55 protein-coding genes and 3 pseudogenes (2 of these 58 cut by a window edge) are annotated in these 55,169 nt (G+C 60.6%); 28 read left to right on the top strand and 30 right to left on the bottom strand.

Annotated elements, in window-relative coordinates; translation table 11 throughout:
- The 3 genes from MJP36_RS03205 to MJP36_RS03195 form a co-directional block, all read left to right on the top strand.
- Positions 1-265: the 3' portion of a hypothetical protein gene (locus tag MJP36_RS03205; protein ID WP_060753611.1), read on the top strand. It extends 20 nt beyond the left edge of the window; 265 of the gene's 285 nt are visible here — the last part of the coding sequence; the start codon falls outside the window, past its left edge; the stop codon is at positions 263-265.
- 152 nt (positions 266-417) lie between these two features.
- Complete coding sequence (locus MJP36_RS03200; protein ID WP_161548616.1) at positions 418-669, top strand: TIGR02647 family protein; 252 nt, start codon at positions 418-420, stop codon at positions 667-669.
- 170 nt (positions 670-839) lie between these two features.
- A complete protein-coding gene (locus tag MJP36_RS03195; RefSeq protein ID WP_161548615.1) occupies positions 840-3,680 on the top strand; it encodes a class I adenylate cyclase in 2,841 nt (946 codons plus the stop codon).
- On the opposite strand, the gene rnk is transcribed toward MJP36_RS03195, so the two are convergent.
- The 3 genes from rnk to cyaY all read right to left on the bottom strand — a co-directional run bounded on the left by rnk (position 3,677) and on the right by cyaY (position 4,775).
- Positions 3,677-4,090 carry a nucleoside diphosphate kinase regulator gene (rnk, locus tag MJP36_RS03190; protein WP_060753614.1) on the bottom strand — a complete coding sequence of 138 codons (414 nt, stop codon included), beginning with the start codon at positions 4,088-4,090 and terminating at the stop codon, positions 3,677-3,679. The two genes, MJP36_RS03195 and rnk, sit on opposite strands and share 4 nt — an antisense overlap.
- 131 nt (positions 4,091-4,221) lie before the next feature.
- Positions 4,222-4,440, bottom strand: a complete 219-nt coding sequence (locus tag MJP36_RS03185) for a DUF1289 domain-containing protein (protein WP_081086974.1) — start codon at positions 4,438-4,440, stop codon at positions 4,222-4,224.
- 2 nt (positions 4,441-4,442) lie between these two features.
- Positions 4,443-4,775, bottom strand: coding sequence for an iron donor protein CyaY (cyaY, locus tag MJP36_RS03180; RefSeq protein WP_060753615.1), 333 nt, complete (start codon positions 4,773-4,775; stop codon positions 4,443-4,445).
- Between the two features lie 238 nt (positions 4,776-5,013).
- Between cyaY and lptM the strand changes: the two genes are divergently transcribed.
- Genes lptM through MJP36_RS03150 form a run of 6 tightly spaced genes read left to right on the top strand, consistent with a single transcriptional unit; the run spans position 5,014 to position 9,599 of the window.
- The gene (lptM, locus tag MJP36_RS03175) at positions 5,014-5,184 is read left to right on the top strand and encodes an LPS translocon maturation chaperone LptM (protein ID WP_078739734.1); all 171 of its coding nucleotides are present in this window, start codon (positions 5,014-5,016) and stop codon (positions 5,182-5,184) included.
- Between the two features lie 9 nt (positions 5,185-5,193).
- Positions 5,194-6,441, top strand: a complete 1,248-nt coding sequence (gene lysA, locus MJP36_RS03170; RefSeq protein WP_104995005.1) for a diaminopimelate decarboxylase — start codon at positions 5,194-5,196, stop codon at positions 6,439-6,441.
- A 3-nt stretch (positions 6,442-6,444) separates the two neighbouring features.
- Entirely contained in the window at positions 6,445-7,275 is an 831-nt protein-coding gene (gene dapF, locus MJP36_RS03165; RefSeq protein WP_090368005.1) for a diaminopimelate epimerase, read from the top strand.
- Between the two features lie 13 nt (positions 7,276-7,288).
- Positions 7,289-8,005 (top strand): DUF484 family protein, encoded by a 717-nt coding sequence (locus tag MJP36_RS03160; protein ID WP_060753618.1) that lies wholly within the window; start codon positions 7,289-7,291, stop codon positions 8,003-8,005.
- A gap of 2 nt (positions 8,006-8,007) precedes the next feature.
- Positions 8,008-8,907: a tyrosine recombinase XerC gene (xerC, locus tag MJP36_RS03155; RefSeq protein WP_060753619.1), complete on the top strand. Its 900-nt coding sequence runs from the start codon at positions 8,008-8,010 to the stop codon at positions 8,905-8,907.
- On the top strand, positions 8,904-9,599 hold the full coding sequence (locus tag MJP36_RS03150) for an HAD family hydrolase (RefSeq protein WP_060753620.1): 696 nt from the start codon (positions 8,904-8,906) through the stop codon (positions 9,597-9,599). The genes xerC and MJP36_RS03150 overlap by 4 nt, the downstream gene beginning before the upstream one ends.
- Positions 9,600-9,797: 198 nt before the next feature.
- Here MJP36_RS03150 and sutA read toward each other — a convergent pair whose 3' ends face one another.
- The 4 genes from sutA to glnK form a co-directional block, all read right to left on the bottom strand.
- Positions 9,798-10,124 carry a transcriptional regulator SutA gene (sutA, locus tag MJP36_RS03145; RefSeq protein WP_060753621.1) on the bottom strand — a complete coding sequence of 109 codons (327 nt, stop codon included), beginning with the start codon at positions 10,122-10,124 and terminating at the stop codon, positions 9,798-9,800.
- A gap of 103 nt (positions 10,125-10,227) precedes the next feature.
- Positions 10,228-10,653 carry a secondary thiamine-phosphate synthase enzyme YjbQ gene (locus MJP36_RS03140; protein ID WP_060753622.1) on the bottom strand — a complete coding sequence of 142 codons (426 nt, stop codon included), beginning with the start codon at positions 10,651-10,653 and terminating at the stop codon, positions 10,228-10,230.
- A gap of 211 nt (positions 10,654-10,864) precedes the next feature.
- On the bottom strand, positions 10,865-12,205 hold the full coding sequence (locus tag MJP36_RS03135; protein ID WP_104995009.1) for an ammonium transporter: 1,341 nt from the start codon (positions 12,203-12,205) through the stop codon (positions 10,865-10,867).
- A gap of 36 nt (positions 12,206-12,241) precedes the next feature.
- Positions 12,242-12,580, bottom strand: a complete 339-nt coding sequence (gene glnK / locus MJP36_RS03130; RefSeq protein WP_002555808.1) for a P-II family nitrogen regulator — start codon at positions 12,578-12,580, stop codon at positions 12,242-12,244.
- Between the two features lie 422 nt (positions 12,581-13,002).
- Between glnK and MJP36_RS03125 the strand changes: the two genes are divergently transcribed.
- A complete protein-coding gene (locus tag MJP36_RS03125; RefSeq protein WP_060753624.1) occupies positions 13,003-13,263 on the top strand; it encodes an accessory factor UbiK family protein in 261 nt (86 codons plus the stop codon).
- 164 nt (positions 13,264-13,427) lie between these two features.
- Complete coding sequence (locus MJP36_RS03120) at positions 13,428-14,924, top strand: YifB family Mg chelatase-like AAA ATPase (protein WP_244384872.1); 1,497 nt, start codon at positions 13,428-13,430, stop codon at positions 14,922-14,924.
- Here the strand turns inward: MJP36_RS03120 and MJP36_RS03115 are convergent.
- Positions 14,921-15,505: a TetR/AcrR family transcriptional regulator gene (locus MJP36_RS03115; RefSeq protein WP_244384871.1), complete on the bottom strand. Its 585-nt coding sequence runs from the start codon at positions 15,503-15,505 to the stop codon at positions 14,921-14,923. The two genes, MJP36_RS03120 and MJP36_RS03115, sit on opposite strands and share 4 nt — an antisense overlap.
- A 113-nt stretch (positions 15,506-15,618) precedes the next feature.
- On the opposite strand from MJP36_RS03115, the gene MJP36_RS03110 reads away from it, so the two are divergent.
- Entirely contained in the window at positions 15,619-16,533 is a 915-nt protein-coding gene (locus MJP36_RS03110; protein WP_244384870.1) for an ABC transporter six-transmembrane domain-containing protein, read from the top strand.
- 23 nt (positions 16,534-16,556) lie between these two features.
- On the opposite strand, the gene MJP36_RS03105 is transcribed toward MJP36_RS03110, so the two are convergent.
- Positions 16,557-17,798, bottom strand: a complete 1,242-nt coding sequence (locus tag MJP36_RS03105; protein WP_244384869.1) for a benzoate/H(+) symporter BenE family transporter — start codon at positions 17,796-17,798, stop codon at positions 16,557-16,559.
- 211 nt (positions 17,799-18,009) lie between these two features.
- Here MJP36_RS03105 and pdxR point away from each other — a divergent pair, with 211 nt between their 5' ends.
- The gene (gene pdxR / locus MJP36_RS03100; RefSeq protein WP_244384868.1) at positions 18,010-19,530 is read left to right on the top strand and encodes a MocR-like pyridoxine biosynthesis transcription factor PdxR; all 1,521 of its coding nucleotides are present in this window, start codon (positions 18,010-18,012) and stop codon (positions 19,528-19,530) included.
- A 15-nt stretch (positions 19,531-19,545) separates the two neighbouring features.
- Here the strand turns inward: pdxR and MJP36_RS03095 are convergent, their stop codons facing one another.
- On the bottom strand, positions 19,546-21,522 hold the full coding sequence (locus tag MJP36_RS03095) for a methyl-accepting chemotaxis protein (RefSeq protein WP_244384867.1): 1,977 nt from the start codon (positions 21,520-21,522) through the stop codon (positions 19,546-19,548).
- 167 nt (positions 21,523-21,689) lie between these two features.
- Complete coding sequence (locus MJP36_RS03090) at positions 21,690-22,610, bottom strand: LysR substrate-binding domain-containing protein (protein WP_060753646.1); 921 nt, start codon at positions 22,608-22,610, stop codon at positions 21,690-21,692.
- 151 nt (positions 22,611-22,761) lie between these two features.
- Between MJP36_RS03090 and MJP36_RS03085 the strand changes: the two genes are divergently transcribed.
- Entirely contained in the window at positions 22,762-24,165 is a 1,404-nt protein-coding gene (locus MJP36_RS03085) for a NorM family multidrug efflux MATE transporter (protein ID WP_090367993.1), read from the top strand.
- Between the two features lie 13 nt (positions 24,166-24,178).
- On the opposite strand, the gene MJP36_RS03080 is transcribed toward MJP36_RS03085, so the two are convergent.
- Complete coding sequence (locus MJP36_RS03080) at positions 24,179-25,843, bottom strand: putative bifunctional diguanylate cyclase/phosphodiesterase (protein ID WP_060753648.1); 1,665 nt, start codon at positions 25,841-25,843, stop codon at positions 24,179-24,181.
- 256 nt (positions 25,844-26,099) lie between these two features.
- On the opposite strand from MJP36_RS03080, the gene rep reads away from it, so the two are divergent.
- Together rep and MJP36_RS03070 are read left to right on the top strand one after the other, a co-directional pair.
- Positions 26,100-28,109, top strand: coding sequence for a DNA helicase Rep (rep, locus tag MJP36_RS03075; RefSeq protein ID WP_060753649.1), 2,010 nt, complete (start codon positions 26,100-26,102; stop codon positions 28,107-28,109).
- 58 nt (positions 28,110-28,167) lie between these two features.
- On the top strand, positions 28,168-28,740 hold the full coding sequence (locus MJP36_RS03070) for a xanthine phosphoribosyltransferase (RefSeq protein ID WP_003195447.1): 573 nt from the start codon (positions 28,168-28,170) through the stop codon (positions 28,738-28,740).
- Between the two features lie 142 nt (positions 28,741-28,882).
- Here the strand turns inward: MJP36_RS03070 and MJP36_RS03065 are convergent, their stop codons facing one another.
- From MJP36_RS03065 to dadA, 7 genes and pseudogenes are all read right to left on the bottom strand, one after another.
- The gene (locus tag MJP36_RS03065; protein ID WP_244384866.1) at positions 28,883-30,805 is read right to left on the bottom strand and encodes an acetyl-CoA hydrolase/transferase C-terminal domain-containing protein; all 1,923 of its coding nucleotides are present in this window, start codon (positions 30,803-30,805) and stop codon (positions 28,883-28,885) included.
- Between the two features lie 136 nt (positions 30,806-30,941).
- Positions 30,942-31,034, bottom strand: a pseudogene (locus MJP36_RS28015) (c-type cytochrome); the annotation flags it as partial.
- Positions 31,023-31,259: pseudogene (locus MJP36_RS28010) on the bottom strand (hypothetical protein); the annotation flags it as partial. The pseudogenes MJP36_RS28010 and MJP36_RS28015, both read right to left, overlap by 12 nt.
- Positions 31,260-31,575: 316 nt before the next feature.
- Positions 31,576-32,124 (bottom strand): cupin domain-containing protein, encoded by a 549-nt coding sequence (locus MJP36_RS03055; protein ID WP_003176893.1) that lies wholly within the window; start codon positions 32,122-32,124, stop codon positions 31,576-31,578.
- Positions 32,125-32,240: 116 nt separating this feature from the next.
- The gene (gene alr, locus MJP36_RS03050; protein WP_060753652.1) at positions 32,241-33,314 is read right to left on the bottom strand and encodes an alanine racemase; all 1,074 of its coding nucleotides are present in this window, start codon (positions 33,312-33,314) and stop codon (positions 32,241-32,243) included.
- A gap of 78 nt (positions 33,315-33,392) precedes the next feature.
- Positions 33,393-33,746 carry a RidA family protein gene (locus MJP36_RS03045; RefSeq protein ID WP_060753653.1) on the bottom strand — a complete coding sequence of 118 codons (354 nt, stop codon included), beginning with the start codon at positions 33,744-33,746 and terminating at the stop codon, positions 33,393-33,395.
- Positions 33,718-35,019 (bottom strand): D-amino acid dehydrogenase, encoded by a 1,302-nt coding sequence (gene dadA, locus MJP36_RS03040; protein ID WP_161548610.1) that lies wholly within the window; start codon positions 35,017-35,019, stop codon positions 33,718-33,720. Before dadA ends, MJP36_RS03045 begins: the two co-directional genes overlap by 29 nt.
- Positions 35,020-35,174: 155 nt before the next feature.
- Here dadA and MJP36_RS03035 point away from each other — a divergent pair, with 155 nt between their 5' ends.
- Positions 35,175-35,663 carry an Lrp/AsnC ligand binding domain-containing protein gene (locus MJP36_RS03035; RefSeq protein ID WP_003176896.1) on the top strand — a complete coding sequence of 163 codons (489 nt, stop codon included), beginning with the start codon at positions 35,175-35,177 and terminating at the stop codon, positions 35,661-35,663.
- Between the two features lie 130 nt (positions 35,664-35,793).
- On the opposite strand, the gene MJP36_RS03030 is transcribed toward MJP36_RS03035, so the two are convergent.
- Entirely contained in the window at positions 35,794-36,147 is a 354-nt protein-coding gene (locus MJP36_RS03030) for a YkgJ family cysteine cluster protein (RefSeq protein ID WP_017135860.1), read from the bottom strand.
- 114 nt (positions 36,148-36,261) lie between these two features.
- Between MJP36_RS03030 and MJP36_RS03025 the strand changes: the two genes are divergently transcribed.
- Positions 36,262-37,554 carry an NAD(P)/FAD-dependent oxidoreductase gene (locus tag MJP36_RS03025; RefSeq protein ID WP_060753655.1) on the top strand — a complete coding sequence of 431 codons (1,293 nt, stop codon included), beginning with the start codon at positions 36,262-36,264 and terminating at the stop codon, positions 37,552-37,554.
- Position 37,555: 1 nt separating this feature from the next.
- Here MJP36_RS03025 and MJP36_RS03020 read toward each other — a convergent pair whose 3' ends face one another.
- Positions 37,556-37,780 carry a DUF1127 domain-containing protein gene (locus tag MJP36_RS03020; protein ID WP_244384865.1) on the bottom strand — a complete coding sequence of 75 codons (225 nt, stop codon included), beginning with the start codon at positions 37,778-37,780 and terminating at the stop codon, positions 37,556-37,558.
- 166 nt (positions 37,781-37,946) lie between these two features.
- Between MJP36_RS03020 and MJP36_RS03015 the strand changes: the two genes are divergently transcribed.
- Together MJP36_RS03015 and MJP36_RS03010 are read left to right on the top strand one after the other, a co-directional pair.
- Positions 37,947-39,371, top strand: a complete 1,425-nt coding sequence (locus tag MJP36_RS03015; RefSeq protein ID WP_244384864.1) for an aminotransferase-like domain-containing protein — start codon at positions 37,947-37,949, stop codon at positions 39,369-39,371.
- 62 nt (positions 39,372-39,433) lie between these two features.
- A complete protein-coding gene (locus MJP36_RS03010) occupies positions 39,434-41,002 on the top strand; it encodes a phospholipase D family protein (RefSeq protein WP_161548609.1) in 1,569 nt (522 codons plus the stop codon).
- A gap of 99 nt (positions 41,003-41,101) precedes the next feature.
- Here MJP36_RS03010 and MJP36_RS03005 read toward each other — a convergent pair whose 3' ends face one another.
- Both MJP36_RS03005 and MJP36_RS03000 read right to left on the bottom strand, forming a co-directional pair.
- Positions 41,102-42,244 (bottom strand): MFS transporter, encoded by a 1,143-nt coding sequence (locus MJP36_RS03005; RefSeq protein WP_244384863.1) that lies wholly within the window; start codon positions 42,242-42,244, stop codon positions 41,102-41,104.
- Between the two features lie 150 nt (positions 42,245-42,394).
- Complete coding sequence (locus tag MJP36_RS03000; RefSeq protein WP_060753659.1) at positions 42,395-43,888, bottom strand: aldehyde dehydrogenase; 1,494 nt, start codon at positions 43,886-43,888, stop codon at positions 42,395-42,397.
- A gap of 230 nt (positions 43,889-44,118) precedes the next feature.
- Between MJP36_RS03000 and MJP36_RS02995 the strand changes: the two genes are divergently transcribed.
- A complete protein-coding gene (locus MJP36_RS02995; protein WP_060753660.1) occupies positions 44,119-44,481 on the top strand; it encodes a cupin domain-containing protein in 363 nt (120 codons plus the stop codon).
- A gap of 71 nt (positions 44,482-44,552) precedes the next feature.
- On the opposite strand, the gene rpmG is transcribed toward MJP36_RS02995, so the two are convergent.
- Both rpmG and rpmB read right to left on the bottom strand, forming a co-directional pair.
- Positions 44,553-44,708 (bottom strand): 50S ribosomal protein L33, encoded by a 156-nt coding sequence (gene rpmG, locus MJP36_RS02990; protein WP_003176906.1) that lies wholly within the window; start codon positions 44,706-44,708, stop codon positions 44,553-44,555.
- Between the two features lie 11 nt (positions 44,709-44,719).
- Positions 44,720-44,953 (bottom strand): 50S ribosomal protein L28, encoded by a 234-nt coding sequence (gene rpmB / locus MJP36_RS02985; RefSeq protein ID WP_010207494.1) that lies wholly within the window; start codon positions 44,951-44,953, stop codon positions 44,720-44,722.
- Positions 44,954-45,412: 459 nt separating this feature from the next.
- Here rpmB and MJP36_RS02980 point away from each other — a divergent pair, with 459 nt between their 5' ends.
- Positions 45,413-47,005 carry an ABC transporter substrate-binding protein gene (locus tag MJP36_RS02980; RefSeq protein ID WP_244384862.1) on the top strand — a complete coding sequence of 531 codons (1,593 nt, stop codon included), beginning with the start codon at positions 45,413-45,415 and terminating at the stop codon, positions 47,003-47,005.
- A 28-nt stretch (positions 47,006-47,033) separates the two neighbouring features.
- On the opposite strand, the gene radC is transcribed toward MJP36_RS02980, so the two are convergent.
- Positions 47,034-47,708, bottom strand: a complete 675-nt coding sequence (gene radC / locus MJP36_RS02975; RefSeq protein ID WP_060753662.1) for a RadC family protein — start codon at positions 47,706-47,708, stop codon at positions 47,034-47,036.
- Between the two features lie 157 nt (positions 47,709-47,865).
- Between radC and coaBC the strand changes: the two genes are divergently transcribed.
- A complete protein-coding gene (coaBC, locus tag MJP36_RS02970; RefSeq protein ID WP_060753663.1) occupies positions 47,866-49,074 on the top strand; it encodes a bifunctional phosphopantothenoylcysteine decarboxylase/phosphopantothenate--cysteine ligase CoaBC in 1,209 nt (402 codons plus the stop codon).
- A 5-nt stretch (positions 49,075-49,079) separates the two neighbouring features.
- Entirely contained in the window at positions 49,080-49,535 is a 456-nt protein-coding gene (gene dut, locus MJP36_RS02965; protein ID WP_016975923.1) for a dUTP diphosphatase, read from the top strand.
- On the opposite strand, the gene MJP36_RS02960 is transcribed toward dut, so the two are convergent.
- Positions 49,536-49,757: a hypothetical protein gene (locus tag MJP36_RS02960; RefSeq protein WP_158510683.1), complete on the bottom strand. Its 222-nt coding sequence runs from the start codon at positions 49,755-49,757 to the stop codon at positions 49,536-49,538.
- A gap of 18 nt (positions 49,758-49,775) precedes the next feature.
- On the opposite strand from MJP36_RS02960, the pseudogene MJP36_RS02955 reads away from it, so the two are divergent.
- Together MJP36_RS02955 and argB are read left to right on the top strand one after the other, a co-directional pair.
- Positions 49,776-51,193: pseudogene (locus tag MJP36_RS02955) on the top strand (phosphomannomutase/phosphoglucomutase); the annotation flags it as partial.
- A 19-nt stretch (positions 51,194-51,212) separates the two neighbouring features.
- Positions 51,213-52,118 (top strand): acetylglutamate kinase, encoded by a 906-nt coding sequence (gene argB / locus MJP36_RS02950; protein ID WP_060753665.1) that lies wholly within the window; start codon positions 51,213-51,215, stop codon positions 52,116-52,118.
- A 60-nt stretch (positions 52,119-52,178) separates the two neighbouring features.
- On the opposite strand, the gene pyrE is transcribed toward argB, so the two are convergent.
- Positions 52,179-52,826: an orotate phosphoribosyltransferase gene (gene pyrE, locus MJP36_RS02945; protein WP_104995021.1), complete on the bottom strand. Its 648-nt coding sequence runs from the start codon at positions 52,824-52,826 to the stop codon at positions 52,179-52,181.
- A gap of 82 nt (positions 52,827-52,908) precedes the next feature.
- On the opposite strand from pyrE, the gene MJP36_RS02940 reads away from it, so the two are divergent.
- Positions 52,909-53,688, top strand: coding sequence for an exodeoxyribonuclease III (locus tag MJP36_RS02940; protein WP_003195493.1), 780 nt, complete (start codon positions 52,909-52,911; stop codon positions 53,686-53,688).
- Between the two features lie 73 nt (positions 53,689-53,761).
- Here MJP36_RS02940 and MJP36_RS02935 read toward each other — a convergent pair whose 3' ends face one another.
- Positions 53,762-54,133 carry a DUF4870 domain-containing protein gene (locus MJP36_RS02935; protein ID WP_060753667.1) on the bottom strand — a complete coding sequence of 124 codons (372 nt, stop codon included), beginning with the start codon at positions 54,131-54,133 and terminating at the stop codon, positions 53,762-53,764.
- Positions 54,134-54,155: 22 nt separating this feature from the next.
- Positions 54,156-54,878 carry a ribonuclease PH gene (gene rph / locus MJP36_RS02930; RefSeq protein ID WP_161548604.1) on the bottom strand — a complete coding sequence of 241 codons (723 nt, stop codon included), beginning with the start codon at positions 54,876-54,878 and terminating at the stop codon, positions 54,156-54,158.
- Between the two features lie 186 nt (positions 54,879-55,064).
- Here rph and MJP36_RS02925 point away from each other — a divergent pair, with 186 nt between their 5' ends.
- Positions 55,065-55,169 carry the 5' portion of a YicC/YloC family endoribonuclease gene (locus MJP36_RS02925; protein ID WP_090367966.1) on the top strand. 759 nt of this gene lie beyond the right edge of the window, so 105 of the gene's 864 nt are visible here — the first part of the coding sequence; its start codon is at positions 55,065-55,067; its stop codon lies beyond the right edge, outside the window.

Genomic DNA, 55,169 nt, shown 5'->3' with positions numbered 1-55,169 from the left:
CGACAACGACGAAGAAGAGTTCACCGAGAGCACGCTGACCCAGGCGATTGAAAACCAGATCGAGAGCGACAACCCGCCTGCCGCCAAGGCCACCTTCAACAAGCTGACGCTGGTGGGTTACGAGCGCGAAGACATTCTGAATCTCATGGCCCATGTATTGGCTGTCGAAATCGACAAGATGCTCGAAGAAGACCGCGCATTCGATACCCAATGGTACGAAACCGCGCTGCGTGCATTGCCCGACCTGCCTCCGGAAAACGCCTGAATCCAGGGATATTGGTGGCAGGGAAGCCCGCTTCCTCGCCACAAACTTGCGCCATATCAAGACCCAGGAGTTTGTGACTGGACAGCCCGGCAAAGTGCGTTCACCTTATGTCCTGCTAGCCTCTAATAAATTCTAGAAAGTCTGGAGTCCTTATGTCGTATACCCCTGAGTTGGTTGCCGAACTGGAAATCCTTGCACTCTTCAGCCTGGACAGCTCCCAGGAAGGTCTTAAAGTCCACCAGACCGCTGCCCCCACTGCCATCGCCGCTGCCAGGCGCCTGTTTGAAAAAGAGCTGATCACCCAACCCGACGGTGGCTACCTGACAAGCCTCGGTCGGGATGCAGCCGAGCACGCCCAAGGCCTGCTGAGGATTCTGAGCACCACGAAAAAAGAAGCCGCCTGAGACCTGATACCGCCCACGGAGTCTGCTGGCTGCGGATTCCGTGGGCATTGCTGTGTAATAGTGAAAAATCTGGCGCCAAAAAGCCTTTTCCCCTCTAAACCTCCTACCCTTCTGACTGTAAACTCCTACACGGCCGCCCATGTCGGGCTCTTCGAGCCAACGCCTGCGAAATGACCCGCACCCACGAAATCCGTCCCGATCTGGATGAAGGCATCGACCGCAAGGTGCTGGCCCAGTTGCGCGCACGCTTCATGACCCTGAACGAGGGCCGCATGGCCCGCGCCGTCGAAGGGCTGACACCACGCCAGCAGAGCGTCTTGGCGATGTTGCCGCTGTTTTTCCACGTCAATCACCCGCTGTTGCCTGGCTACGTGTCCGGCAGCACCCCGGCCGGCCTGTCCAACTTCGAGCCCGACGCCCAAGCCCTCAATGAAGCCCAACGCCTGACTCGCTCGTTCTCCTACAAGCCACGCCCGGTCAATCAGCCCAGGCCGATCCACGGCCTGTTCCTGATGGGCAGCCTCGGCACCCTGGCCCAGGCGGATCAAAGCGATATGGACGTGTGGGTGTGCCACGCCCCGGACCTCAACGACAACGAACTGGCCGAGCTACGTAAAAAGTGCCAGCTACTGGAAGCCTGGGCCCTGACCATGGGCACCGAGGCGCACTTCTTCCTGATCGAACCGACGCGCTTTGTACTGGGTGAGCGTGATACGCAGCTCAGCTCCGACGACTGCGGGACCACCCAGCATTACCTGCTGCTGGATGAGTTCTACCGCACCGCGATCTGGCTGGCCGGGCGCACGCCGATCTGGTGGCTGGTGCCGGTGTATGAAGAAACCCGCTATGCCGAGTTCACCCATGCGCTGATTTCCAAGCGCTTTATCCGCGCCGACGAAACCCTCGATCTGGGCCACCTGGCGTACATTCCTCCAGGCGAGTTCATTGGCGCCGGCCTCTGGCAACTGTTCAAAGGCATCGAGTCGCCCTACAAGTCGGTGCTCAAGTTGCTGCTGACCGAGGTCTACGCCAGCGAACACCCGAACGTGCAGTGCCTGAGCCTGCGCTTCAAACGGGCGGTGTTCGCCAACCAGTTGGACCTGGATGAGTTGGACCCGTACATCGTGGTCTATCGGCGGATCGAGGAGTACCTCAAGGCCCGCAACGAGCCGGAGCGCCTTGAGCTGGTGCGGCGCGCGCTGTATTTGAAGGTCAACCGCAAACTCAGCGCCGGCCAGCGCACCACCAGTTGGCAACGCCTGCTGCTGGAACGGCTGGCCCACGAGTGGGGCTGGGACCCGCGTCAGCTGACCCTGCTGGACAGCCGCAGCCAGTGGAAAGTGCGCCAGGTCGCGCTGGAACGCCGGGCGTTGGTCAATGAGCTCAATTACAGCTACCGCTTCCTGACCCAGTTCGCCCGCACCGAGAAGACCGTCAGCCCGATCAACCGGCGTGACCTCAATGTGCTGGGTCGACGCTTATATGCAGCCTTTGAACGCAAGGCCGGCAAGGTCGAGTTCATCAACCCCGGCATCGCCCCGGACCTGGCCGAAGACACCCTGACCCTGGTGCAATCGCCCAACCGCAAAGAACCCGGCCGGCATTACTGGGGCCTGTATAACGGTAACCTTACGGCCTTGGAATGGGAGCACTTCGCGCCGATCAAGCGCAGCCGCGACCTGCTGGAAATGCTCACCTGGTGCCATCGCAACGGTGTGATCGACAGCAGCACCCGCCTGGCGCTGCACCCGGGCACCAGTGACATGACGGAGTTCGAGCTGTTCAACCTGCTGGGCAGCCTGCAGCAGACCATCGCCCTGCCCTTGGTCAGCGTCGATGAAGAACGCCTGCTGCGTTCGGCGGTTCCGGAAGAAGTGTTGTTGCTTATCAATGTCGGCGTCGACCCGCTCAAACATCACCGCGACCTGAACATCCTGATGACCACCGAGCGCACCGACTCGCTCAGCTATGCCGGTGTACGCGACAACCTCGTGCTGACCCTGGATCAGGTCACGCTCAATAGCTGGAACGAGGTGATGGTCAGCCGTTACGACGGCCCCCACGCGCTGCTCGAATGCTTGCGTGACTACCTCAACCAACTGCCGCCGAATCACTTGCCCAGGTTGCGGGTACGCTGCTTCTGCCACAACCGTGCGCAGTTCATTGCCCAGCGCGTCGAAGAAATCTTCGATACCGCACAAAACCTGCTGATCGGCCAAGGCAATCACCGTTACCTGCTCCAGGTGCAGCAGCATTATCACGTGATGGAACTGGTGCCGGGGCAGGCCAACCATGTGTCGCTGCCAACCCAGGACGCACTGATCGCCTACCTCAGCGAAGAACTCGCCAGCTACAGCCCGCTGCACCTGGACGCCATGGCCCTGGAAGACCACGACTTGGCGTTGCTGCTGCCCATGGGCCTGGCCGATTGCGTGCAGGTGTTCTACCGGGTCAATGAAGGTCATGCCGAGTTGTACGTACTGGATGAGTTCAATGCGCTCTGGCAGCAACGCCTGCCCTTTCATGACGAACAGAGCCTGTTGGCACCGTTGCAACGTTTCCTTCAATCGATCATCTATCGCCGCGAAGCCCTGTCGTCCCTGGACACGCAACAACCGCTGGGCGAAGTGCGAACCCTGTATTACCAGCTATTGCCGTCCGGCAGCACCCGTGCACGCGGCATCGAGCCTCGGCCGGCACCTTCGACCCCGGCCGACAAAGCGTTTTATGAGGTACAGGCGATTATCGGCAAAGCCGCTCACGGCCGAGTGGGCATCACGCTGTACTGCAATCAGCGCGAGTTTTCCGAACTGGAATTTGGCGACCAACTGTTTGCCGTGGTCGCCCAGGAGATCGTCGGGCAACGCCGCGAAGCCGAGCGCTACCGCTGCTACATCACCGACCTGGACCTCTCGGGCCTGCTCGGTGACGTGCAAAGCCCAAGCAACCTGTATCTGCGCTACAAGGCCGAGCTCGAACTCTCGCTCAACAAGGCGCTGAACCAGGTTTAGAGAGGAAAGGCGCCGCCATCCTTGGGCTGGCCTTCAACGCTGAGCAACTCCAGCTTGAGGGTCTTGCCGCCCGGTGCCGGCCAGTCGATGTGCTGGCCTATCTGCAGGCCGAGCAACGCACTGCCCACCGGTGCCAGGATCGAGATTTTGCCTTCATCGGCGTTCGCGTGTTTCGGGTAGACCAGGGTCAGGTGGTAGTCCTTGCCGCTGCCTTGCTCGCGACAATGCACGCTGGAGTTCATGGTCACGACACCCGCAGGCACTTCATCGTGACCAACCACGTCTTCGGCGCGGTCGAGTTCGGCTTGCAACGCTTCGACGCCGGGAGACTCGTCGCCCAAGCGGTCGATCAATTGCTCCAGGCGCTGCACGTCAAGACGGGTGAGGATGATGGAAGGTGCGGTGGTCATGATTCAGGCAGACTCCTTTTTTCTGCACAAAAAAGCAAAACCCCGCCAAAAAAAGGCGGGGTTCTCGCGGACCTCGATGAGTTGAGGTGTATCCGGACACTACCACAGCGTCACAAATAAACAAGACGGCCTCAGACGCGCGCCCTGCGCTGCTCGGCTTCGGCACAAATCACCCGGCGCCGGGAATCGTCGGCAGAGCGCCATTCACGGATGTCTTCCACGTGACGAAAGCAGCCAAGGCAGACTTTCTGCTCATCCAGTCGACACAAACTGATACAAGGTGACGGCACCGCCGGGCTGACATTACTGAACAGTGGCTTTGGCGGGCGTGCAGGTGCGGGCTGGGTCACCGTCAGATCTCGTCGAAGTCCAGCTCGACGCCGGTGTAGTCGTTGACCAGGCGCGTGAGCATCTCGCTCAGCAGCTCTTCACTCTTGTCGCACTGCCATTTGCCGCTTTCTTCGTCGTAGTCGAAGTGAACACCACCAGAACGCGCCGCCAGCCAGAGCTGACGCAGCGGCTCCTGACGACTGAAGATCAGCTGCTGGCCGCTCTCGAACTTGACCGTCAGCACGCCAGCCGAATTTTCCAGATCCACGTCCAGGCCGCTGTCGTCGAAAATATCTTCCAGCGCCTGCTGGGTCGAATCCACCAAGTCGTGAAAACGGGCTTCGGTCAAACTCATTGTGGCAACCTCAAAAGTGTCTGGTTCTGCTCAAGCGCCGCACCATACGGGCGAGCTTCGCCGATTGCAAAGGATACCGATTTCAACACGATTGGCGGCGTGAAATATCCTCAAGCAGCGTAGTACGCTTCCCGGCCGTCTCGGCAAACCCCCGCCGGACGGGTATTTCAGCGCATAGGCAAGCTGGCGGGTGGTCGGTATACTCGGGCGCAATTAATGCATATTCAAGGATTTCGCCATGAAGCGCCTGATCTCTTCCCTTGCTGCGCTCGTCGCGGTCGCTTGCCTCGTTAGTGCCTGTGGTCAAAAAGGCCCGCTGTACCTGCCGGATGACAGCAAAGACCCGAACGACCAGGCACAATCGTCGCAAAAGCCATCCAAAGCGCATAAGCACGACACCTACGAATAAGGGAACTCCATGGACGCTTTTAACTACCGGGACGGCGAGCTGTTCGCGGAAGGCGTGGCGTTGTCCGCGATTGCCGAGCGCTTTGGCACCCCGACCTATGTGTACTCCCGTGCGCATATCGAAGCCCAATACCGCAGCTTTGCCGACGCGCTGGAAGGCACACCAAGCCTGGTGTGCTACGCGGTCAAGGCCAATTCCAACCTGGGTGTACTGAATGTCCTGGCGCGCCTGGGCGCCGGTTTCGACATCGTCTCCCGTGGCGAGCTGGAACGCGTGCTGGCAGCCGGTGGCAAAGCGGACAAGATCGTGTTTTCCGGCGTCGGCAAAACCCGCGAAGACATGCGCCGTGCGCTGGAAGTCGGCGTGCATTGCTTCAACGTCGAATCCACCGACGAGCTTGAGCGCCTGCAAGTGGTCGCCGCCGAGATGGGTGTTCGTGCGCCGATCTCCCTGCGCGTCAACCCGGACGTCGATGCCGGCACCCACCCGTACATTTCCACCGGTCTCAAAGAGAACAAGTTCGGCATCGCCATTGCCGACGCCGAAGACGTGTACATCCGCGCCGCCCAACTGCCCAACCTGGAAGTGCTGGGTGTTGACTGCCACATCGGCTCGCAACTGACCACGCTGCCACCGTTCCTGGACGCCCTCGACCGCCTGCTGGCACTGGTCGACCGTCTCGGCGAATGTGGTATCTACCTGCACCACATCGACCTCGGTGGTGGTGTGGGCGTGCGTTATCGCGACGAAGAGCCGCCGCTGGTGGCCGACTACATCAAGGCAGCACTCCAGCGCATCGAGGGCCGCGGCCTGACGCTGATGTTCGAGCCGGGCCGCTACATCGTTGCCAATGCCGGCGTGCTGCTGACCCAGGTCGAGTACCTCAAGCACACCGAGCACAAGGATTTCGCCATCGTCGACGCGGCGATGAACGACCTGATCCGCCCGGCGCTGTACCAGGCCTGGATGAACGTCACCGCTGTAACACCACGCGAAGGTGTTGCACGCGCCTACGACATCGTCGGCCCGATCTGCGAGACCGGCGATTTCCTGGCCAAGGATCGTCAGTTGGCCCTGGAAGAAGGCGACCTGCTGGCCGTACATTCGGCGGGTGCCTATGGGTTTGTCATGAGTTCCAACTACAACACCCGCGGCCGTACCGCCGAGGTGCTGGTGGACGGTGATCAAGCGTTCGAAGTGCGTCGCCGCGAGACGGTAGCCGAGTTGTATGCTGGCGAAAGCCTGCTGCCGGAGTAAGCCATGCTGCTGCGTTTTACCAAGATGCACGGGCTGGGCAATGACTTCATGGTCCTCGACCTGGTCAGCCAGCACGCGCACATCCAGCCCAAACACGCCAAACAGTGGGGCGACCGTCACACCGGCATTGGCTTCGACCAGCTGCTGATCGTCGAGGCGCCAAGCAACCCGGAGGTGGATTTCCGTTATCGGATCTTCAACTCCGACGGTTCCGAAGTGGAACAGTGCGGCAACGGTGCACGTTGCTTTGCGCGCTTCGTGCTGGACAAGCGCCTGACCGCCAAACGCCAGATTCGCGTCGAGACCAAGGGCGGCGTGATTGAACTGGATGTCCGCAACGACGGCCAGATCAGCGTCAACATGGGCGAGCCCCGCCTGGTGCCGGCAGACATTCCGTTCCAGGCTACCGAGCAGGCCGCAAGCTACGCGCTGGAGGTTGACGGCAAAAACGTCGACATCGCTGCCGTCTCCATGGGCAACCCGCATGCCGTGCTGCGGGTCAATGACATCAACAACGCTCCTGTGCATGAATTGGGGCCGAAAATCGAACATCACCCGCGCTTTCCGGCACGGGTCAATGTGGGCTTCCTGCAGGTGATCGACCGTTCCCGCGCGCAATTGCGTGTATGGGAACGCGGCGCCGGCGAAACCCAGGCTTGCGGTACCGGCGCTTGCGCCGCTGCCGTGGCCGCGATCAGCCAGGGGTGGATGGATTCGCCGTTGCTGATCGACCTGCCCGGCGGACGCTTGTCCATCGAATGGGCAGGCCCTGGCCACCCGGTGATGATGACCGGGCCGGCCTCGCGCGTATACGAAGGACAGGTCCGTCTATGAGTGAGCCAAACCAATGACCGATAAGCCTCAAGTACCCGCACAAGCATCCCCAACCGACAGTCTGGAGGCCGCTGCCGTCGCGGCGTACCTTGAGGCTCATCCGGACTTTTTCGTCGATCACGAAGAACTGCTGCCGGCCCTGCGCATTCCTCACCGGCGCGGCGACACCGTTTCGCTGGTTGAGCGCCAGATGAACATCCTGCGCGAGCGCAATATCGAAATGCGCCATCGGCTCTCCCATCTGATGGACGTGGCCCGCGACAATGACCGCCTGTTCGACAAGACACGCCGCCTGATCCTGACCCTGATGGACGCCAACAGCCTGGAAGAAACGGTGATCGCCGTGGAAGACAGCCTGCGCCAGGACTTCCAGGTCCCGTTTGTCAGCCTGATCCTGTTCAGCGATAACCCGATGCCGGTGGGTCGCTGGGTCAGCGGTGGCGAGGCACAGACCGCTATCGGTGGCCTGCTGTCCGAAGGCAAGACCATCAGCGGCACCTTGCGCGAACACGAGCTGGACTTCCTGTTTGGTGCCGAACAACGCAAGCAGATCGGCTCCACCGCCGTGGTCGCCCTCAGCCACCAGGGCCTGCATGGCGTATTGGCCATCGCCAGTCGGGATCCTGCGCACTACAAGAGCTCGGTGGGCACGTTGTTCCTGACCTACATCGCCGAAGTGCTTGGCCGCGTATTACCGCGCTTCACCAGCACCTTGCGCGCGGTGCGCTAGCCATGGAACGGCAACTGGACGCTTATTGCGCTCACCTGCGCAACGAGCGCCAGGTGTCGCCCCATACCCTGCAAGCCTATCGGCGGGACCTGGACAAGGTCCTGGCACACTGTAAAAAACAGCAGATCACCAGCTGGAAAGCCCTGGATATCCAGAGCCTGCGCAGCCTGATCGCCCGCCTGCACCAGGCCGGCCAATCTTCGCGCAGCCTGTCACGCCTGCTATCAGCGGTGCGTGGCCTGTATCACTTTCTGAACCGCGAGGGTCTGTGCGACCACGACCCGGCCAATGGCCTCTCTCCGCCGAAGGGCGAACGACGCCTGCCGAAGACGCTGGATACCGATCGCGCCCTGCAATTGCTCGATGGCGCCGTTGAAGACGACTTCCTCGCCCATCGCGACCAGGCGATCCTTGAGCTGTTCTACTCCTCTGGCCTGCGGCTGTCGGAGCTGACCGGCCTGAACCTTGACCAACTGGACCTGGCCGACGGCCTGGTGCAAGTGCTCGGCAAGGGCAGCAAGACCCGCGTGCTGCCGGTGGGCCGCAAAGCCCGGGAAGCGTTGCAACTGTGGCTGCCGCTGCGCGCCCTGGCCAATCCGGTGGACGATGCCGTGTTTATCAGCCAACAAGGGCGGCGCCTCGGACCACGAGCAATCCAACTGCGGGTCAAGGCGGCCGGAGAGCGAGAATTGGGGCAGAACCTGCACCCACACATGCTGCGCCACTCCTTTGCCAGCCATCTGCTCGAATCCTCCCAGGACCTGCGTGCGGTACAGGAGCTGCTCGGCCACTCCGATATCAAGACCACGCAGATCTACACCCACCTCGATTTCCAACACCTGGCAACGGTATACGACAGCGCCCATCCTCGGGCCAAACGTATCAAGGGCGGCGACTCATGAGTATCAAGCTGATCACTTTCGACCTGGACGACACCCTGTGGGACAACGTCCCCGTCATTATCAGTGCCGAAGCGTCGATGCGCGAATGGCTGGCGACCCATGCCGCCAAGGTCGGCGACCTGCCGCTTGAGCATTTCGCCAGCCTGCGCCAGCAAGTGCTGGAGCGCCATCCCGAGTTGAAGCATCGCATCAGCATCCTGCGTCACCGGATACTGCTGCACGCATTTGAAGAGGCCGGCTATCCACCGCCTGAAGCCGCACAGATGGCGGACATATGCTTCGAAGCCTTCATCCATGCGCGTCATCAACTCACCCCTTTTCCCGAGGCCGAGCCCATGCTTCAAGCCTTGCGCCAGCACTTCCTGCTGGGGGTGATCACCAATGGCAATGCCGATGTGCAACGTGTGGGGCTGGCGGACTACTTTCACTTCGCCCTGCGCGCTGAAGATATCGGCATTGCCAAGCCGGATGCGCGACTGTTTCAAGAGGCATTGCAGCGGGGTGGCGTGGATGCCGACCAGGCGGTGCATATTGGCGATCATCCGGGGGATGACATCGCTGGGGCGCAGCAGGCGGGCCTTCGGGCGGTTTGGTTCAACCCGACGGGCAAGGCGTGGGAAGCGGACAAGCGTCCGGACGCGGAGATTCGCAGCCTGACCGAGTTACCGCCGCTGCTCGCCAGCTGGCAATAACTTGTAGTGAGCGGGCTTGCCCCGCGCTGGGGCGAAGCCGCCCCAACAAGGACATCGCGGTATTTCAGAAAGACCGAGGCGCCTGGGTTTAGGGCGGCTTCGCCCCCCAGCGCGGGGCAAGCCCGCTCACTACAATGACCAGGGCATGAAAAAGCCCGCAGCGACGGCGGGCTTTTTCTTACAAGCAGGTGCCTGACCTCAGATAGGTCGGCTGCCGTACTTGTTATCCGGCTTCTTCGGTGGGTCTGCCACCACGTTAGCCTCGACTTCCTGCACTTTGCCACCTTTGGCGAGGAACTCTTCCATCGCACGGGCCAGCGCGTCGCGCTCTTTGTTCTTGGCTTCAACACTCGGCAGTTCGTCTACCGAAACCGCAGCCTTGGCTTTGCCTTTGGCCGCAGGAACAGGTACATCATCGCCACCGTCGTCTTCAGCAACGTCTTCCGCCGCGGCTTCAAGACCTTCTTCGGTGTCGTCGTCGTCACCCACTTCGAGGTCGTCGTTTTCCAGATCATCGTCGCTCATGTTCTACCTCATGACTTGCGAAAAGCAGATTAGTTATAGCCCAGCTTCGCCTTCTGTCGAAGGTCGCCGGAAAAAAATCAACATCCACCGGATAACCAGTGGCTTATGCCTCATCACCGTGCAAGGTGGCGAGGACTTTACGAGCACCGCCATGATCACGGTGCTCGCCCAGATAAACACCTTGCCAGGTCCCCATCGCCAAGCGGCCGGCCTTGACCGGCAGACTCAGCTGGCAGCCCAGGAGACTGGCCTTGAAGTGCGCCGGCAGATCATCCGGCCCCTCGTCGTTGTGTTCAAACCCCGCACGGCCCTGCGGCACCAGTGAGTTGAAATAACGTTCGAAGTCACGGCGAACCGCCGGATCGGCGTTCTCGTTGACCGTCAACGAGGCCGAGGTGTGCTGCAGCCACAGATGCAACAGGCCCACGCGACATGCCTTCAATTCAGGCAAGCCGGCGAGCAACTCATCGGTTACCAAGTGAAAGCCCCGGGGCTTGGCCCGCAGAGTAATCAGGGTCTGTTGCCACATACAGTTCTCCGCCTATCGGCGCGCATTCTAGCGTGCTCTGGAAAAAAACAAAGTGCCGAATACGCCTACATGCCTGTAAGACATTCGCACAGTAAAAAGTGCCGTGTGCGGCCCATCACAAAGTCCGCACAAAAACCGTTACAGCCTTTTGGAACTGACAAACGCCAGACAAAAAAATGCCCGGCAAGCCGGGCATCTTTTTTTCGCGGATTTACAAGTTGTAACCGCGTTCGTTGTGTTGCGCCAGATCGAGGCCGACCGCCTCTTCTTCGTCGGTAACCCGCAGGCCCATCACCACATCCAGCACCTTGAGGATGATGAAGGTCACGATGGCCGTGTAGATCACGGTGAAGCCGACGCCTTTGCACTGAATCCAGACTTGCGCCGCGATATCAGTGGTGGCTGCGTTGAAGCCGCCCAGCGAAGGCGCCGCGAACACACCAGTCAGGATCGCACCCAGGATACCGCCGATACCGTGCACGCCGAAGGCATCCAGGGAGTCGTCGTAACCGAGCTTGCGTTTCAGGGTAGTGGCGCAGAAGAAACACACCACACCGGCGGCCAGGCCGATCACCAGTGCGCCCATCGGGCCCACGGTGCCGGCGGCTGGAGTGATTGCCACCAGGCCAGCCACCACGCCCGAGGCGATGCCCAGTGCGCTCGGCTTACCGTGGGTGATCCACTCGGCGAACATCCAGCCCAGTGCCGCAGCAGCGGTAGCGATCTGGGTCACCAGCATTGCCATACCGGCAGTACCGTTGGCAGCCGCCGCGGAGCCGGCGTTGAAGCCGAACCAACCCACCCACAGCATGGCCGCGCCGACCAGGGTGTAACCCAGGTTGTGCGGTGCCATCGGGGTGGTCGGGAAGCCTTTACGCTTGCCGAGTACCAGGCACGCCACCAGGCCAGCCACACCCGCGTTGATGTGCACCACGGTGCCACCGGCGAAGTCCAGCACGCCCCAGTCGCCCAGCAACGAACCCGGACCGCCCCATACCATGTGGGCAATCGGTGCGTAGACCAGGGTGAACCAGACGCCCATGAAGATCAGCATCGCGGAGAACTTCATACGCTCGGCAAAAGCACCGACGATCAGCGCAGGAGTAATGATGGCGAAAGTCATCTGGAAGGTGACGAACACCGCCTCGGGAAACAGCGCCGCAGGGCCCGTGATGCTCGCTGGGGTCACGCCCGACAGGAACAACTTGGACAGGCCGCCCACGAAGGAGTTGAAGTTGACGACGCCCGCTTCCATACCGGTGGTATCGAACGCCATGCTGTAGCCGTAGACAAACCACAGGATGGTGATCAGGCCAGTGATGGCGAAGCACTGCATCATCACGGAAAGAATGTTTTTAGAGCGCACCATGCCGCCGTAAAACAGCGCCAGACCCGGAATGGTCATGAACAGCACCAGCGCGGTGGAGGTGAGCATCCATGCCGTGTCGCCGGAATTGAGGACTGGAGCAGGTGCTGGGTCCGCCGCCAATGCCAGGGCGGGCATTACGAGGGACAACAGGGCTCCTAGCCCTGCGAATTTACGCAGAGTCATATTGTTTTCTCCTGGGGCGTTAAGGGGTTTGGCGGCTTAGATTGCGTCGGTATCGGTTTCGCCGGTACGGATGCGAATAGCCTGTTCCAGATTGACCACGAAGATCTTGCCGTCACCGATCTTGCCGGTGTTGGCCGCCTTGGTTATCGCCTCGATAACCCGGTCAAGATCCTTGTCGTCAATGGCGACATCAATCTTCACCTTCGGCAGGAAATCGACCACGTATTCCGCGCCGCGATACAGCTCGGTATGACCCTTCTGCCGACCGAAGCCTTTGACCTCAGTAACGGTAATGCCCTGCACGCCGATCTCGGACAGTGACTCGCGTACATCGTCCAACTTGAACGGCTTGATGATGGCAGTGACTAGCTTCATGAAAACTCTCTCCCGAATTGGTGGACTTGCCCCAGGAAAACAAACCCGTCTCAAGTCTAAGCGCAGTGCCTGGCTTTGTAACGCATCGTCGCCTCGACAATTACCGTGGCGACGCCAGCGAACCACTGGTGACGAAACCTGTACCCCTGATCCGTCGGCGCACTGCATTCGTCACAGCGACTGCATCAGTGCATGGGTCATGATCGTCTAAGCAGAAACCTTGCCAGCTCCGTAAAAATCATTGAAATCAGTCCATTGCCCACTTGTGCCCACCCGCGGGGCGTTTTGACGACGCCAATGCGCACAAAAACAGTGCGCTACCGCCAGACCTCCTGCGCGAAAAGCGTGCGCTCGCGGCCGTGAAAAAGACTATAGACGCTGCGTGATACACTGGCGCCCAACAGTTTTCCGGAATATTTCCCATGCTCGCGCCCAAAGACTTCCTCGACGCCCTCAGCGGCCACGCCTCTCGCTTGTTCAGCGGCGAAACCCCGCTGCCTCGCACTGAAATCGAAAGCCAATTCAAGGCGCTGTTGCAAAGCGGCTTCAGCAAGCTCGACCTGGTGAGCCGGGAAGAATTTGACAGCCAGATGGTCGTGCTTGCCCGCACGCGAGCGCGACTCGAGAGCCTGGAGGCGAAGGTGGCGGAACTGGAAGCCAGGCTGACGCCACCCGCCGAATGAGCACGGTCAGTGTGGGCGCTGTCGAGCGTTAGCCCGGCAGAGCCCACATAAAGCGCTGCTGCCTGCGCCGGATACGTTCTGTAAAACCTCCCCCGCTTCGCTCTTCCCCGCCTCGTCTACCCTTGAAAAACCGCAAGAAGCGGCACCCTTTTCAAGGAACGCGCATGTCCCTCGCCATCGTCCACAGCCGCGCCCAGGTTGGCGTCGAAGCCCCCGCAGTGACCGTCGAAGTGCACATGGCCAATGGTCTGCCATCGCTCACATTGGTGGGTTTGCCGGAAACGGCTGTGAAGGAAAGCAAGGACCGCGTGCGCAGTGCGATCCTCAACTGCGCACTGCAATACCCGTCCCGCCGCATCACCCTCAACCTCGCGCCCGCCGACCTGCCCAAGGACGGCGGGCGTTTTGATCTGGCGATTGCCTTGGGGATCCTGGCAGCCAGTGTGCAGGTGCCGGCATTGATGCTCGATGATGTGGAATGCCTGGGAGAGTTGGCGCTGTCCGGCGAGGTGCGGGCAGTCAAAGGGGTGCTGCCGGCGGCGTTGGCTGCGCGCAAGGCCGGGCGCACTGTAATAGTGCCTCGGGCGAATGCCGAAGAAGCCTGCCTGGCGTCGGGGTTGAAGGTGATTGCGGTGGATCACCTGCTGCAGGTGGTGGCGCACTTGAATGGGCATGTGCCGATTGAGCCCTATAAGTCCGACGGCTTGCTGTGCCTGAACAAACCCTATCCGGACCTGAGCGAAGTACAGGGCCAGCTTGCGGCCAAACGCGCGTTGCTGATTGCCGCTGCGGGCGCGCATAACCTGCTGCTCAGCGGGCCGCCCGGCACCGGCAAGACCTTGCTCGCCAGCCGGCTGCCCGGGTTATTGCCACCGTTGAGTGAGCAGGAGGCGTTGGAAGTCGCGGCGATTCAATCAGTAGTCAGCCTGGCGCCGCTGAGCCATTGGCCGCACCGGCCCTTTCGCCAGCCGCACCACTCGGCTTCCGGGCCGGCGCTGGTAGGCGGCGGTTCAAAACCACAGCCGGGCGAAATTACCCTGGCCCATCACGGCGTGTTGTTTCTGGATGAGTTGCCAGAGTTTGATCGCAAGGTACTTGAGGTGCTGCGCGAACCCCTGGAATCAGGGCATATCGTCATCTCCCGCGCCCGTGATCGCGTCAGTTTCCCGGCCCGCTTCCAGTTGGTCGCCGCCATGAACCCCTGCCCTTGCGGCTACATGGGCGAACCCAGTGGACGCTGCCGCTGTACACCGGAGCAGGTCCAGCGCTACCGCAACAAACTCTCGGGGCCATTGCTGGATCGCATCGACCTGCATCTCACCGTGGCCCGGGAAGCCACCGCGCTGAACCCAACCTCACAAGCTGGCGATAACACAGCCCAGGCATCGGCACGGGTCGCTCAGGCCCGCGATCGCCAACAGCGACGCCAGGGCTGTGCAAATGCTTTCCTTGATCTGCCGGGGTTGCGCGAGCACTGCAAGCTGGCCAAGGTTGATGAAGGCTGGCTGGAAAGTGCCTGTGAACGGCTGACGCTTTCCCTGCGCGCAGCCCATCGGCTACTCAAGGTGGCGCGTACGCTTGCCGACCTTGAGCAAGCCGACAGCATCACCCGGACTCATTTGGCGGAGGCCTTGCAGTATCGGCCTGCGGCGACCGGCTAAGGCCCCTTGGGAAAGTCCAACAACAACCGGGCCACTTCCATGACTTCGTCCAACGCCACTTCGGCCGCCTCTGGGGAGGGTTTGAGCATCAGGTCATCGGCGTAGCCCATCGCCACGGCAAAGATCTGGCGGGCAGCGCGTTGGGGCGAGTCACAACGCACGACTTTGGCAGCGACACATCGCTCGATCACCTCAGCGAGCATGCCTTGCCACTGAGCATTGATCACCAAATAAGCATGCGCCATTTCCGGGTCTTGCATCGCTTCGTCCCAAGCATCAAGCCATAGCGCCCAGCCAGCATCGGCGGTGCTCGGAAGGCAGTCACACAAGAAACCCACCAACGCCTCCAGAGGCGGCGCCTCTGCCAGCGGTGCACGCACTTCGTCCAACTGTTCGTTGGCAAACCGCACAAAGGCTTCGCGGCGCAGTTCCTTCCAGTCGCTGAAATAGTGATAAACGTGGCTGCGGGAAAGTCCGGCATGTTCAGCCAGATCACGGGTAGACACATCAGCAAAACCCTTGCTACGAAACAGTTCCAGGGCAGCGGCGATGATCTGGTCTTTACGGTCGATACGCGACATTGGACATTTCCTTCAGGCGCGGGAAGATAAACGGCGCTTGCTTTTTGAGCGATCGCTCAAGGATACTTGAGCAGTCGCTCAATAATAGCGTTTATCATCCCTCTGGTGCACCCATGTCATCCGTCCCCCCACAAATTCTGATCGAAGAAAGCAAGAAAATCGGCCAGCAATCTGCCGGTCAAACCTTAAAAGCCATCGCCAAAGCCTATCCCGGCAAGTTGTCCTGCACACTGTCGCTGGTCGCATTGGAAAACGCGCTATTGCTGGCCTACCCATTGTTTGCAGGGTTTGCGGTGGACTCCATCCTTCGCGGCGACGCGCGCAGCGCGCTGTTCTACGCCGTCGTAGTCATGGCGTTCTGGGTAGTCGGGGCCGCACGACGGGCTCTGGATACGCGCACGTTCACACGGATCTATGCCGACCTTGCGGTGCCTGTCATTCTCAACCAGCGCCAGCAAAACCACAGCACCTCGAAATCCGCGGCACGCGTGGTACTCGCACGTGAGTTTGTCGACTTCTTTGAAAAGCACGTGCCGATCATTGCCACGGCTTTGGTGTCGATTATCGGCGCGGCGGTGATGTTGATCGTGATTGAGCCTTGGGTAGGCCTGGCCTGCGTGGCCGCACTGCTGCTGTGCATCACGCTGTTGCCACGCTTTGCCCAGCGCAACCAGGCACTGCATGAGCGCCTGAATGATCGCTTGGAGAAAGAAATCGGCCTGGTGGAAAAAGTCGGCGCACCCACCTTGCACCGCCACTACCACGTGCTGTCACGTCTGCGAATCTGGCTTTCAGACCGCGAGGCCGCCGCGTACCTGTTCCTCGGCACGCTGGCAGCGCTGCTGTTCGTGGTTGCCATCTCTCAGTTGGCGCTGTCGACAGCAGTCATGGCCGGTCACGTATATGCGGTCATGACCTACCTCTGGACCTTCGTCACCAGCATGGACGAAGCACCCGGGATGGTCGATCAACTGGCGCGCCTGAAGGACATTGGCAAGCGCGTGGACCCTGGCCTCGACAATCGTTAAGCCTTAGCGCGCAACCCGTCTGTTCAGGTGCGGGGCACGCGGACTTTTGGCTCTTCATGCACGATCATGGCCTTGCGGCTTGGTAGACGCCCATTGAGCAGGGCGTAAGCCGCCAACCCGATCAGCAAGCCCCAAAACGCCCCGCCTATGCCCAGCAAGGTGATATTCGCGGCGCACGCCAAGAAGGTAATCAACGAAGCTTCCCGGGATTTGGCCTCTGCCATAGCATTGGCCAGGCTCATTCCGATGGTGCCGAGCAGCGCCAGCCCGGCGAGTGTCGTAATGAATGTCGCCGGGAATGCCATGAATACGGCAGCCAAGGTCACCCCGAACACCCCGACAAGGATGTAGAACACGCCCGCAGCCACGCCAGCGATCCAACGCTTGGATGGGTCTTGCGATGCTTCCTTGCCAGTGCAGATGGCTGCGGTGATGGCCGCGATGTTAAACGCGTGCGAGCCGAAGGGCGCCATTAGCAGCGAGCCCAACCCGGTCACCATCAAGATGGGGTTCGCGCTGGCTTGGAAACCATCATTACGCAACACCAGCATGCCGGGCATGTACTGACCCGTGAGGGTGATCAGAAACAGCGGCAGTGCCACGCTGAGCAGCGCATTAATCGAAAACTGGGGCGTGGTGAAAACGGGGGCCGCCACTTGCAGCGACAACCCCGAAAGATCCACTCGGTTCTGTGCAAGCAGAAAAACCAGCCCGACTACCAGAATGCCGACGACCGCATAGCGAGGGGCAAACCGCTTGAGCACCACATAGGTGGCAACCAGCAGCCCAGCCAGCGTGGGATCCAGGCTCACGCCCTCAAATGCGCCAATCCCGAACTGCAGCAGAATTCCGGCCAACATGGCCGCAGCGATACCGCGTGGAATCAACCGGATGACTTTTTCAAAACAACCGGACAACCCAAGCAGCGCAAACGCGATGGCCGAAATAATGTACGCACCGACGGCTTCGGCATAGGGCGTGGTGGACAACGCCACAACCAGAAACGCCGCAGCGGGCGTCGACCACGCAGTAATGATTGGCTCACGGCTCACCCAACTGAGAAACAAGCCGGTCACTCCAACACCAATCGAAACCGACCAGACCCACGAAGCCGTCAATTCGGGACTAAGCCCGGCCGCCTTGGCCGCCTGGAAAACCAGAACGAATGTGCCGCCATAGTTGACGATGACGGAAATAAGCCCGGCCATCACGGGATGGATAAGCTCATGCAGCCGCAACGATGACCGGTAGGTTGAGGAAGACATGCGTCATTTGCTCCTTGCAATACGAGGTATCAAACCTCGCGTGAAGATAATTCATAGCTCTGGAATGCCCGGGGTCATCCACCTACTCCGAAGGAGTCGGACGCAGACCACGCGTGCCAGCCTTGCACGCGCAGGGCTGTAGTGCGGACTAAAGTCTAGGGATAAACTGGCCTGGCATTACAGGCCAATTCATCAAAGCAGGGCAGACCGTATGAAAAGGACGTTCGAGCTGGAAACGCTGAAAATGCGGATCAACGATGCGCAATTTCAGGTATTGGATCTGCATCAGCGAATTCAACGCGCACTGCGCGTCCTGATCCTTGACGATGCACTCGCCCCCGGTCTCAAGCTGCCTGCGACACGGGTTTTGGCCAAATCTCTGGGAGTGGCTCGCGATACCGTAGAGAACGCCTACGTATTGCTGCAGCGGGATGGTTTTATCGTGCGCCGCGGGGGCTCAGGCAGTTATGTATGCCAAGCCATAGGCGCCGAGCTGTGCGGAAAGCCCCGCCGACGTATCAAGGCGCTGGAAGACAAAAGCAGCCGGGCTGAAGCGGGTGTCGGCTTGAGCCAACGCGGTCGCATGATCCTCGACAGCGGTGGCGTGAACGATCAACAGATGATCAGGGCATTCGCCACCGGCCTGCCTGAGACCCGGACGTTTGCGATCGATGTATGGGAGCGCTTGCAACGCCAAGTGACGAAAGACTATCGCAGCAGCGTGTTATTGCATGGCGACCCGCAGGGAGCCGAACCATTGCGCAAAGCCATCGCCACCTATCTGAACCTGGAGCGCGGGGCCAAATGCTCCCCTGATCAGATACTGGTGCTCAGCAGTACTCGCCAGGCGCTTTTCCTATGCGCTCAGTTGCTAGTAGACGTCGGCAAACCGATTCTGATGGAAAATCCAGGATACTTCGGCGCCCGCAAAGCCTTCGAAACCGCAGAGGCCAAGGTCATACCCATTGATGTCGATGGGCTGGGCATACGTACCGAACTGCTGCACGCCGACCGCAGCGGCGCCAATTGTGTGTACGTCACTCCCTCTCACCAATACCCCACCGGCGCCACGTTGCCACTGGAGCGACGCCTTGAGTTGATCAACTGGGCGGCAGAAAAGGGCAAATGGGTTATTGAAGATGACTACGACAGCGAGTTTCACTATGACGGCAAACCCACCGCCTGCGTGCAAGGCTTGGATAAATACCAGCGCACGCTGTACATCGGCACCTTCAGCAAGACCCTCTACCCCGGCCTGCGCATGGGTTACATGGTGTTGCCTCACGAACTGATCAGCGCCTTCACCTATGCCCGCAGCATGATGGATGGCCACACGCCACAGCTCCAGCAACTGACGCTGGCGCGCTTCATGGAAGACGGCCATTACAACGCCCATGTCCGCGCAATGCGCAAGCTCTACGCCGGACGCCAATCGATCTTGCTGGATGCCCTAGGCAAACACTTGGGCGATATCGTCACCGCGTCTCGCCCCCAGGGCGGGCTGCAAATTCCGTGTTTGCTGCACGATGGCTGGTCGGAGGCAATGACTATCCGCCAGGCTGAGAGCTGCGGTGTACAACTGCCCGGCCTCAGCAGGCTGTATGCTGGCGATGAGAAGAAACAAGGGTGGTTATTGGGCTACTCGTCCTTGACCGCCCATGAAATCGAAGCCGCCGTACTGCGTTTGGCCAAGGCGCTGAGAACACCTCAGGCGACACCCTGGGCTAAGTGACCCAGGGCAAAACGATCAACGAAACCGATCTACTTCATGGCGCAAGCCCGCCGCCAGGGTTTCCAGCTCCTTGGCGGTAATCGCCAGGTTCGACACCACTTCACGCTGCTCGCTGTTGGCCAACGCAATGCTCTGCAGATTGCTGCTGAGCACATTGGCGGTGCTGCTCTGCTCCTGGGTCGCCGTGGTGATCGCCGCGAACTGCTGCCCGGCCGAGCGGCTTTGTTCGTCGATACGCGCCAGGGCCGAGGCCACGTCGGCGTTACGCGACAAGCCTTCCTGCATCAGTACATTGCCGTGTTCCATGGTGCTGATGGCGTTGCCGGTTTCCTGTTGGATGCTCTGGATCATCCCGGAAATTTCGTCAGTGGCTTGGCGGGTACGCGACGCCAAGTTGCGCACTTCGTCAGCAACCACGGCAAAGCCACGCCCCTGCTCACCGGCACGGGCGGCCTCGATCGCGGCGTTGAGCGCCAGCAGGTTGGTCTGTTCGGCGATCGAGGTGATCACCCCCACAATCCCGCCGATTTCCTGGGAACGCTGGCCCAAGGTGTTGATCACCGTAGCCGTGCTGTTCAACGCAGCGGCGATGTGTTCCAGGGACGACGACGCCTCTTGCATCGAGGTACGGCCGATGCGGGTTTGCTGGGCGTTTTCCTGGGCCAGGCGTTCGGTATTGCCCATGTTGTCGGCAATGTTCAACGACGTGGCGCTGAATTCTTCCACCGCACCGGCCATGCTGGTGATCTCGCCGGACTGTTGCTCCATGCCTTCATACGCGCCGCCGGACAGACCGGACAATGCCTGCGCCCGGCTATTGACCTCTTCGGCTGCCTTGCGGATGTGCGACACCATGGTCGACAGCGCTTCGCCCATCTGGTTGAAGGCGCGCGCCAACTGGCCGATTTCATCATGGCTGGACACGTTCAAGCGTGCGCTCAAATCGCCGGCACCCAGGGCTTCGGCCTGGCGCACCAGGTCACTCAGGGGCTGCAGTTTGCGGCGCAGCAACCACACCACTGCGCCCACCGCCAGCAACATCGCCAACACGCTGCCGATCACCAGGCGGATCCCCACCGCCCAGGTCACCGAGCGAATCTCGGACTTCGGCATGCTCGCCACAACCGACCACGGGCCGCCCTCAAAGGGCACCGCGACGCTATAGAAGTCTTCGTTCTTGTCACTCCAGAATTGCCCTTCGCCCGGCGCTTTCGCCAGTTCGAGCATCACTGGGATGGCCTGGTCCGGTGCCTGCACGCCAGCGGGTGGTACCAGCCAGTGTTTCTGTTCATCGAGCAAGGCCAGGGAACCGGTCTGGCCGATACGGAAACGCTTGAGATTGTCGAACTGGGCCTTCTGCTCATCGGTGTAGTCAAAACCGATGAACAACACGGCGATCACTTTGCCGCCAGCGTCACGCACCGGGGTGTACTGGGTCATATAGGCCCGGTCGAACAACACCGCACGGCCGACATAACCCTGCCCAGCCAGCAGCCGCTGGTACGCCGGGTGCTGGTGATCGAGCACGGTGCCGATGGCGCGGTTGCCGTCCTGCTTGGTCAAGGAGGTGCTGACGCGGACAAAGTCTTCACCGCTGCGTACGAATACCGTCGCCACACCGCCGGACATTTGCTTGAAAGCGTCCACTTCCCCGAAATTGTTGTTCAACACCACGTCGCCCAGGTACAGGCTCGGCGTTTGCACACCGGCCACGGTAACCGGCTGGTCCGGCCGCACGCTCAACCCGGCGCCGAAGCGCTTTTCAAACAGCCCGCTCAAACGCTGGGTACTTTCGCGCAAGGTGCCGTGGAAGGTATTGAGTTGATCGGCGAGCAGGCGTGCCTCGCTGGCCAGGTGTTCCTCGCGGGTGTCGAGGTTGGCGGAGTCGAGGGAACGCAGGGCGAAAACCGTACTGCCGCTGATGGCAACAGCCAGAATCACGGCCAAGGCGAGACCTAATTGGGAGGCGATCCGAGCGCGAGGTTGAGACATGACAGCTCCTGGCCGAGGCCAGGATCATCCTGATCTCATAGCGTTGCTCGGCAAATTATCTAGTGGGTAGCAATAGGGCACGATAGTTCCAACACCCCTTCTTCGGCGGGTGCGGGCAATACTTGAGTGCTGCGCAGAGGTATCGCGCAAACGATTGCAAAACACGCTCAATCCAGGCGCTCAACCTGCGGCAATTCCATCGCACGGACTTCCCCTTGAAGAAATTCCGCCAACCGCCGCAAGCGCTCACCACCGGGGCGGGTTTTCGGCCATACCAGGTAATAGTTTTCCCCACTGGCCACCGCTGTCGGCCAGGGCAGGCTCAAGCGCCCCTGGGCCACATCCTCGGCCACCATCAACAGATCGCCCATGGAGACCCCGTAACCTCTCGCGGCAGCGATCATGCCCAACTCAAGGGTGTCGAACACCTGCCCGCCCTTGAGCGACACCTGAGATGACAGCCCCATGCGCTCCAGCCAGTTGCGCCAATCGCGGCGGTCGGGCGTGGGATGCAACAGTTCGGCGCCGGCCAGGCGCGCGACGTCCCAAGGCCCATCCTCCAGCAGGTTCGGCGCCCCCACTGGAACCAGCAACTCGGGGAACAGGTAAACGGCCTCCAGATCCGCCGGAAAATGCCCGTAGCTGAGCAGCACCGCGCAGTCGAAGGGCTCCTGATTGAAGTCCACCTCATCCACGCTCATCCACGCGCTGGTCAGTTGCACCTCATTGCCCGGCTGCAGGGCCCGGAAGCGGCTGAGCCGCGCCAGCAGCCAACGCATGGTCAACGTGGGCGGTGCCTTCATGCGCACAATGTCATCTTCGGCGTTCAAGGTCTCGCAGGCCCGCTCCAGGGCAGCGAAACCTTCGCGCACGCCGGGCAACAACAGGCGCGCGGCTTCAGTGAGCTGCAAGGTCCGACCGCTGCGCTGGAACAGGCGACAGGCAAAATGCTCCTCCAGCGTGCGAATGTGCCGGCTCACTGCACTCTGGGTAATCGACAGCTCCTGCGCCGCACGGGTGAAGGAGTTATGCCGGGAAGCGGCTTCAAAGGCGCGCAAGGCATAAAGCGCAGGCATACGACGAGACATTGAGAAGCTCCTACGGGGCAATCCCCAAACCCTACCAGAATCCCTCAGGCATGAGTTTTAATCATGCTGATGATCGCATTTATCGTTTTGTGCATTGAACCCAGAGCGTCGAGAATCAACCCTTCCCCAACCCTCTGACTTTTCGAGCGTGATGATCATGCAACATCCGGCGCGTAGCGAACTCTGGGCCATTCTGCGGCTGTCGGGGCCGTTGATTGCCTCACAGTTGGCCCACATGCTGATGGTGCTGACCGATACCCTGATGATGGCCCGCCTGAGCCCCGAAGCTCTGGCCGGTGGTGGCCTGGGTGCAGCGAGTTACTCATTCGTGGCGATTTTCTGCATTGGCGTGATTGCCGCCGTGGGCACCCTGGTTGCCATTCGTCACGGCGCGGGCGATATCGAAGGCGCCACCCGCCTGACCCAGGCCGGGCTGTGGCTCGCCTGGCTGATGGCCCTGGCGGCGGCGCTGCTGCTGTGGAACCTCAAGCCAGTACTATTGATGTTCGGCCAAACCGAATCCAACGTGCACGCGGCAGGGCAATTCCTGACGATCCTGCCGTTCGCCCTGCCCGGCTACCTGAGCTTCATGGCCCTGCGCGGCTTTACCAGCGCCATCGGCAAGGCGACGCCGGTCATGGTGATCAGCCTGTGCGGCACCGTGCTCAACTACCTGCTCAACCATGCGTTGATCGAAGGCATGTTCGGCCTGCCGAAACTGGGCTTGATGGGCATCGGCCTGGTGACGGCCATCGTAGCCACCAGCATGGCCCTGGCACTGATGTGGTACATCCGCAGCAACCGGGCCTACGCGGCCTACCCGCTGGGTTCGGGCCTGCTACGCCTCAACACCCGATACCTGCGCGAGCTGTGGCGCCTGGGCCTGCCGATTGGTGGCACCTATGCGGTGGAAGTCGGGCTGTTCGCCTTCGCGGCGTTGTGCATGGGCACCATGGGTAGCACGCAGCTGGCGGCGCACCAGATCGCGCTGCAAATTGTTTCGGTAGCGTTCATGGTGCCGGCGGGCATGTCATACGCGGTAACCATGCGCATCGGCCAGCATTACGGTGCCGGGCAGCTGCTGCAGGCGCGCTTGGCCGGGCGAGTCGGCATCGGTTTTGGCGCGATGATAATGCTAGGGTTTGCGGCGGTACTCTGGTTGTTTTCCGACCCGCTGATCGGGCTTTTCCTGGACCATGACGACCCCGCCTTCCACGATGTCATCGTCCTGGCCGTCAGCCTGCTGGCCGTGGCCGCCTGGTTTGAGCTGTTCGACGGCGTGCAGACCATCGCCATGGGATGCATCCGCGGACTGAAGGACGCCAAGACCACTTTTCTGGTGGGCTTGGGTTGCTATTGGCTGATCGGCGCACCCTCGGCGTGGTTGATGGCCTTTACCCTGGGCTGGGGACCGACCGGGGTGTGGTGGGGCCTGGCGCTGGGGTTGGCGTGCGCGGCCATCGCCCTGACCTGGGCGTTTGAAGCGAAGATGAAGCGGATGATTCGCCAGGAGCCTGAAATTCGCACTGAATTTCAGGCCATGCTGCCGGACTAGGGTCTGCAAGCCACTAGCCCAACAGCGCCTCCTGGCTCTTGCCGAACGTCAGGTACTCCACCAGCTCCGGCAAGGGCAGCGGCTTGCTGATCAGGTAACCCTGGGCCTGGTCGCAGCCAAACAGACGCAACAACGCCAGCTGCTCAGGGGTTTCCACGCCTTCGGCCACCACTTCGAGGTTGAGGTTGTGGGCCAGGTTGATCATCGCGTGGACTAATTTGCGGTTCTCTTCGCGCTCTTCCATGCCCCCCACGAAACTCTTGTCGATCTTCAACAAGGCAATCGGCAAGCTGTTGAGGTGCACGAACGATGAGAAACCGGTGCCGAAGTCATCCAGGGAGAACCGCACACCGAGGCGCCCCAAGGCATCCATGGTCTGCTTGACCAGATCGCTGCGACGCATCACGGCGGTCTCGGTCAACTCGAACTCCAGCCACTTGGCCTCCACGCCACGCTCGGCGATCAACCGACTGAGAGTGGAGAGCAACTGGCTGTCCTGGAACTGGCGAAACGACAGGTTGACGGCCATGTGCAGCCGCGGCAGATCGCGCTCGCGCAGGTCTTGCATGTCGCGCAAGGCTCGAGAGATCACCCAATAACCCAGCGGCACGATCAAACCGCTCTGTTCGGCCAGGGGTACGAACTCACTGGGCGGCAACAGGCCCCGTTCACCATGGCGCCAGCGCACCAGGGCTTCCAGGCCAACGATATGCCCGTCGTCCAGGTCCAGGCGCGGCTGGTAATGCAATTCCAGCTCGTCACGGCGCAACGCGCGGCGCAGCTCGCTTTCCAGGTCGGCCAGGCTGCGGGCGTTACGGTTGATGCGTTCGTTGAAGATGTGAAAGGTACAGCCCTGGGTGCTCTTGGCCTGCTGCATGGCGATATGGGCGTGCCACATCAACGGATCGGCACCGGCGCGTGCGCGGGCATGCGCCACACCGAGGCTGCAACCGATCAACAAGCTTTCGCCGTCGACCCAGTACGGCTCGGCCATCACTTCGGTGATGCGCTCGGCCATCCATTCGGCACGCTGGGGCGCACGCCGGGTATCGATCAGCAGGGCGAACTCATCACTGCCCAGGCGCGCCAACTGGTCCCCGGCTTCAAGCTGGCTCTTGAGCCGTGAGACCACTTGCAGGATCAACCGGTCGCCGGCCTGGTGGCCCAGGGCATCGTTGGCATGACGGAAGTTATCGAGGTCCAGATGGCCGAGCGCCAGGCCTCGCCCTTCGTTTTCCGCCAGTCGTGCGGCCAGCAGGGTCTGGAAACCCTGGCGGTTGGCAATACCGGTGAGCGGATCCTGCTCGGCCAGGCGCTGCAAGGTGTTCTCCAACACACCGCGCTCACGGACATGGCGCAGGCAGCGGCGCAACGTATCGGCATCCAATACACTGCGCACCAGCCAGTCGCTGACACCCAGCGGCGAAACCAGTGGTTCCTGCTCCAACAGCAAGACGCACGGCAGGCTGCAACGGCCAGGGCCGGGTTGCAGGCTGGGCGTGGTCAATAGCACGGCACTGTGGTCGTCATCGAACAGACGACTCACCGAGTCCCAGTTGGGCGCACTGATCAGCACAGCCCCATCGCCCATCGGCACCAGGCACTCGCGCAACAACGCTGCCCACTCAGGCGGATCGGCCAGAAGCAGCAAACGCAAGGGTTCGACAGGCGTAGACAAGCTAGCTCCCTAGACTCTGCAAGATTTCAATGGCGGCGGGCAGTATGACGTGCGGCCTGAGAATCACCCATGATAAGGCTTATCAGAGGCACAGGCTGCACACATCCGCTGCAAAAAGCTCCCACATCCTGCGACAAAGTATCAAAACCGGCAAATTTAGATCGAGTGGTACGTCACACCGTCGTTCTGTGAGAGCAGAATCCTGCCAGCCTGTTAAAATGCCCGCCCTTTTGAACAACGACCCCCTGAATTCCGTATGTCCCGACTCAATCCCCGGCAGCAAGAAGCCGTGAACTACGTCGGCGGCCCTCTATTGGTGCTCGCCGGCGCCGGCTCCGGCAAGACCAGCGTGATCACCCGCAAGATTGCGCACCTGATCCAGAACTGCGGCATCCGCGCCCAGTACATCGTCGCCATGACCTTTACCAACAAGGCGGCGCGCGAAATGAAAGAGCGTGTCGGCACGCTGCTCAAGAGCGGCGAAGGCCGTGGCCTGACTGTGTGCACCTTCCACAACCTGGGCCTGAACATCATCCGCAAGGAGCATGTGCGGCTGGGCTATAAGCCAGGTTTCTCGATCTTCGACGAAACCGATGTGAAGTCGCTGATGACCGACATCATGCAGAAGGAATACGCAGGCGACGACGGCGTGGATGAGATCAAGAACATGATCGGCGCCTGGAAAAACGACCTGATCCTGCCGGCCCAGGCCCTGGAAAATGCGCGCAACCCCAAGGAACAGACCGCCGCCATCGTCTACACCCACTATCAACGCACGCTCAAGGCGTTCAACGCGGTGGACTTCGACGACCTGATCCTGCTGCCGGTGAAGTTGTTCGAGGAACACGCCGACATCCTCGAAAAATGGCAGAACAAAGTGCGCTACCTGCTGGTGGACGAATACCAGGACACCAACGCCAGCCAATACCTGCTGGTGAAAATGCTGATCGGCAAGCGCAACCAGTTCACCGTGGTAGGCGACGACGACCAGTCGATCTACGCCTGGCGTGGCGCCCGCCCGGAAAACCTGATGCTGCTCAAGGAGGACTACCCGTCCCTGAAAGTGGTGATGCTGGAGCAGAACTACCGCTCCACCAGCCGTATCCTGCGCTGCGCCAACGTGCTGATCTCCAACAACCCCCACGAGTTCGAAAAGCAACTGTGGAGTGAGATGGGGCATGGCGATGAGATCCGCGTGATCCGCTGCCGTAACGAAGACGCCGAAGCCGAGCGCGTGGCCGTTGAAATCCTCAGCCTGCACCTGCGCACCGACCGGCCCTACAGCGATTTCGCGATTCTGTACCGAGGCAACTACCAGGCCAAACTGATCGAACTGAAATTGCAGCACCACCAGGTGCCGTATCGCCTGTCGGGCGGCAACAGCTTCTTCGGACGCCAGGAAGTAAAGGACCTGATGGCCTACTTCCGGTTGATCGTGAACCCGGACGACGACAACGCCTTCCTGCGCGTGATCAACGTGCCACGTCGGGAAATCGGTTCCACCACCCTGGAAAAGCTCGGCAACTATGCCACCGAACGCAAGATCTCGATGTACGCGGCCACCGATGAAATCGGCCTGGGCGAGCATCTGGATACCCGCTTCACCGACCGCCTGTCGCGCTTCAAGCGCTTCATGGACAAGGTGCGCGAGCAGTGCGCCGGCGAAGATCCGATCAGCGCGCTGCGCAGCATGGTCATGGACATCGACTATGAGAACTGGCTGCGCACCAACAGCTCCAGCGACAAGGCCGCGGATTACCGCATGGGTAACGTCTGGTTCCTGATCGAAGCGCTGAAGAACACCCTGGAAAAAGACGAAGACGGCGAGATGACCGTCGAGGACGCCATCGGCAAGCTGGTGCTGCGCGACATGCTCGAACGCCAGCAGGAAGAGGAAGACGGCGCCGAAGGTGTGCAAATGATGACCTTGCATGCCTCCAAGGGCCTGGAGTTCCCCTACGTGTTCATCATGGGCATGGAGGAGGAAATTCTCCCGCACCGCTCCAGTATCGAAGCCGACACCATTGAAGAAGAACGGCGACTGGCCTACGTGGGCATTACCCGCGCGCGTCAGACCCTGGCCTTCACCTTTGCTGCCAAGCGCAAGCAATATGGCGAAATCATCGATTGTGCCCCCAGCCGGTTCCTCGACGAACTCCCGCCGGATGATCTGGCCTGGGAAGGCAATGACGACACCCCCACCGAGGTGAAGGCCGTTCGCGGCAACACCGCCTTGGCAGATATACGCGCGATGTTAAAGCGCTAGAATCGACTACTTTTTAATCTACTTTCGACGCACGCTGCGTCAACAGAGGAAGCTTTCCGTGGAAGCACTGCACAAGAAAATTCGCGAAGAAGGCATCGTGCTTTCCGATCAGGTACTCAAGGTCGATGCCTTTCTGAACCACCAGATCGACCCGGCACTGATGAAGCTGATCGGCGACGAATTCGCCGCGCTGTTCAAGGATTCAGGCATCACCAAGATCGTCACCATCGAAGCTTCGGGCATCGCACCAGCGATCATGACCGGTCTGAACCTCGGCGTGCCGGTAATCTTCGCCCGCAAACAACAGTCCCTGACCCTGACTGAAAACCTGCTGTCGGCCACGGTGTACTCCTTCACCAAGAAAACCGAAAGCACCGTGGCCATTTCCCCGCGCCACCTGACCAGCAGCGACCGCGTGTTGGTCATCGACGACTTCCTGGCCAACGGCAAGGCATCGCAGGCGCTGATTTCGATCATCAAGCAAGCCGGCGCAACCGTCGCGGGCCTGGGCATCGTGATCGAGAAATCCTTCCAGGGTGGCCGTGCGGAGCTGGACGCGCAGGGTTATCGGGTTGAGTCGCTGGCGCGGGTTAAATCGCTGGCCGGTGGTGTTGTCACTTTCATCGAGTGATTTGCTGCACAGCAAATACCCGGTGAATACAGATCAAAATGTGGGGCTTGCTCCCGATGGCAGTGGGTCCGCTAACACATTCGGTGACTGGCGCACCGCTATCGGGGGCAAGCCCCCTCCCACATTTTATTCAGGTTAGCTGTCAGTGCGCGGTGGCCTGCAGGCCGGCCAGTAGCAGGCGCTGATACAGGTCCTCTTTCAGCCCCTCGGGCTTATCCAACCGCATCCGCTTGAGGTGCTGAGGAAATGCCCCCGGCTCCGGCGCATCCAGCGCAGCCTTGCCCAACTCCAGAATCTCCGTCAGCTTGAATTTGCTCTTGAGCCAGTTCAATGCGCGCAACAGATCTTTTTCTTCATCAGTGAAATCAGTGCCCAGTGGATACTCGGGAAACAACCGCCGATGCCGAGCCTGAAGCGCCTGTAGCCGCTGCGGCGTATTGTCGGTAAAACGCGGGTCCAGCTGGAAATCCTCGGGCAGCTTGCCGGCCTTCTGTGCCTGTTTGATCAAGTCGTCCTGGAAACGGGAGTCGGTAATATTGAGCAGCGCCTCGATCACCTTGGCGTCCGTCTGCCCACGCAGGTCGGCAATGCCGTATTCGGTGATGACGATGTCCCGCAGGTGCCGTGGGATAGTGCAGTGGCCATACTCCCAGACGAGATTGGAACTGACCTCCCCTGCCGACTCGCGCCAACTGCGCAGAATCAGGATCGAACGCGCGCCCTCCAGCGCATGGCCTTGGGCGACAAAGTTGTACTGCCCGCCCACGCCGCTGAGCACGCGACCGTCTTCCAACTGGTCGGCCACACCCGCACCGAGCAACGTCACCATGATCGCGCTGTTGATAAAGCGGGCATCCTGGCGCTGCAAACGCTTGAGTTCTTCCTGGCCATACAGCTCGTTGATGTAGCTGATGCGGGTCATGTTGAATTCAAGACGCTTGCCGTGGGTCATTTCCTGCAAGCGCTGGTAAAAACTGCGTGGCCCGAGGAAGAAACCGCCATGGATCGATACGCCGTCGGGCTGCGCTGCATCATCCAGGGTGCCGGCGTTGGCTTGCACCTGGGTCGCCACGTCCGGGTAGACCTTACGCCGCACAATGCCGGCATCGGCCAGCACCAGCAGGCCATTGACGAACATTTCGCTGCAGCCATAGAGGCCCCGCGCAAAGGGCGCGACGCCGCCTTCACGGCTGATCAGCGGTGCCCACTGGTACACATCCAGGTCCGTCAACAGTAGCCGGTAGGCTTCGTTATCCGCCTGGCGCGCCAGCAGAGCGGCGGTCAGCGCATCGCCCATGGAGCCGATACCGATCTGCAGGGTGCCGCCATCGCGCACCAAGGTGCTGGCATGCAGGCCGATAAAATGATCCTGGAAACCCACCGGCATATTCGGTGTGGAGAACAGCGTGGTGCTGTCCTTTTCGTCGAGCAGGTAGTCGAATGCGTCCATGCCCAGCTCGGCATCGCCAGGCATGTAAGGCAAATCGCTGTGGACCTGGCCGACGATCAGGATGGTCTCACCCGCCTCGCGGCGCTTGGCGATCAGCGGCAACAGGTCAAGGGTGATATCCGGGTTGCAGCTCAGGCTCAGGCGGTCAGGGTGTTCGGCGCTGCTGGCCACCAACTGCGCCACCAGGTTCAGGCCGGCTGAGTTGATGTCGCGAGCGGCGTGGCTGTAGTTGCTGCTGACGTAGTCCTGCTGGGCCGACGCACTGTGGAGCAGGCTGCCAGGCTGCATGAAGAACTGTTGTACGCGGATATTGCTGGGCAAGCTGTCCTTGTGCAGGTCGGCGAGAAAATCCAGTTCCGGGTAATCGCCGAATACCCGTTCGATAAAGGGTTCGAGAAAGCGCTTCTGCAAACCATCACCCAAGGTGGGACGGCCCAGGCTCAGTGCGGTGTAGATCGTCAGCGACCGCTCCGGCAGCTTGGCGATACGCCGATACAGCGCGTTGGCGAACAGGTTGGGCTTGCCCAGCCCCAGCGGCATGCCCATGTGGATATGCGCCGGCAAGCGCGCCAGCACGTCGTCAACTGCTTGCTCGATTGAACACAACTGCACCATCCGACACTCCTGAACATTCCGTGATTAGGGGTTGGACCGAGCTTGCCGGGTCTTTGCTGCAATGAACAGCTGCGAATCATAAACAACGGGCACAAAAAAGCCGCTGGTCAGCGGCTTTTTGGCGAAGTTCGGCGGATTACAGGCCAGACATCTTCTTGATTGCGCCTTCAAGGTCTTCAAGGCTGCAATCAGCACAGGTGCCCATCGGCGGCATTGCGTTCAAGCCATGCTTGGCGACCTGCGCCAAACCTTTGGTACCTTTTTCGGGAGCCTCGATCTTGAGTTCTGCCAGTACGGAATCGACATGGCCAAGCCGTTCTTTCCAGGCGGCCGTATCACCAATTTTCGGCGCGTTCAGCAGTCCGGTGCCATGGCACGCGTTGCAATGCTTGGCAATCACATCATCCGGCGTTTTAGCCGCGCCACCGCCGGCCGCCGCCACGGCAACCTCCATTCCCTTGCATTCCTGGCCCTGAACACAGACTTGGCCGACAGGCTCCAAGCGTTTGGCAATCTCATCATTGGTCGCAGCTTGAGCGCTGACAGCCCATAGGGCCAATACGGTTGCTGGTGCAGCCAGCATTTTCATAATTAGGTTCACGCGTTCACCCTCAATGGTGGCTATTCACGCCTGCGGCCACGGTTTCGCAGGCGGCGAAAGTATAACGGTTAGCCCGTTGGGCCGAAACAACCCTATTAAATAAAGGGAGATTCGACCTCACGGAATACAGCTACGGATGCCTCTGCAACGCTGGCAGGGCGCCTCTTCTTTAAAAGTTCGCGGGTGTGGCTGCGCTGATTAGTCGCGCCGGCACGTCGAACGGATTGCGAAAACGGTGCGGCTTGGTGCTTTCAAAGTAGTAGCTATCGCCGGCTTCGAGCACAAAAGTTTCAAGACCGACCACCAACTCCAGCCGCCCCTCCACCAGAATCCCGGTTTCCTCGCCTTCGTGAGTGAGCATCTCTTCGCCGGTGTCGGCACCCGGCGGGTAGATTTCGTTGAGAAACGCAATCGCCCGGCTGGGGTGTGCACGGCCCACCAGCTTCATGGTGACGGCACCGTCCGAGATGTCGATCAGCTCATTGGCTTTATAGACGATCTGCGTCGGTATTTCCTGGAGGATCTCCTCGGAAAAAAACTCGACCATGGACATGGGGATGCCGCCCAGCACCTTGCGCAAGGAGCTGATCGAGGGGCTGACGCTGTTTTTTTCGATCATCGAAATGGTGCTGTTGGTGACGCCCGCACGCTTGGCGAGCTCACGCTGGGAAAGACCTTTGAGCTTACGGATGGATTGCAGTCGTTCGCCGACGTCCAATGCAGGAGCCTCCTAGGATTCAGGCGTTGTTGTATTTGAGCGTTATCATGGCGACAGCGTTCAGTATTTACAACACTTGGGCCTAAATCCCGGGCAGCTGTGTTCGTACCTGGCGCTCAAGCGCCGCAATAGAGCCTTGGCACACGGCGCAGGTTGCAGAAGATCTGGTAGGGAATCGTCTCGGCAGCGGCGGCGACGTCACTGGCCAGGATATTTTTACCCCATAGCTCCACCGTCGAACCGAGACCGGCCTGCGGTACGTCCGTCAGGTCGATACACAGCATGTCCATGGAAACACGGCCCAGCAATTGGCTGCGCTGGCCGGCCACCAGCACGGGTGTGCCGGTAGGCGCGTGACGTGGATAACCGTCCGCATAGCCCATGGCAACCACACCGATGCGCATCGGCTTGGGTGTGACGAATTTTGCGCCGTAGCCCACCGGCTCGCCGGCCGGCAACTCACGCACACAGATGACTTTGGACTCCAGGGTCATCACCGGCTGCAAACGCGCGGCAATGGCCTGGTCTTCACCAAACGGCGTGGCGCCATACAGCATGATGCCCGGGCGTACCCAGTCGCTGCCCACCGCCGGCCAACCCATCACCGAAGGCGAATTGCGCAGGCTCACCTCGGCCGACAAGCCTTGGCGCGCCGCGTCAAACACCGCTACCTGCTCATCACTGCTTACGCAATCCAGCTCATCCGCGCGGGCGAAGTGGCTCATCAACACGATCTTGGCGACTTTGCCGCTGGCCAGCAGGCGCTGGTAAGCCTCGTGATAGTCCTTGGGGTGCAGGCCCACGCGGTGCATGCCCGAATCCAGCTTGAGCCAGACCGTCAGCGGTTTGCTCAAGCGGGCCTGCTCGATGGCCTCCAGTTGCCATAACGAATGCACCACGCACCAGAAATCATGCTCGATGATCAGCGGCAGCTCGCTGGCTTCGAAAAAACCTTCCAGCAGCAGTACCGGCGCACGAATACCGGCGGCGCGCAGTTCCAGCGCCTCTTCGATACACGCCACGGCAAACCCGTCCGCCTCGGTTTCCAGCGCCTGTGCCACACGCACGGCGCCATGGCCGTAGGCATCGGCCTTAATCACGGCGAGGGCCTTGGCCCCCGTGACTTCACGGGCCAATTGGTAATTGTGGCGCAGGGCTTGGAGGTCGATCAGGGCACGGGCAGGACGCATGGCGGCAGGCTTCTAGGCGGCAAAGTGAAGAAAAACCGGTACCGACCCATAACGTCGGCACCGGGGAGGAATCCGGGTTTAAGGCAGCGCGGCCACGACGGACAGCTCTACCAGAATTTGCGGCTCGCACAGTTTGGCTTCAACCGTGGCACGCGCCGGAGCGACGCCTTTGGGCAGCCATTTGTCCCATACCGCGTTCATACCGGCGAAATCGGCGTCGATGTCTTTCAAGTAGATCGTCACCGACAGCAGTCTGGTTTTGTCGGTGCCGGCCAGGTCGAGCAAGCGCTCGATATTGGCCAGGGTTTCACGGGTCTGCTGTTCAATCCCGGCACTCATGTCGTCGCCGACTTGACCGGCCAGATACACGGTACCGCTGTGAACGACGATCTGGCTCATGCGCTCATTGGTGAGCTGGCGCTGGATTGACATGTTTTGCGGACTCCTGGTGGTTGCCATAACGGGAAATATCGAGACCTTCGGCACTGATCTGCGGGGTTTTCTTGGCCATCAGGTCGGCCAACAAACGACCGGAGCCGCAGGCCATGGTCCAGCCGAGCGTGCCATGGCCGGTGTTCAGGAACAGGTTCTTGAACGGGGTTGCACCGACAATCGGTGTACCGTCGGGGGTGGTCGGGCGCAGGCCGGTCCAGAACGTGGCTTCGGCCAAATTGCCGCCCTGAGGATAAAGGTCGTTGACGATCATCTCCAGGGTTTCCCGCCGACGCGGGTTGAGCGACAGGTCAAAACCGGCTATTTCAGCCATGCCGCCGACCCGGATGCGGTTGTCGAAACGGGTGATGGCGACCTTGTAGGTCTCGTCGAGAATGGTCGACGTCGGCGCCATCGCCGGGTTGGTGATCGGTACGGTCAACGAGTAACCCTTGAGCGGGTATACCGGCGCCTTGATCCCCAGGGGCTTGAGCAATTTCGGCGAGTAGCTGCCCAGGGCCAGCACGTAGCGGTCGGCAACTTCCAGCTTGCCGTCGACCCACACGCCATTGATGCGGTCGCCGGCATAATCCAGGCGCTGGATGTCTTGTCCGAAACGGAACTCGACGCCCAGTTGCTTGCACATTTCGACCAAACGCGTGGTGAACATCTGGCAATCACCGGTCTGGTCGTTGGGCAGGCGCAGGGCGCCGGCTAAAATATCCGTAACACTGGCCAACGCCGGCTCCACGCGGGCAATTCCAGCGCGATCAAGCAGCTCGAACGGCACGCCAGACTCTTCCAGCACGGCAATATCCTTGGCGGCGCCATCGAGCTGGGCCTGGGTACGGAACAGTTGGGTTGTGCCCAGGCTGCGGCCCTCGTAGGCAATGCCGGTCTCGGCGCGCAACTCATCGAGGCAGTCGCGGCTGTACTCGGACAGGCGGACCATGCGCTCCTTGTTCACCGCATAACGGCTGGCGGTGCAGTTGCGCAGCATCTGCGCCATCCACAGGTATTGATCGATATCGGCGGTGGCTTTGATCGCCAGCGGTGCATGACGCTGCAACAGCCACTTGATGGCCTTGAGCGGCACGCCCGGCGCGGCCCAGGGCGAGGCATAACCAGGGGAAACCTGGCCTGCGTTGGCGAAACTGGTTTCCATGGCAGCGGCAGGCTGACGGTCGACCACCACGACTTCAAAGCCGGCCCGAGCCAAATAGTAGGCACTGGTCACGCCAATGACGCCGCTACCCAAGACCAGAACGCGCATTTTTATATCCTCATCACGGCCTGGCCGCTGACGTGTGTTGTTCGAGCAATGATGCGCGCAGTATAAAAAGCAATCGCCAGTGCATTTCACTATATAACTGCCTATATTTGGCGACAATTCTCGGCAGTAACCCTTTTCACAGAGGCGTATCCCCTATGCGTACCAACACTCAGACCAAGCGGGAGCTGGATAAGATCGACCGCAATATCCTGCGCATCCTGCAAACCGACGGACGCATTTCATTCACGGAGCTTGGCGAAAAGGTGGGGCTGTCGACCACGCCATGCACCGAGCGCGTGCGTCGGCTGGAGCGCGAAGGGATCATCATGGGCTACAACGCGCGGCTGAACCCGCAGCACTTGAAGGGTAGCTTGCTGGTATTTGTCGAGATCAGCCTCGATTACAAGTCCGGCGACACCTTTGAAGAATTCCGCCGCGCCGTACTGAAACTGCCCCATGTGCTGGAGTGCCACCTGGTGTCGGGGGACTTTGACTACCTGGTGAAAGCGCGGATTTCGGAGATGGCCTCCTACCGCAAATTGCTTGGCGATATCCTGCTCAAGCTGCCCCATGTGCGGGAGTCCAAGAGTTATATCGTGATGGAAGAAGTCAAAGAGAGCCTGAACCTGCCGATCCCGGATTGACTGGCCCACCCGGATCAACTGTGGGAGGGGGCTTGCCCCCGATAGCGGTGGATCACTCAGCACTTCTGCTGCCTGACACACTGCAATCGGGAGCACGTCCCCTCCCACATTTTTTGACTGCCTATATCCGTCAGACCAGTACCTGCCGCGTACTCGCCATGTATTCGTGGATCTGCTTCTCCACCCGTGGGTGAATCAGCTCCACCGGGCGCCGCCCATTGGGGCACGGCAAGGTCTTGGTGGTACCGAACAACCGACAGATCAACGGGCGTTCGTCATACACCGTGCAACCGTTGGGGCCCAGGTGCACGCAGTTCAGCTCGTCCATGGCCGCCTCCTGTTCGGCGGCAGTCTTGCGTGGCAGGCGCGACATTTCTTCAGGTGACGTGGTCACTGGCCCACAGCAGTCGTGGCAACCGGGAACGCACTCGAACGAGGGAATCTGTCGGCGCAGCGCGCTGATTTTCTGACTGTTGCAACTCATCAACACAGTTACCGAACGGCGAATAGGCATGAATTCTGACGCAAAACGCCCTGCGCAGACAGCTTCATCCGACCGCTGTATCCTGCGTCAAATTTTCCAAACAGGGATGCGCCCATGACTGCCAGCGCCCGGCACACCACGTCTTACTACGCTGCCAGCAGCGTTCTGCAACCCGACTACCCGGCGCTGGCCGGTGAAATGCGTGCGGATGTGTGCGTGATCGGCGGTGGTTATTCCGGGCTCAATACCGCGCTGGAACTGGCCGAGCGCGGCTTCAGCGTAGTGCTGCTGGAAGCCCGCAAGATCGGTTGGGGCGCCAGCGGGCGTAACGGCGGCCAGTTGATTCGGGGCGTCGGCCACGGCCTGGACCAGTTCGCCAACGTTATCGGCACCGACGGCGTGCGCCAGATGAAGTTGATGGGCCTGGAGGCGGTGCAAATCGTGCGCGAGCGCATCGAGCGCTATCAGATCCCCTGTGACCTGACCTGGGGTTATTGCGACCTGGCGAACAAACCTCAGCACCTGCAGGGCCTGGCAGAAGACGCCGAAGAACTGCGCAGCCTCGGCTACCGGCATGAAGTGCGCCTGCTGCAAGCCAGCGAAATGAGCAGCGTGATCGGCTCCGAGCGTTATGCCGGCGGCATGATCGACATGGGCTCCGGCCACCTGCACCCGCTGAACCTGGCCCTCGGCGAGGCCGCCGTTGCGCAGCAATTGGGGGTGAAGCTGTTCGAACAATCGGCCGTCACACGCATCGACTATGGCCCTGAGGTCAACGTACACACGGCTCAAGGCAACGTACGCGCCAAGACGCTGGTGCTGGCCTGCAACGCTTATCTCAATGGCCTGAACCCGCAGTTGAGCGGCAAAGTGCTGCCCGCCGGCAGCTACATCATCGCCACCGAGCCGTTGAGCGAAGCCCAGGCCGCCAACCTGCTGCCGCAGAACATGGCGGTGTGTGACCAACGGGTGACGGTGGATTACTTCCGCCTGTCCGCCGACCGCCGCCTGCTGTTCGGCGGTGCCTGCCATTACTCCGGCCGGGATCCCCAGGACATCGCTGCCTATATGCGACCGAAGATGCTCAAGGTGTTCCCACAATTGGCTGACGCAAAAATCGATTACCAGTGGGGCGGCATGATCGGCATCGGCGCCAACCGCCTGCCGCAGATCGGCCGGTTGGCGGAGCAACCCAATGTGTATTACGCCCAAGCCTATGCAGGCCACGGCCTCAATGCCACGCACCTGGCCGGCAAACTGCTGGCCGAAGCCATCAGCGGCCAGCAACAGGGCCGCTTCGACCTGTTCGCCCGAGTGCCGCACATCACCTTCCCCGGCGGCAAGCATTTGCGCTCGCCGCTGTTGGCACTGGGAATGCTCTGGCACCGTTTCAGGGAGTGGGTCTGATTCAGCCGCGCCAGAAGGGTTTCAAACCTTCCTCGCGGGCCTGCTCCGCGGTCAGCCCCACATCGCGCAATTGCTCCGGGGTAAGCGCCAGCAGAGCCTTGCGCGTGTGACGGCGGTGCCAGAACAGGTTCCAGCGGCAGCGGGTCAACATCGACAGCGTGCGTGCCTGCCCCGCTTCCAGTTCCTGACTGTGTAACACCAACCGCACATCGCTCATGCCTCTCATTTTGCTGCCCCTCATTTGCCTGTTGCCATGAGTGACTAGGATCACCGAGCAGACGAAACCATTACAGATTCAACTCAGTTTTATTAAATCCATACAGATACTGCCTTTAGTCCCTTGAATCCTGTATTTTCCTTGCATCTGTACTGGTCCCTCAGGAGCGGCCACCATGACCCTTTACGTCAACCTTGCCGAACTACTGGGCACGCGCATCGAACAAGGCTTCTATCGCCCCGGTGATCGCCTGCCCTCCGTGCGGGCGCTGAGTGTGGAACACGGGGTCAGCCTGAGTACCGTGCAACAGGCGTATCGCGTGCTGGAAGACAATGGCCTGGCAATGCCCAAGCCCAAGTCCGGCTACTTCGTGCCCGTCGGCCGCGAGCTGCCGGCCCTCCCCGAGGTGGGGCGCCCGGCCCAACGGCCGGTCGAGATTTCCCAGTGGGACCAGGTCCTGGAACTGATTCGTGCGGTGCCACGCAAAGATGTCATACAGATGGGCCGCGGTATGCCGGATGTATTGTCTCCCACCATCAAGCCTTTGCTGCGCAGCCTGGCCCGCGTGAGTCGTCGCCAGGATCTGCCTGGGCTGTATTACGACAACATCCTCGGCTGTATGGAGTTGCGTGAACAGATTGCCCGGCTGTCGCTGGATTCCGGCTGCCAACTCACCGCCGAAGATATCGTCATCACCACCGGCTGCCATGAGGCACTGTCGGCCAGCATCCATGCCATCTGCGAGCCGGGCGACATCGTTGCGGTGGACTCGCCGAGCTTCCACGGCGCCATGCAAACCCTCAAGGGCCTGGACATGAAAGCCCTGGAAATCCCCACCGACCCCATCACCGGCATCAGCCTGGAAGCCCTGGAGCTGGCGCTGGAGCAGTGGCCCATCAAGGTCATCCAGCTGACCCCCAACTGCAATAATCCGCTGGGCTACATCATGCCCGAGGCCCGCAAACGTGCGCTGCTGACGCTGGCCCAACGCTTTGATGTGGCGATCATCGAAGACGACGTATATGGCGACCTGGCCTACAGCTACCCACGCCCGCGCACCATCAAATCCTTCGACGAAGATGGCCGTGTCTTGCTCTGCAGCTCCTTTTCGAAAACCCTGGCACCGGGCCTGCGTATCGGCTGGGTGGCTCCGGGCCGGTATCTGGAGCGGGTGCTGCACATGAAATACATCAGCACCGGCTCCACGGCGACGCAGCCGCAGATTGCCATTGCCGAATTCCTCAAGAACGGTCATTTCGAACCGCATTTGCGGCGGATGCGCACCCAATACCAGCGCAATCGCGACCTGATCCTCGACTGGGTCAGCCGCTACTTCCCGGCCGGCACCCGCGCCAGCCGACCCCAGGGCAGCTTCATGCTGTGGGTCGAACTGCCGGAAGGTTTCGACACCCTCAAGCTCAATCGCGTGCTGATGGAACAAGGGGTACAGGTGGCTGTGGGCAGTATCTTTTCCGCATCGGGCAAATACCGGAACTGCCTGCGCATGAATTACTCTGCCAAGCCAACCCCGCAGATCGAAGAAGCGGTACGCAAGATCGGCGCAGCCGCGATCAAGTTACTGGCCGAGGCCGAAGACTGACCTTTCCTCAAAATTAACCGTCATATGCCCACAACCGCCCTGATCGGAATGCAGCGCCTTTGATGACTCGACGGCTTTTACCTTTTTTCCTGCTGGGCGCCCTAGCCCTGAGTGGCTGCGCCACGGTGGACGCCCCGCGCATTCCCAGCGACGCGCTGCCCGCCGCGCAATCGTCGTTCGGCCGCTCGATCCAGGCCCAGGCCGCGCCCTACCAGGGCCGCTCCGGCTTTCGCCTGCTCCCCAACAGCAGCGAAGCGTTCATGGCGCGCGCCGAACTGATCCGCAATGCCCAGAGCAGCCTCGACCTGCAGTACTACATCGTCCACGACGGCCTCAGCACGCGCATGCTGGTGGACGAACTGCTCAAGGCGGCGGATCGTGGCGTACGTATCCGCATTTTGCTGGATGACACCACCAGCGACGGTCTCGACCAGGTCATCGCCACCCTCGCCACCCACCCGCAGATCCAGATTCGCCTGTTCAACCCACTGCACCTCGGACGCAGCACCGGCGTGACGCGGGCCATGGGGCGCTTGTTCAACCTGTCGCTGCAACATCGGCGCATGCACAACAAACTGTGGCTGGCGGATAACAGCGTGGCCATCGTCGGCGGACGCAACCTGGGCGATGAGTACTTTGACGCCGAGCCGAACCTGAACTTCACCGATATCGACATGCTCAGCGTGGGGCCGGTGGCTGAGCAGCTCGGGCATAGCTTTGATCAGTACTGGAACAGCGCACTGAGCAAGCCCATCGACGACTTTGTCTCAAGCAGCCCGTCCAAAGACGACCTGACCGCAGCCCGCTTACGCCTGCAAGACTCGCTGGCCGAATACCGTCAGCAGCATCACGTCCTGTATAACCGGCTGCGTACTTACCAGACCCAACCGCGCATGGACATCTGGCGACGCGAGCTGATCTGGGCCTGGAACCAGGCGCTGTGGGACGCGCCGAGCAAGGTGCTGGCCAAAGCCGACCCGGACCCGCGCTTGCTGCTCACCACCCAACTGGCGCCGGAGCTGAACAGCGTCAGCCATGAACTGATGATGATCTCGGCGTATTTTGTGCCGGGGCAGCCCGGGCTGGTTTACCTGACCGGCCGCGCCGATGCCGGCGTGTCGGTGAGCCTGCTCACCAATTCCCTGGAAGCCACCGATGTACCGGCGGTCCATGGCGGCTACGCACCTTATCGCAAGGCGCTGCTCGAACATGGAGTGAAACTCTACGAGTTGCGCCGTCAGCCGGGCGCAGGCGGCAGCGGCAGTGGCGCGCACCTGTTTCGCCGGGGAGCTTTTCACGGCTCGGACTCCAGCCTGCACAGCAAAGCCATGATCTTCGACCGGGAAAAATCGTTTATCGGTTCGTTCAACTTCGACCCACGCTCGGTGCTGTGGAACACCGAAGTCGGCGTGCTGGTGGACAGTCCCGAGCTGGCGGAACACGTGCGCAACCTGGCGCTGGAAGGTATGTCACCGGCCTTGAGCTACCAGGCGAAATTGCAGGACGGCCAGCTGGTGTGGGTCACCGAGGACAACGGCCAGATGCACACGCTGACTCGCGAACCAGGCAACTGGTGGCGGCGGTTCAATGCCTGGTTCGCTACGAGTGTTGGGCTGGAGCGCATGCTTTAGGGTGGGAGGGGCTTGCTCCCGATAACGGTGGATCAGTCAGTGCATGGGTCACTGGTGGACCGCTATCGGGAGCAAGCCCCCTCCCACAGTTGATCGAATTCAGGCCGGTTGCGCGACGCCAAATGCGCCCTGGCGCAGTAACAACAGCACCAGGCCCAACGCGCCGGCGGCCATCAGCAATGGCAATGCATGCCCGCTGATCCACTGACCGCCCGCGCCAGCCACCAACGGACCGATCAGGCAACCGATGCCCCATAGCTGCGCCACATGGGCATTGGCGCGTACCAGCGCATCATCGCGGTAGCGCTCGCCGATCAGGATCAACGACAGCGTGAACAACCCGCCGGCACTGGCGCCGAAGATCACCCATACCGGCCAGATCAGCAAAGTGTGCATCAGCACCGGAATCGCCAGGCTTGAGGCCAGCAACAGCACCGCACAACTCAAGAACAACGTACGCCGCGGCAGGTAGTCGGCCAAGGCGCCGATCGGCAATTGCAACAGAGCATCACCGACCACCACGGTGCTGACCATCGCCAGGGCGATCTCGGCAGTGAAGCCTTGCTGCAGGCAATACACCGGCAGCAGCGTCAGAATCATCGCTTCGAACGCCGCAAATAACGCCACCGCCCACGCAATCGCCGGCAAGCTGCGACAGAAGCGCCACAGGTCGCCGAAAGTCACGCTGAAAGATTCGGCAGTGGGTGCGCCGGACCGCCCCAACAGCAGCAGCGGTGCAACCATCAACAGACCCACGCCAACCCAAAAGCCATAATCCTGATCGGTGCCCAGCAGGCCCAGCAGCAGCGGCCCCGAGAGTTGGCTCAAGGCATAGCTGCAGCCATACAGCGCCACCAGGCGGCCACGCCATTGCTCCACCACCAACTGGTTGATCCAGCTTTCACCGAGGATGAATACGATGGTCAGGATCACCCCGATCATCAGTCGCAGCACCAGCCAAACCGGGTAACTCGGCAGGATCGCCAGCAACCCTATGGAGACCGCCCCGGCCCACAGGCACAAGCGCATCAGGTTGGCGGTGCCCAACCAGGAAGCCATGCGGCTGGAAACCTTGGCGCCGAGCAGCACGCCAAAGGCCGGCATCGCGGCCATCACCCCAATGGCGAAGCTGCCGTAGCCCCAGCCCTCCAGGCGCAGCGATACCAGCGGCATGCTGACGCCCAAGGCCAGGCCGACACTCAGCACCGAAGCCAGCACGGCGAAATAAGTCGCCCAACGCATGTCCACGCTCCTGTGGGGAATTATCAAAACACACAAAATGAAAGTGGGAGGGGGCTTGCTCCCGATAGCAGAGTGCCAGTCACTGCATGGGGTGACTGATACACCGCTATCGGGGGCCAGCCCCCTCCCACATTAGACCTGCGGTGTTGCTTAGAGCTTGATCCAGGTGGCCTTAAGCTCGGTGTACTTGTCGAACGCATGCAGCGATTTGTCGCGACCGTTGCCCGACTGCTTGAAACCACCAAACGGTGCAGTCATGTCGCCACCGTCGTACTGGTTCACCCACACGCTACCGGCGCGCAAGGCCTTGGCAGTCAGGTGCGCCTTGGAGATATCAGCTGTCCATACGGCTGCGGCCAGGCCATAGACGGTATCGTTGGCAATCTTGACCGCTTCCTCGGCACTGTCGAAGGTGATCACCGACAGAACCGGGCCAAAGATCTCTTCCTGCGCGATCTTCATGGCATTGGTCACACCGTCGAAGATGGTCGGCTCGACATAAGTGCCGCCGGTTTCTTCCAGCGTACGCTTGCCACCGACCACCAGCTTGGCGCCGTCGGCATGACCAGCCTCGATGTAGGACAGCACGTTGTTCATCTGTTGGGTGTCCACCAGCGCGCCGACGTTGGTCGCCGGGTCCAGTGGGTTGCCCGGCTTCCAGCCTTTGAGGGCCTCGATCACCAGCGGCAGGAAGGTGTCCTTGATGGAACGTTCGACGAGCAGGCGCGAACCTGCGGTGCAGACTTCGCCCTGGTTGAAGGCAATCGCGCTGGCAGCGGATTCGGCAGCGGCCTGCAGGTCCGGCGCATCGGCAAACACGATGTTCGGGCTCTTGCCGCCCGCTTCCAGCCACACGCGCTTCATGTTCGACTCGCCGGAGCGGATCAACAGTTGCTTGGCGATCTTGGTGGAGCCGGTGAACACCAGCGTGTCGACGTCCATGTGCAGCGCCAGTGCGTTACCCACGGTGTGGCCGTAACCCGGCAGCACGTTAAACACACCTTTTGGAATACCGGCCTCAACGGCCAGGGCCGCGATGCGTATGGCCGTCAGCGGCGATTTTTCGGACGGCTTCAGGATCACCGAGTTACCGGTGGACAGGGCCGGGCCGAGCTTCCAGCAGGCCATCATCAAGGGGAAGTTCCACGGCACAATGGCACCTACGACGCCCACCGGCTCGCGGGTTACCAGACCCAGCTGATCGTGAGGGGTGGCAGCCACTTCGTCATAGATCTTGTCGATCGCTTCGCCGCTCCAGCTCAGGGCACCCGCCGCGCCGGGTACGTCGATATTCAAGGAGTCGCTGATCGGCTTACCCATGTCCAGGGTTTCAAGCAGTGCCAGCTCTTCGGCGTTGGCCTTGAGCAACGCGGCGAAACGCAGCATGGCGGACTTGCGCTTGGCCGGCGCCAGGCGCGACCAGACACCGGAATTGAACGTGGCACGGGCATTTTCCACGGCACGCTGGGCGTCAGCGGCGTCGCAGCTGGCAATGGTGGCCAGTACGCGGCCATCGACCGGGCTGATGCATTCGAAAGTCTCGCCGGAAGCAGCGGCGGTGTACTCGCCATTGATGTAGGCGCGGCCTTCGATCTTCAGCTCCTTGGCGCGTTGTTCCCAGTCGGCACGGGTCAGGGTGGTCATTCGAGTGTCCTCCTCTTATTGAATACAAGGCCCGGGTGATGTCCCACGGCAGCCTCAAAGAATTCTTGCCCGGCCAGCCTGCTGTTCGGCTCAAGGCAGCTGCCACCCTAAACCAGCGGCTGGGGATGTTTCAATATATTTGACACAACCCCGGCAAACGCCCTTGCGATGTTCATTTTAATAAACATAGACTTTGGTCTCTCCAACCCCAGGCCAGACGGGACACGCACATGAGCATCCAGGACATCGTCGACTTCAGCCAAGCCAACACCGCCCCCGAGCGCTACCGCCCTGCCGCCGAAAAAATCCTCAAGGGTGATCCCGAACAAACGCTCTACAACCACTACAACAGTCCGTGCGGACAGATGAGCGCCGGAGTGTGGGAAGGCGAGGTCGGGCACTGGAAGGTCAATTACACCGAACACGAGTACTGCGAGATTGTGCAGGGTGTTTCTGTATTGCGGGATGTCGACGGCAATGCCAAGACCTTGCGCGCCGGCGACCGCTTCGTGATCCCCGCAGGCTTCAGCGGCACCTGGGAAGTGCTGGAGGCGTGCCGCAAGATCTACGTGGTGTTCGAACAGAAAGCCTGAACCGCAAATTTCAGGCAAAAAAAAGCCCGGATCGTGAGATACGGGCTTTTTTTCACAATAAAGGCAACCAATTACTTGATTTTGCCTTCTTTGTAGATCACGTGCTTGCGAACGCGCGGGTCGAACATTTTCTTTTCGAGCTTGTCCGGGGTAGTACGCTTGTTCTTGTCGGTAGTGTAGAAGTGACCAGTACCGGCGCTAGAGATCATTCGAATCAATTCACGCATGATATAGCTCCTTAGATTGTGCCAGCGCGGCGCAATTCAGCCAGCACGACAGTGATGCCACGCTTGTCGATGATGCGCATGCCTTTGGCAGATACGCGCAGACGGACGAAACGTTTCTCTTCTTCAACCCAGAAGCGGTGATGCTGCAGGTTCGGCAGGAAACGACGACGGGTTTTGTTATTTGCGTGGGAAATGTTATTCCCAGTCACCGGACCCTTACCGGTAACTTGACAGACTCTCGACATGCCTCAGCCCTCTAAAACCACATGCCCAACCCGGCATGGGTTGGCCGCTTAATCTCTCAGTCATTTGGCGCCAGGCGCCGCGTTTCTTTAGGGTCTTACCGGCTACACCTACAAGCGAAGGAACCGGGCCCCTAGAAAAGAGCGCTGCTTTATACCAGAAAGACCCCGGTGCAACAACAGCCCGTGCGTTTTTACCGACTTAAATCTCGGCTTCGGACGCCTGAACCATTGCCAGCAGGGCCCGCTGAACAGCCGACCGCTCGTCGCACGGAATGATTTGCACAGCCTGCGCGCGCGGATGAAGCGCACAGCGAAATGCACCAGGCCGCCATCAAAACAGCATTTGAGGCAAAAGCACAGGCAAAAATGGGCTAGTCATTTATCCGGCAGACCACTACGGTAGGCTTTTTTCCAGACTGCACTCGCAGATGGGCCTTCGATCTGCACAGGAAACCGAATATGCGCCTCGCAGCCCTACCGCTACTGCTAGCCCCTCTATTTATCGCGCCGCTGGCCGTTGCCGCCACCAGCTTGAGTGTTTGCACCGAAGCCAGCCCAGAAGGGTTCGATGTGGTGCAATACAACTCGCTGACCACCACCAACGCCTCGGCCGACGTACTGATGAATCGCCTGGTGGATTACGACGTAGCCAGCGGCAAGCTGGTACCCAGCCTGGCAGACAGCTGGGAAGTGTCCCCGGACGGCCTGACGTATACCTTCAAGCTGCACCCGAATGTGAAGTTTCATCGCACTGAATATTTCACCCCAAGCCGCACCCTGACCGCCGAAGACGTGCGTTTCAGCTTCGAGCGCATGCTCGACCCAGCCAACCCATGGCACCAGATCGCCCAAAGCGGCTTCCCCCATGCGCAGTCGCTGCAACTGCCCACACTGGTCAAAAAAATCGACGCCCTTGACCCGCTCACCGTGCGTTTCACCCTCGATCACGCCGACTCCACTTTCCTCGCGGCGTTGAGCATGGGATTCGCATCGATCTATTCAGCGGAATATGCCGATAAACTGCTCAAGGCCGGCACACCGGACAAACTCAACAGCCAACCGACAGGGACTGGCCCGTTCGTGTTTGTGCGTTTTCAAAAAGATGCCGTGGTTCGCTACAAGGCCAACCCGGACTACTTCGCCGGCAAACCGGCTGTGGACAACCTGATCTTCGCCATCACCCCGGATGCCAATGTGCGCTTGCAGAAACTGCATCGCGACGAATGCCAGATCGCTCTTTCGCCCAAGCCATTGGACGTCGGCGAAGCCGAAAAGGACCCAGCGCTCAAGGTGGAAAAAACGGCCGCCTTCATGACGGCCTTCGTGGCCATCAATAGCCAGCACCCACCTCTGGACAAGCAGGAAGTGCGTCAGGCAATCAACCTCGCCTTCGATAAGGGCAGTTACCTCAAGGCCGTGTTCGAAGGGACCGCCGAAGCCGCCAATGGACCCTACCCGCCCAACACCTGGAGCTACGCCAAGGACTTGCCGGGTTACCCGCAGGACCTCGCCAAGGCCAAGACGCTTCTGGAGCGTGCCGGGCTCAAGGACGGCTTCAAGACCACCATTTGGACGCGTCCCACGGGCAGCCTGCTGAACCCCAACCCAAACCTCGGCGCGCAGCTGCTGCAAGCGGACCTGGCCAAGGTAGGCATCCAGGCCGAGATCCGAGTGATCGAGTGGGGTGAGCTGATTCGCCGTGCCAAGGCGGGCGAGCATGACCTGCTATTCATGGGGTGGGCTGGCGACAACGGCGACCCGGATAACTTCCTGACCCCGCAATTCTCGTGTGCCGCGGTGAAATCCGGGACGAATTTCGCCCGCTACTGCGACCCGACGCTGGACAAACTGATCAGCGCCGGCAAGACCACCAGCGAGCAAGGCGTGCGCAGCAAGCTGTATCAACAGGCCCAGGCGCAGATCCAGCAACAGGCGCTGTGGCTGCCGTTGGCGCATCCGACGGCGTTTGCCCTCACACGCAAGAATGTCGAGGGGTATCAGGTGAGCCCGTTTGGACGCCAGGATTTTTCCAAGGTCAGCGTCAAGCCCTGAAAACCAGGCCCGCCCCACCGGGGCGGGCTTACATCCACCCATATTCCGCCATCGATAACGGATCTCCATCCCCCACGATGATGTGATCCAGCACCCGTACATCCACCAACTCCAGCGTCTTCTGCAGCAACTTGGTCAATTTCCGATCAGCTGCGCTCGGCTCAAGACTTCCAGAGGGGTGGTTGTGGCACAGGATCAAGGCTGCTGCGTTGTACGACAGCGCACGCTTGACCACTTGCCGGGGGTAGACTATCGCCGCATCGATGGTGCCTTGGGACAACACCTCAAACCCCAGAACCCGGTGTTTCGAGTCGAGAAACAGGCAGCCGAAGGTTTCGTGGGATTCATGGCGCAACAATGCCTTGAGGTATTCGCGCACGGCCACCGGGCTTTCCAGTACGGAGTCCGTGCGCAGCCGTTCGGCCAGGTGACGCCGGGACATTTCCAATACCGCCTGCAACTGCGCGAACTTCGCCGGCCCCAGCCCCAAATGCTGGCTGAACAGTGTCTGGCTGGCCTCCAGAAGCTGACGAAGCCCACCAAATTGCACCAACAGATGTCGCGCCAGGTCGACCGCGCTTCTGCCGGAAACCCCAGTGCGCAGGAAAATTGCCAGCAACTCGGCATCGGACAGGCTTGCCGCACCCCACTCCAGAAGTTTCTCCCGCGGACGTTCCGCCACGGGCCAATCACGAATACTCATCCCACCTCCCTCTCCATACGCCCCATGGCATGTGCGTCGCTGTTGCCTGGCGGACGCTGTGTTATCGTAGGCCCTCTTTTTTGCGTGCGATTTCACCTGGGGAGGGGGCATCGCAGGCGTCACTGAACTGGCAACACTGAACTGGAAAGGCAAACCAATGCAGCGTCTGTATCGGAAACGCATCGTTCTCGGCGTCGGCGGCGGCATTGCCGCCTATAAGAGCGCAGAGCTGGTTCGCAGGCTCCTGGACCAAGGCGCCGAAGTACGGGTGGTCATGACCCGCGGCGGCAGTGAGTTCATCACCCCGCTGACCATGCAGGCCCTGTCCGGCCACCCGGTTCACCTGGACTTGCTCGACCCGGCGGCAGAGGCCGCCATGGGCCATATCGAACTGGCCAAATGGGCCGACCTGGTACTGATCGCCCCGGCCACCGCCGACCTGATCGCCCGCCTGGCCCAAGGTATCGCCGATGACCTGCTGACCACGCTGGTACTGGCTACCGACGCCACCGTTGCCATTGCACCGGCCATGAACCAGGCCATGTGGCGCGACCCGGCCACCCAGGCCAACACCCAGCTCCTGCAAAGCCGTGGCCTCAAGGTATTCGGCCCGGCATCCGGCAGCCAGGCCTGCGGCGACGTCGGCATGGGCCGCATGCTCGAAGCCACGGACCTGGCACTGTGTGCCGCAGAGTGCTTCCAGCACCTGGCCCTGACCGGCAAGCACGTATTGATTACTGCCGGCCCCACTCAGGAAAACATCGACCCGGTGCGCTACATTACCAACCATAGCTCAGGAAAAATGGGCTTTGCCTTGGCAGAGGCCGCGGTTGAGGCAGGCGCACGCGTCACCCTGATCACCGGCCCGGTTCATTTGCCGACCCCTGATCGCGTCACGCGAATCGACGTAGTGAGCGCCCGCGACATGCTGGCGGCTTGCGAAGCAGCCATTCCGTGCGACCTGTTTATCGCCTCGGCAGCGGTAGCGGATTACCGCCCGGAAGTCGTAGCCCCGCAAAAGCTCAAGAAAGACCCTACAAACGGTGACGGCCTGCTCCTGCAAATGGTGCGCAACCCGGACATTCTTGCCAGCATCGCAACGCGCCCGGATCGCCCCTTCAGCGTCGGCTTTGCAGCCGAGACCGAGCATCTGCTGGACTATGCCGCACGTAAATTGAAAGACAAAAACCTCGACCTGATCGTTGCCAATGATGTCGCCAACCCGAGCATCGGCTTCAACAGCGAGGAAAATGCCTGCAGCGTGATCGACCGCGAACTGCACGCCACCCTTTTCGCCCAGACCAGCAAGGGCAAGATTGCCCGCCAACTGATCTCCTTTATCGCCCAACGGCTGAACCAGGTTTAATTTCCATGCACGCTTTGCAAGCCAAGATCCTCGACCCACGCATCGGCAACGAATTCCCACTGCCGGCCTACGCCACACCGGGCTCCGCCGGGCTGGACCTGCGCGCCATGCTCAAAGAGGACACGGTCCTCGAACCAGGCCAGACGATCCTGATCCCCACTGGGCTATCGATCTATGTGGGTGACCCAGGCCTGGCGGCATTGATCCTGCCGCGTTCCGGCCTGGGCCACAAACACGGGATTGTGCTGGGCAACCTCGTGGGCCTGATCGACTCTGACTATCAGGGCGAACTGATGGTGTCCTGCTGGAACCGTGGCCAGACGGCCTTCAACATTGCCGTCGGCGAACGCATCGCCCAGTTGGTATTGGTACCGGTGGTACAGGCGCACTTCGAACTGGTACAGGAGTTCGACGAAACCCAGCGCGGCGCAGGTGGTTTTGGGCATTCCGGCAGCCACTGACTAAGCTGAATCAGGCCGGATGCTGCTGTCCGGCCTGATACCACCGCACGGCTTTTCAGGATGAAGAATGCGCGGATTTAACCAGCGATATTTCCCTAAAGAAATCAATGGATTACGCGACTGCCATAGCAAAGCCAGCACGCCGATGGCATTTTTGCACCACGAACTCTCTGCCGAAAACGTCGTCTTACCCTTCAGTTTGAGCCTGCCGGTCAGCCACATTAAGGCCAGCTTTGCCCCCTTCAGATGGAGTTCCCCCCCGCGATGAGTACCGCAGCCCGAGTAGCCCCGACCTTCCCCGACAGCATCTTCCGCGCCTACGACATCCGTGGCGTGGTGCCCAAGACCCTGACCGCTGAAACCGCTTACTGGATTGGCCGCGCCATCGGCTCCCAAAGCCTGGCGCAGAATGAGCCCAACGTTTCGGTCGGCCGTGACGGTCGCCTGTCCGGCCCGGAGTTGGTGGAACAACTGATCCAGGGCCTGGCCGATAGCGGTTGCCATGTGACGTCGGCCTGGTGCCGACGCCGGCGCTGTACTACGCAGCCAATGTGCTGGCAGGCAAGTCCGGGGTGATGCTCACCGGCAGTCATAATCCGTCGGACTACAACGGCTTCAAGATCGTCATCGCGGGCGACACCCTGGCCAATGAACAGATCCAGGCCCTGCACCACCGCCTGAAAACCAACGACCTGACCAGCGGCAAGGGCAGCATCACCAAAGTCGACATCCTGCAGCGCTACTCTGACGAAATCACCCGCGACGTCAAACTCGCACGCCGCCTGAAAGTGGTGGTGGACTGTGGCAACGGCGCGGCCGGCGTAATTGCGCCGCAACTGCTCGAAGCCCTGAACTGTGAAGTCATCCCGCTGTTCTGCGAAGTCGACGGCAACTTCCCCAACCACCACCCGGACCCAGGCAAGCCTGAAAACCTGGTGGACCTGATCGCCAAGGTCAAGGAAGTGGGCGCCGATGTGGGGCTGGCCTTCGACGGCGACGGCGACCGCGTGGGCGTGGTGACTGAAACCGGTGAGATCGTGTTCCCGGATCGCCTGCTGATGCTTTTCGCCCGTGATGTGGTGGCCCGCAATCCCAACGCCGAGATCATCTTCGACGTGAAATGCACCCGCCGCCTCACCCCGCTGATCAAGGAGTACGGCGGTCGCCCGCTAATGTGGAAGACCGGTCACTCGTTGATCAAAAAGAAAATGAAGGAAACCGGTGCGTTATTGGCCGGCGAAATGAGCGGCCACGTGTTCTTCAAGGAGCGTTGGTTCGGGTTTGACGACGGTATTTACAGCGCCGCCCGCCTGCTGGAGATCCTCAGCAAGGAAAAATCCTCCGCCGAAGAACTGTTTCAGACCTTCCCGAATGATATTTCTACTCCAGAGATCAATATCCATGTGACCGAGGAGAGCAAATTCAGCATCATTGATGCACTGCACGATGCACAATGGGGTGAAGGCGCCAACCTGACCATCATTGATGGTGTGCGAGTCGATTACGCCAAAGGCTGGGGCCTGGTTCGCGCATCCAACACCACACCGGTGCTGGTGCTGCGTTTCGAGGCGGATACCGAGGCTGAGTTGCAGCGCATCAAGGACGTGTTCCACGCCCAGTTGAAACGTGTTGCCCCTGATCTCCAATTACCGTTCTGATTTTTTACCGGAGCCCTGAATGACCCTCGAACGCGAAGCCGCCGCCAACACCGCCAAGGTCCTGTCCGAAGCGTTGCCTTATATCCGACGCTACGTCGGCAAGACGCTGGTGATCAAGTACGGCGGCAATGCCATGGAAAGCGATGAGCTCAAGACCGGCTTTGCCCGCGATATCGTGATGATGAAGGCGGTGGGCATCAACCCGGTGGTGGTTCACGGTGGCGGCCCGCAAATCGGCGACCTGCTCAAGCGCTTGTCGATCGAGAGTCACTTCATCGATGGTATGCGTGTGACTGACGCACAGACTATGGACGTGGTGGAGATGGTCCTCGGCGGCCAGGTAAACAAAGACATCGTCAACCTGATCAACCGCCATGGCGGCAGCGCCATCGGCCTGACCGGTAAGGACGCCGAACTGATCCGTGCGAAAAAACTGACGGTGACCCGTCAGACGCCGGAAATGACCCAGCCGGAAATCATCGATATCGGCCAGGTGGGCGAAGTGGTTGGCGTGAATACCGACCTGCTGAACCTGCTGGTCAAGGGTGATTTCATTCCGGTAATCGCACCAATCGGCGTAGGTGCCAACGGTGAGTCCTACAACATCAACGCCGACCTTGTGGCGGGCAAGGTGGCTGAAGCGCTGAAAGCTGAAAAGCTCATGCTGCTGACCAACATTGCCGGCCTGATGGACAAGCAAGGCAAGGTCCTCACCGGCCTGACCACCCAACAAGTGGACGACCTGATCGCCGACGGCACCATCTATGGCGGCATGCTGCCAAAGATCCGTTGCGCGCTGGAAGCGGTGCAAGGCGGCGTCGGCAGCTCGTTGATCATTGATGGGCGTGTACCGAACGCGGTACTGCTGGAAATCTTCACGGATACCGGCATGGGTACGTTGATCAGTAACCGCAAGCGTCCTTGATCAATAGGCACTAAAAAGCCCCACCTCCTGTAGGAGGTGGGGCTTTTTGTTGTGCGGCGCTTACTGGACGCCGAACTGCTCGCGGTACGCCTTCACCGCCGGCAGGTGCTGCTTGAGCTGCGGATCATCTTCCAGGAACTGCAACACCTGGTTCAGCGATACGATGCTCACTACGGGAATGCCGAAATCGCGCTCGACTTCCTGGATGGCCGACAATTCACCATTGCCACGCTCCTGACGGTTCAGCGCGATCAGTACGCCGGCAGCCTTGGCGCCTTCCTGGGACGCAATGATCTGCATCACTTCGCGGATCGCAGTACCGGCGGTGATCACGTCGTCGATGATCAGCACTTCGCCCTTGAGCGGTGCCCCGACCAGGCTACCGCCTTCGCCGTGGGCCTTGGCCTCTTTGCGGTTGAAGCACCATGGCAGGTCCTGGCCATGATGTTCAGCCAGGGCCACAGCAGTAGCCGCCGCCAGGGGGATACCCTTGTAGGCTGGACCGAACAGCACGTCGAACGAAATACCGCTTTCAACGATGGCCGCCGCGTAGAAACGACCCAGCTGGGCCAGGGCCGAACCCGAGTTGAACAAGCCCGCATTGAAGAAGTACGGGCTGGTGCGCCCGGACTTGAGAGTGAACTCACCGAAGCGCAAAACGCCGCGATCGATGGCAAAACGAATGAAATCGCGTTGATACGCCTGCATGAAAAAAGCCTCAGATACCACGGATTTAGCTAATTAGGTAGACGGCGTGTATCATACACGCACGCGATTTTTGGGGCCATTTATGCGGATCATCAGTGTGAACGTTAATGGTATTCAGGCTGCAGTCGAGCGTGGTTTGCTCAGTTGGCTGCAAGCACAGAATGCCGACGTCATCTGCCTGCAGGACACCCGCGCCTCCGCCTTTGAACTGGACGACCCAGCCTTCCAACTGGATGGCTACTTCCTTTATGCCTGCGATGCCGAAGTGCCCACCCAAGGTGGCGTGGCTTTGTACTCGCGGTTGCAACCCAAGGCGGTCATCAGCGGCCTCGGCTTCGAGACAGCCGACCGCTACGGGCGCTACCTGCAAGCCGATTTCGACAAGGTCAGCATCGCGACCTTGCTGCTCCCTTCGGGGCAGAACGGCGATGAAGACTTGAACCAGAAGTTCAAGCTAATGGACGATTTCGCCCGTTATCTGGATAAACAGCGGCGCAAACGTCGCGAGTACATTTATTGTGGCTCGCTGTACGTGGCGCAACAGAAGCTGGATATCAAGAACTGGCGCGACAGCCAGCAATCCCCGGGTTTCCTGGCGCCGGAACGGGCCTGGATGGACGAGATTGTCGGCAACATGGGTTATGTCGATGCCCTGCGCGAAGTCAGCCGTGAAGGCGACCAGTACAGCTGGTGGCCGGATAACGAACAGGCTGAGATGCTCAACCTGGGCTGGCGTTTCGACTACCAGTTGCTGACCCCTGGTCTGCGCCGGTTTGTACGCAGCGCACGCCTGCCACGCCAGCCACGCTTCTCGCAGCACGCGCCGCTGATCGTGGATTACGACTGGACACTGACCATCTGAGGTCTTTTTCCAGGCACAAAAAAACCGACATCACTGTCGGTTTTTTTGTACCTGCCGGTCAGCTGGGCGCGCGTTACTTGATCACACGCCAGGTCAAGGGATAGCGGTAGGCGATCCCCTTGTTGGCCTTGATACTGCCAATGATGGTCAGCACCACCGTGGCGATCGCCAGGGCGAACATCAGGAAAAAGCCAATCACCGCAAAGGCCAGCACGATGCAAGCGATCCAGGCAATGGCCACGGTGATCTGGAAATTCAAGGCTTCCTTGCCCTGGTCATCAATGAACGGGTCCACTTCCTTCTTCATCTGCCACAGGATCAGCGGCCCCACGACGCTGCCGAAGGGGAACACAAACCCCAGGAACGCCGCGAGATGGCACAACATCGCGCCCTGGCGCACTTCGTAGGAAGGCGTAGGGACAGGCATTTGGCTGTTGTCATTCATGGCGCTTCTCCTTGAGGCGGGTTCAGTCAGCCAGTGCGGCGGTCTGCAGTGCGAAGATTTCGGTCATGCCCTTCTGGGCCAAGGCCAGCATGGCATTCAGCTCAGCCGGCTGGAACGGTGCGCCCTCAGCGGTGCCCTGCACTTCGATGAAACCACCGGTGCTGGTCATCACCACGTTCAGGTCGGTCTCCGCAGCCGAGTCTTCCAGATAGTCCAGGTCCAGCACAGGCTCGCCCTGGTACATGCCCACCGAGACGGCGGCGATCATTTGCTTGAGCGGGTCACCGCCCTTCAGGCCGCCACGTTTCTTGATCACTTTCAACGCGTCGACCAGGGCCACCATGGCGCCGGTGATAGACGCCGTGCGGGTGCCGCCGTCAGCCTGGATCACGTCGCAGTCGACATACAGGGTCACGTCTCCCAGCTTGGACATATCCAGCGCGGCGCGCAGGGAACGACCAATCAGGCGTTGGATTTCCAGGGTACGGCCACCTTGCTTGCCACGGCTGGCTTCACGCTGGTTCCGCTCGCCGGTCGCACGCGGCAACATGCCGTATTCGGCGGTCAACCAGCCCTGGCCCTGGCCCTTGAGGAAGCGTGGTACGCCATTTTCGACGCTGACCGTACAGATGACTTTGGTATCGCCAAACTCGACCAGTACAGATCCCTCGGCGTGTTTGGTGTAGTTGCGGGTGATGCGGATCGAGCGGAGCTGATCGGCAACGCGACCACTTGGACGTTTCATAGGGAGACACCTGTACTGAGGACGAAAAACTGCCGAGCATTATAGAGCCGCGAGCCGATTCGGGGCACTGCTAAAAAATTCGGTTACGAATGCTCGGGTTTGGGCGTGCCCGCCCCACTACGCTACAATCCTGCGCCTTCCTAACCATCAGCCCGTATTTGCTGGGCTGCAACGCGAGGTACCTCCATGGTGCACAGCATGACCGCCTTCGCCCGCGTCGAAAAAGCCGGCGCCCAAGGCACCCTGAGCTGGGAACTGCGCTCGGTCAACAGCCGCTACCTGGAGCCGCAC

Origin of the sequence: Pseudomonas palleroniana (assembly GCF_022836895.1) — a bacterium.
Classification (GTDB): domain Bacteria; phylum Pseudomonadota; class Gammaproteobacteria; order Pseudomonadales; family Pseudomonadaceae; genus Aquipseudomonas; species Aquipseudomonas palleroniana.
Note: the sequence above shows the minus strand (reverse complement) of the source record. Positions and strands in the feature narration are given on the sequence as shown.

What these genes read in the sequence shown, in the direction of transcription:
- MJP36_RS03200 (WP_161548616.1), top strand. Translation starts at nt 418, where the DNA reads ATGTCGTATACCCCTGAGTTGGTTGCCGAACTGGAAATCCTTGCACTC.
- MJP36_RS03195 (WP_161548615.1), top strand. Translation starts at nt 840, where the DNA reads ATGACCCGCACCCACGAAATCCGTCCCGATCTGGATGAAGGCATCGAC.
- rnk (WP_060753614.1), bottom strand. Translation starts at nt 4,090, where the DNA reads ATGACCACCGCACCTTCCATCATCCTCACCCGTCTTGACGTGCAGCGC.
- cyaY (WP_060753615.1), bottom strand. Translation starts at nt 4,775, where the DNA reads ATGAGTTTGACCGAAGCCCGTTTTCACGACTTGGTGGATTCGACCCAG.
- lptM (WP_078739734.1), top strand. Translation starts at nt 5,014, where the DNA reads ATGAAGCGCCTGATCTCTTCCCTTGCTGCGCTCGTCGCGGTCGCTTGC.
- lysA (WP_104995005.1), top strand. Translation starts at nt 5,194, where the DNA reads ATGGACGCTTTTAACTACCGGGACGGCGAGCTGTTCGCGGAAGGCGTG.
- dapF (WP_090368005.1), top strand. Translation starts at nt 6,445, where the DNA reads ATGCTGCTGCGTTTTACCAAGATGCACGGGCTGGGCAATGACTTCATG.
- MJP36_RS03160 (WP_060753618.1), top strand. Translation starts at nt 7,289, where the DNA reads ATGACCGATAAGCCTCAAGTACCCGCACAAGCATCCCCAACCGACAGT.
- xerC (WP_060753619.1), top strand. Translation starts at nt 8,008, where the DNA reads ATGGAACGGCAACTGGACGCTTATTGCGCTCACCTGCGCAACGAGCGC.
- MJP36_RS03150 (WP_060753620.1), top strand. Translation starts at nt 8,904, where the DNA reads ATGAGTATCAAGCTGATCACTTTCGACCTGGACGACACCCTGTGGGAC.
- sutA (WP_060753621.1), bottom strand. Translation starts at nt 10,124, where the DNA reads ATGAGCGACGATGATCTGGAAAACGACGACCTCGAAGTGGGTGACGAC.
- MJP36_RS03140 (WP_060753622.1), bottom strand. Translation starts at nt 10,653, where the DNA reads ATGTGGCAACAGACCCTGATTACTCTGCGGGCCAAGCCCCGGGGCTTT.
- MJP36_RS03135 (WP_104995009.1), bottom strand. Translation starts at nt 12,205, where the DNA reads ATGACTCTGCGTAAATTCGCAGGGCTAGGAGCCCTGTTGTCCCTCGTA.
- glnK (WP_002555808.1), bottom strand. Translation starts at nt 12,580, where the DNA reads ATGAAGCTAGTCACTGCCATCATCAAGCCGTTCAAGTTGGACGATGTA.
- MJP36_RS03125 (WP_060753624.1), top strand. Translation starts at nt 13,003, where the DNA reads ATGCTCGCGCCCAAAGACTTCCTCGACGCCCTCAGCGGCCACGCCTCT.
- MJP36_RS03120 (WP_244384872.1), top strand. Translation starts at nt 13,428, where the DNA reads ATGTCCCTCGCCATCGTCCACAGCCGCGCCCAGGTTGGCGTCGAAGCC.
- MJP36_RS03115 (WP_244384871.1), bottom strand. Translation starts at nt 15,505, where the DNA reads ATGTCGCGTATCGACCGTAAAGACCAGATCATCGCCGCTGCCCTGGAA.
- MJP36_RS03110 (WP_244384870.1), top strand. Translation starts at nt 15,619, where the DNA reads ATGTCATCCGTCCCCCCACAAATTCTGATCGAAGAAAGCAAGAAAATC.
- MJP36_RS03105 (WP_244384869.1), bottom strand. Translation starts at nt 17,798, where the DNA reads ATGTCTTCCTCAACCTACCGGTCATCGTTGCGGCTGCATGAGCTTATC.
- pdxR (WP_244384868.1), top strand. Translation starts at nt 18,010, where the DNA reads ATGAAAAGGACGTTCGAGCTGGAAACGCTGAAAATGCGGATCAACGAT.
- MJP36_RS03095 (WP_244384867.1), bottom strand. Translation starts at nt 21,522, where the DNA reads ATGTCTCAACCTCGCGCTCGGATCGCCTCCCAATTAGGTCTCGCCTTG.
- MJP36_RS03090 (WP_060753646.1), bottom strand. Translation starts at nt 22,610, where the DNA reads ATGTCTCGTCGTATGCCTGCGCTTTATGCCTTGCGCGCCTTTGAAGCC.
- MJP36_RS03085 (WP_090367993.1), top strand. Translation starts at nt 22,762, where the DNA reads ATGATCATGCAACATCCGGCGCGTAGCGAACTCTGGGCCATTCTGCGG.
- rep (WP_060753649.1), top strand. Translation starts at nt 26,100, where the DNA reads ATGTCCCGACTCAATCCCCGGCAGCAAGAAGCCGTGAACTACGTCGGC.
- MJP36_RS03065 (WP_244384866.1), bottom strand. Translation starts at nt 30,805, where the DNA reads ATGGTGCAGTTGTGTTCAATCGAGCAAGCAGTTGACGACGTGCTGGCG.
- alr (WP_060753652.1), bottom strand. Translation starts at nt 33,314, where the DNA reads ATGCGTCCTGCCCGTGCCCTGATCGACCTCCAAGCCCTGCGCCACAAT.
- MJP36_RS03045 (WP_060753653.1), bottom strand. Translation starts at nt 33,746, where the DNA reads ATGTCAATCCAGCGCCAGCTCACCAATGAGCGCATGAGCCAGATCGTC.
- dadA (WP_161548610.1), bottom strand. Translation starts at nt 35,019, where the DNA reads ATGCGCGTTCTGGTCTTGGGTAGCGGCGTCATTGGCGTGACCAGTGCC.
- MJP36_RS03035 (WP_003176896.1), top strand. Translation starts at nt 35,175, where the DNA reads ATGCGTACCAACACTCAGACCAAGCGGGAGCTGGATAAGATCGACCGC.
- MJP36_RS03030 (WP_017135860.1), bottom strand. Translation starts at nt 36,147, where the DNA reads ATGAGTTGCAACAGTCAGAAAATCAGCGCGCTGCGCCGACAGATTCCC.
- MJP36_RS03025 (WP_060753655.1), top strand. Translation starts at nt 36,262, where the DNA reads ATGACTGCCAGCGCCCGGCACACCACGTCTTACTACGCTGCCAGCAGC.
- MJP36_RS03020 (WP_244384865.1), bottom strand. Translation starts at nt 37,780, where the DNA reads ATGAGAGGCATGAGCGATGTGCGGTTGGTGTTACACAGTCAGGAACTG.
- MJP36_RS03015 (WP_244384864.1), top strand. Translation starts at nt 37,947, where the DNA reads ATGACCCTTTACGTCAACCTTGCCGAACTACTGGGCACGCGCATCGAA.
- MJP36_RS03010 (WP_161548609.1), top strand. Translation starts at nt 39,434, where the DNA reads ATGACTCGACGGCTTTTACCTTTTTTCCTGCTGGGCGCCCTAGCCCTG.
- MJP36_RS03005 (WP_244384863.1), bottom strand. Translation starts at nt 42,244, where the DNA reads ATGCGTTGGGCGACTTATTTCGCCGTGCTGGCTTCGGTGCTGAGTGTC.
- MJP36_RS03000 (WP_060753659.1), bottom strand. Translation starts at nt 43,888, where the DNA reads ATGACCACCCTGACCCGTGCCGACTGGGAACAACGCGCCAAGGAGCTG.
- MJP36_RS02995 (WP_060753660.1), top strand. Translation starts at nt 44,119, where the DNA reads ATGAGCATCCAGGACATCGTCGACTTCAGCCAAGCCAACACCGCCCCC.
- rpmG (WP_003176906.1), bottom strand. Translation starts at nt 44,708, where the DNA reads ATGCGTGAATTGATTCGAATGATCTCTAGCGCCGGTACTGGTCACTTC.
- rpmB (WP_010207494.1), bottom strand. Translation starts at nt 44,953, where the DNA reads ATGTCGAGAGTCTGTCAAGTTACCGGTAAGGGTCCGGTGACTGGGAAT.
- MJP36_RS02980 (WP_244384862.1), top strand. Translation starts at nt 45,413, where the DNA reads ATGCGCCTCGCAGCCCTACCGCTACTGCTAGCCCCTCTATTTATCGCG.
- radC (WP_060753662.1), bottom strand. Translation starts at nt 47,708, where the DNA reads ATGAGTATTCGTGATTGGCCCGTGGCGGAACGTCCGCGGGAGAAACTT.
- coaBC (WP_060753663.1), top strand. Translation starts at nt 47,866, where the DNA reads ATGCAGCGTCTGTATCGGAAACGCATCGTTCTCGGCGTCGGCGGCGGC.
- dut (WP_016975923.1), top strand. Translation starts at nt 49,080, where the DNA reads ATGCACGCTTTGCAAGCCAAGATCCTCGACCCACGCATCGGCAACGAA.
- MJP36_RS02960 (WP_158510683.1), bottom strand. Translation starts at nt 49,757, where the DNA reads ATGTGGCTGACCGGCAGGCTCAAACTGAAGGGTAAGACGACGTTTTCG.
- argB (WP_060753665.1), top strand. Translation starts at nt 51,213, where the DNA reads ATGACCCTCGAACGCGAAGCCGCCGCCAACACCGCCAAGGTCCTGTCC.
- pyrE (WP_104995021.1), bottom strand. Translation starts at nt 52,826, where the DNA reads ATGCAGGCGTATCAACGCGATTTCATTCGTTTTGCCATCGATCGCGGC.
- MJP36_RS02940 (WP_003195493.1), top strand. Translation starts at nt 52,909, where the DNA reads ATGCGGATCATCAGTGTGAACGTTAATGGTATTCAGGCTGCAGTCGAG.
- MJP36_RS02935 (WP_060753667.1), bottom strand. Translation starts at nt 54,133, where the DNA reads ATGAATGACAACAGCCAAATGCCTGTCCCTACGCCTTCCTACGAAGTG.
- rph (WP_161548604.1), bottom strand. Translation starts at nt 54,878, where the DNA reads ATGAAACGTCCAAGTGGTCGCGTTGCCGATCAGCTCCGCTCGATCCGC.